The sequence below is a fragment of the Allosediminivita pacifica genome (assembly GCF_003054175.1).
GTDB lineage: Bacteria > Pseudomonadota > Alphaproteobacteria > Rhodobacterales > Rhodobacteraceae > Allosediminivita > Allosediminivita pacifica.
Map to the genome: position 1 here is coordinate 56,122 of NZ_QBKN01000015.1, position 54,370 is coordinate 110,491.

General features: G+C 67.8%; 54 protein-coding genes and 1 riboswitch (2 of these 55 running past the window's edge). Of the genes, 25 read left to right on the forward strand and 29 right to left on the reverse strand.

The genetic code is table 11. The annotated features are described in order from the left end of the window. The 7 genes from C8N44_RS12805 to C8N44_RS12835 all read left to right on the forward strand — a co-directional run. Positions 1 to 592 carry the 3' portion of an ABC transporter permease gene (locus C8N44_RS12805; protein WP_107977153.1) on the forward strand. The gene continues 329 nt to the left of window position 1, outside the view, so 592 of the gene's 921 nt are visible here — the last part of the coding sequence; its start codon lies beyond the left edge, outside the window; the stop codon is at positions 590 to 592. Continuing rightward, positions 592 to 1,518, forward strand: a complete 927-nt coding sequence (locus tag C8N44_RS12810; RefSeq protein ID WP_107977155.1) for an ABC transporter permease — start codon at positions 592 to 594, stop codon at positions 1,516 to 1,518. The genes C8N44_RS12805 and C8N44_RS12810 overlap by 1 nt, the downstream gene beginning before the upstream one ends. After that, a complete protein-coding gene (locus tag C8N44_RS12815) occupies positions 1,515 to 2,504 on the forward strand; it encodes an ABC transporter ATP-binding protein (RefSeq protein WP_107977158.1) in 990 nt (329 codons plus the stop codon). Before C8N44_RS12810 ends, C8N44_RS12815 begins: the two co-directional genes overlap by 4 nt. Then, positions 2,501 to 3,514 (forward strand): ABC transporter ATP-binding protein, encoded by a 1,014-nt coding sequence (locus C8N44_RS12820; protein ID WP_107977160.1) that lies wholly within the window; start codon positions 2,501 to 2,503, stop codon positions 3,512 to 3,514. The genes C8N44_RS12815 and C8N44_RS12820 overlap by 4 nt, the downstream gene beginning before the upstream one ends. A gap of 11 nt (positions 3,515 to 3,525) precedes the next feature. Continuing rightward, on the forward strand, positions 3,526 to 4,284 hold the full coding sequence (locus tag C8N44_RS12825; protein ID WP_107977162.1) for an SDR family NAD(P)-dependent oxidoreductase: 759 nt from the start codon (positions 3,526 to 3,528) through the stop codon (positions 4,282 to 4,284). A gap of 81 nt (positions 4,285 to 4,365) precedes the next feature. Next, positions 4,366 to 5,601 carry a putative DNA modification/repair radical SAM protein gene (locus C8N44_RS12830; protein WP_107977238.1) on the forward strand — a complete coding sequence of 412 codons (1,236 nt, stop codon included), beginning with the start codon at positions 4,366 to 4,368 and terminating at the stop codon, positions 5,599 to 5,601. Further along, positions 5,601 to 7,010, forward strand: coding sequence for a UdgX family uracil-DNA binding protein (locus tag C8N44_RS12835; RefSeq protein WP_107977164.1), 1,410 nt, complete (start codon positions 5,601 to 5,603; stop codon positions 7,008 to 7,010). Before C8N44_RS12830 ends, C8N44_RS12835 begins: the two co-directional genes overlap by 1 nt. Here the strand turns inward: C8N44_RS12835 and C8N44_RS12840 are convergent. The 4 genes from C8N44_RS12840 to C8N44_RS12855 are packed head-to-tail and all read right to left on the reverse strand — an operon-like array spanning position 7,007 to position 12,593. Further along, entirely contained in the window at positions 7,007 to 8,110 is a 1,104-nt protein-coding gene (locus C8N44_RS12840; protein ID WP_107977166.1) for an acetate/propionate family kinase, read from the reverse strand. The two genes, C8N44_RS12835 and C8N44_RS12840, sit on opposite strands and share 4 nt — an antisense overlap. Next, positions 8,107 to 9,147 carry a YeiH family protein gene (locus C8N44_RS12845; RefSeq protein ID WP_107977168.1) on the reverse strand — a complete coding sequence of 347 codons (1,041 nt, stop codon included), beginning with the start codon at positions 9,145 to 9,147 and terminating at the stop codon, positions 8,107 to 8,109. The genes C8N44_RS12840 and C8N44_RS12845 overlap by 4 nt, the downstream gene beginning before the upstream one ends. 4 nt (positions 9,148 to 9,151) lie before the next feature. Next, complete coding sequence (gene xsc, locus C8N44_RS12850) at positions 9,152 to 10,930, reverse strand: sulfoacetaldehyde acetyltransferase (RefSeq protein WP_107977170.1); 1,779 nt, start codon at positions 10,928 to 10,930, stop codon at positions 9,152 to 9,154. Positions 10,931 to 10,961: 31 nt separating this feature from the next. Continuing rightward, entirely contained in the window at positions 10,962 to 12,593 is a 1,632-nt protein-coding gene (locus tag C8N44_RS12855; protein ID WP_107977172.1) for a GMC family oxidoreductase, read from the reverse strand. A 117-nt stretch (positions 12,594 to 12,710) separates the two neighbouring features. Between C8N44_RS12855 and C8N44_RS12860 the strand changes: the two genes are divergently transcribed. The 4 genes from C8N44_RS12860 to C8N44_RS12875 all read left to right on the forward strand — a co-directional run bounded on the left by C8N44_RS12860 (position 12,711) and on the right by C8N44_RS12875 (position 16,868). Continuing rightward, complete coding sequence (locus C8N44_RS12860; protein WP_107977174.1) at positions 12,711 to 13,946, forward strand: TRAP transporter substrate-binding protein; 1,236 nt, start codon at positions 12,711 to 12,713, stop codon at positions 13,944 to 13,946. Between the two features lie 95 nt (positions 13,947 to 14,041). Next, on the forward strand, positions 14,042 to 14,713 hold the full coding sequence (locus tag C8N44_RS12865; protein ID WP_107977176.1) for a TRAP transporter small permease: 672 nt from the start codon (positions 14,042 to 14,044) through the stop codon (positions 14,711 to 14,713). Continuing rightward, positions 14,713 to 16,077, forward strand: coding sequence for a TRAP transporter large permease (locus tag C8N44_RS12870; RefSeq protein ID WP_107977178.1), 1,365 nt, complete (start codon positions 14,713 to 14,715; stop codon positions 16,075 to 16,077). The genes C8N44_RS12865 and C8N44_RS12870 overlap by 1 nt, the downstream gene beginning before the upstream one ends. Positions 16,078 to 16,085: 8 nt before the next feature. After that, entirely contained in the window at positions 16,086 to 16,868 is a 783-nt protein-coding gene (locus tag C8N44_RS12875; protein ID WP_107977180.1) for an IclR family transcriptional regulator, read from the forward strand. A 6-nt stretch (positions 16,869 to 16,874) separates the two neighbouring features. On the opposite strand, the gene C8N44_RS12880 is transcribed toward C8N44_RS12875, so the two are convergent. The 5 genes from C8N44_RS12880 to C8N44_RS12900 form a co-directional block, all read right to left on the reverse strand. After that, positions 16,875 to 17,393 carry a hypothetical protein gene (locus C8N44_RS12880; RefSeq protein WP_107977182.1) on the reverse strand — a complete coding sequence of 173 codons (519 nt, stop codon included), beginning with the start codon at positions 17,391 to 17,393 and terminating at the stop codon, positions 16,875 to 16,877. A 119-nt stretch (positions 17,394 to 17,512) separates the two neighbouring features. Continuing rightward, a complete protein-coding gene (locus tag C8N44_RS12885) occupies positions 17,513 to 19,105 on the reverse strand; it encodes an ABC transporter ATP-binding protein (protein ID WP_244641081.1) in 1,593 nt (530 codons plus the stop codon). An 86-nt stretch (positions 19,106 to 19,191) separates the two neighbouring features. Further along, on the reverse strand, positions 19,192 to 20,007 hold the full coding sequence (locus C8N44_RS12890) for an ABC transporter permease (RefSeq protein WP_107977186.1): 816 nt from the start codon (positions 20,005 to 20,007) through the stop codon (positions 19,192 to 19,194). Beyond that, positions 20,004 to 20,948 carry an ABC transporter permease gene (locus C8N44_RS12895; protein WP_107977188.1) on the reverse strand — a complete coding sequence of 315 codons (945 nt, stop codon included), beginning with the start codon at positions 20,946 to 20,948 and terminating at the stop codon, positions 20,004 to 20,006. The genes C8N44_RS12890 and C8N44_RS12895 overlap by 4 nt, the downstream gene beginning before the upstream one ends. 663 nt (positions 20,949 to 21,611) lie before the next feature. Then, the gene (locus C8N44_RS12900; RefSeq protein ID WP_107977190.1) at positions 21,612 to 22,829 is read right to left on the reverse strand and encodes an MFS transporter; all 1,218 of its coding nucleotides are present in this window, start codon (positions 22,827 to 22,829) and stop codon (positions 21,612 to 21,614) included. A 207-nt stretch (positions 22,830 to 23,036) separates the two neighbouring features. Between C8N44_RS12900 and C8N44_RS12905 the strand changes: the two genes are divergently transcribed. Continuing rightward, positions 23,037 to 23,363 (forward strand): DUF1636 family protein, encoded by a 327-nt coding sequence (locus C8N44_RS12905; protein WP_107977196.1) that lies wholly within the window; start codon positions 23,037 to 23,039, stop codon positions 23,361 to 23,363. Here the strand turns inward: C8N44_RS12905 and C8N44_RS12910 are convergent. The 6 genes from C8N44_RS12910 to C8N44_RS12935 all read right to left on the reverse strand — a co-directional run bounded on the left by C8N44_RS12910 (position 23,360) and on the right by C8N44_RS12935 (position 28,425). Then, entirely contained in the window at positions 23,360 to 23,839 is a 480-nt protein-coding gene (locus C8N44_RS12910) for a hypothetical protein (RefSeq protein WP_107977198.1), read from the reverse strand. The two genes, C8N44_RS12905 and C8N44_RS12910, sit on opposite strands and share 4 nt — an antisense overlap. A gap of 71 nt (positions 23,840 to 23,910) precedes the next feature. Then, the gene (locus tag C8N44_RS12915; RefSeq protein WP_107977199.1) at positions 23,911 to 24,612 is read right to left on the reverse strand and encodes a CbtA family protein; all 702 of its coding nucleotides are present in this window, start codon (positions 24,610 to 24,612) and stop codon (positions 23,911 to 23,913) included. Between the two features lie 3 nt (positions 24,613 to 24,615). After that, positions 24,616 to 24,795, reverse strand: a complete 180-nt coding sequence (locus C8N44_RS12920) for a CbtB domain-containing protein (RefSeq protein WP_107977200.1) — start codon at positions 24,793 to 24,795, stop codon at positions 24,616 to 24,618. 33 nt (positions 24,796 to 24,828) lie between these two features. Continuing rightward, positions 24,829 to 25,029, reverse strand: a riboswitch (cobalamin riboswitch). 20 nt (positions 25,030 to 25,049) lie between these two features. Continuing rightward, on the reverse strand, positions 25,050 to 25,943 hold the full coding sequence (locus C8N44_RS12925; RefSeq protein WP_107977201.1) for a glycosyltransferase: 894 nt from the start codon (positions 25,941 to 25,943) through the stop codon (positions 25,050 to 25,052). A gap of 75 nt (positions 25,944 to 26,018) precedes the next feature. Continuing rightward, positions 26,019 to 27,488: an ABC transporter substrate-binding protein gene (locus tag C8N44_RS12930; protein ID WP_107977202.1), complete on the reverse strand. Its 1,470-nt coding sequence runs from the start codon at positions 27,486 to 27,488 to the stop codon at positions 26,019 to 26,021. Between the two features lie 76 nt (positions 27,489 to 27,564). Next, positions 27,565 to 28,425: a helix-turn-helix domain-containing protein gene (locus C8N44_RS12935; RefSeq protein ID WP_107977203.1), complete on the reverse strand. Its 861-nt coding sequence runs from the start codon at positions 28,423 to 28,425 to the stop codon at positions 27,565 to 27,567. 118 nt (positions 28,426 to 28,543) lie between these two features. Between C8N44_RS12935 and C8N44_RS12940 the strand changes: the two genes are divergently transcribed. Genes C8N44_RS12940 through C8N44_RS12950 form a run of 3 tightly spaced genes read left to right on the forward strand, consistent with a single transcriptional unit; the run spans position 28,544 to position 30,554 of the window. Continuing rightward, entirely contained in the window at positions 28,544 to 28,747 is a 204-nt protein-coding gene (locus C8N44_RS12940; protein ID WP_107977204.1) for a DUF2061 domain-containing protein, read from the forward strand. Beyond that, on the forward strand, positions 28,740 to 29,633 hold the full coding sequence (locus C8N44_RS12945; RefSeq protein ID WP_107977205.1) for a fatty acid desaturase: 894 nt from the start codon (positions 28,740 to 28,742) through the stop codon (positions 29,631 to 29,633). Before C8N44_RS12940 ends, C8N44_RS12945 begins: the two co-directional genes overlap by 8 nt. 18 nt (positions 29,634 to 29,651) lie before the next feature. Then, positions 29,652 to 30,554 (forward strand): DMT family transporter, encoded by a 903-nt coding sequence (locus C8N44_RS12950; RefSeq protein ID WP_107977206.1) that lies wholly within the window; start codon positions 29,652 to 29,654, stop codon positions 30,552 to 30,554. A 4-nt stretch (positions 30,555 to 30,558) separates the two neighbouring features. On the opposite strand, the gene C8N44_RS12955 is transcribed toward C8N44_RS12950, so the two are convergent. Continuing rightward, the gene (locus C8N44_RS12955) at positions 30,559 to 31,185 is read right to left on the reverse strand and encodes a ribonuclease T2 family protein (RefSeq protein WP_107977207.1); all 627 of its coding nucleotides are present in this window, start codon (positions 31,183 to 31,185) and stop codon (positions 30,559 to 30,561) included. A 205-nt stretch (positions 31,186 to 31,390) separates the two neighbouring features. Here C8N44_RS12955 and C8N44_RS12960 point away from each other — a divergent pair, with 205 nt between their 5' ends. The 3 genes from C8N44_RS12960 to C8N44_RS12970 are packed head-to-tail and all read left to right on the forward strand — an operon-like array spanning position 31,391 to position 34,323. Then, a complete protein-coding gene (locus C8N44_RS12960) occupies positions 31,391 to 32,170 on the forward strand; it encodes a DUF1013 domain-containing protein (protein ID WP_107977208.1) in 780 nt (259 codons plus the stop codon). 24 nt (positions 32,171 to 32,194) lie between these two features. After that, positions 32,195 to 32,968 carry a trehalose-phosphatase gene (otsB, locus tag C8N44_RS12965; protein WP_107977209.1) on the forward strand — a complete coding sequence of 258 codons (774 nt, stop codon included), beginning with the start codon at positions 32,195 to 32,197 and terminating at the stop codon, positions 32,966 to 32,968. Continuing rightward, positions 32,950 to 34,323 carry an alpha,alpha-trehalose-phosphate synthase (UDP-forming) gene (locus C8N44_RS12970; protein ID WP_107977210.1) on the forward strand — a complete coding sequence of 458 codons (1,374 nt, stop codon included), beginning with the start codon at positions 32,950 to 32,952 and terminating at the stop codon, positions 34,321 to 34,323. Before otsB ends, C8N44_RS12970 begins: the two co-directional genes overlap by 19 nt. A 6-nt stretch (positions 34,324 to 34,329) precedes the next feature. Here the strand turns inward: C8N44_RS12970 and C8N44_RS12975 are convergent, their stop codons facing one another. Beyond that, a complete protein-coding gene (locus C8N44_RS12975) occupies positions 34,330 to 35,331 on the reverse strand; it encodes an autotransporter outer membrane beta-barrel domain-containing protein (RefSeq protein WP_107977211.1) in 1,002 nt (333 codons plus the stop codon). A 67-nt stretch (positions 35,332 to 35,398) separates the two neighbouring features. Then, positions 35,399 to 35,998, reverse strand: coding sequence for a recombination mediator RecR (recR, locus tag C8N44_RS12980; protein WP_107977212.1), 600 nt, complete (start codon positions 35,996 to 35,998; stop codon positions 35,399 to 35,401). A gap of 92 nt (positions 35,999 to 36,090) precedes the next feature. On the opposite strand from recR, the gene C8N44_RS12985 reads away from it, so the two are divergent. Continuing rightward, positions 36,091 to 36,618, forward strand: a complete 528-nt coding sequence (locus C8N44_RS12985) for a hypothetical protein (protein ID WP_107977213.1) — start codon at positions 36,091 to 36,093, stop codon at positions 36,616 to 36,618. 18 nt (positions 36,619 to 36,636) lie between these two features. Here the strand turns inward: C8N44_RS12985 and C8N44_RS12990 are convergent, their stop codons facing one another. After that, positions 36,637 to 36,981 (reverse strand): YbaB/EbfC family nucleoid-associated protein, encoded by a 345-nt coding sequence (locus C8N44_RS12990; RefSeq protein WP_107977214.1) that lies wholly within the window; start codon positions 36,979 to 36,981, stop codon positions 36,637 to 36,639. Positions 36,982 to 37,175: 194 nt separating this feature from the next. Between C8N44_RS12990 and C8N44_RS12995 the strand changes: the two genes are divergently transcribed. The 3 genes from C8N44_RS12995 to C8N44_RS13005 all read left to right on the forward strand — a co-directional run bounded on the left by C8N44_RS12995 (position 37,176) and on the right by C8N44_RS13005 (position 40,412). Continuing rightward, positions 37,176 to 39,455, forward strand: a complete 2,280-nt coding sequence (locus C8N44_RS12995) for an NADP-dependent malic enzyme (RefSeq protein ID WP_107977215.1) — start codon at positions 37,176 to 37,178, stop codon at positions 39,453 to 39,455. Between the two features lie 90 nt (positions 39,456 to 39,545). Next, positions 39,546 to 39,950, forward strand: a complete 405-nt coding sequence (locus C8N44_RS13000; RefSeq protein WP_107977216.1) for a hypothetical protein — start codon at positions 39,546 to 39,548, stop codon at positions 39,948 to 39,950. 12 nt (positions 39,951 to 39,962) lie between these two features. Beyond that, a complete protein-coding gene (locus C8N44_RS13005) occupies positions 39,963 to 40,412 on the forward strand; it encodes a hypothetical protein (protein ID WP_107977217.1) in 450 nt (149 codons plus the stop codon). A 26-nt stretch (positions 40,413 to 40,438) separates the two neighbouring features. On the opposite strand, the gene C8N44_RS13010 is transcribed toward C8N44_RS13005, so the two are convergent. Both C8N44_RS13010 and C8N44_RS13015 read right to left on the reverse strand, forming a co-directional pair. After that, on the reverse strand, positions 40,439 to 41,596 hold the full coding sequence (locus C8N44_RS13010; RefSeq protein ID WP_107977218.1) for an MFS transporter: 1,158 nt from the start codon (positions 41,594 to 41,596) through the stop codon (positions 40,439 to 40,441). Further along, complete coding sequence (locus tag C8N44_RS13015; RefSeq protein WP_107977219.1) at positions 41,589 to 42,344, reverse strand: DeoR/GlpR family DNA-binding transcription regulator; 756 nt, start codon at positions 42,342 to 42,344, stop codon at positions 41,589 to 41,591. Before C8N44_RS13015 ends, C8N44_RS13010 begins: the two co-directional genes overlap by 8 nt. Before the next feature lie 306 nt (positions 42,345 to 42,650). Between C8N44_RS13015 and prpE the strand changes: the two genes are divergently transcribed. Next, positions 42,651 to 44,549: a propionate-CoA ligase PrpE gene (gene prpE, locus C8N44_RS13020; RefSeq protein WP_107977220.1), complete on the forward strand. Its 1,899-nt coding sequence runs from the start codon at positions 42,651 to 42,653 to the stop codon at positions 44,547 to 44,549. 3 nt (positions 44,550 to 44,552) lie between these two features. Here prpE and gloA2 read toward each other — a convergent pair whose 3' ends face one another. The 3 genes from gloA2 to C8N44_RS13035 are packed head-to-tail and all read right to left on the reverse strand — an operon-like array spanning position 44,553 to position 46,463. Then, positions 44,553 to 44,936 carry an SMU1112c/YaeR family gloxylase I-like metalloprotein gene (gene gloA2 / locus C8N44_RS13025; protein WP_107977221.1) on the reverse strand — a complete coding sequence of 128 codons (384 nt, stop codon included), beginning with the start codon at positions 44,934 to 44,936 and terminating at the stop codon, positions 44,553 to 44,555. Between the two features lie 54 nt (positions 44,937 to 44,990). Further along, positions 44,991 to 45,659: a DUF4396 domain-containing protein gene (locus C8N44_RS13030; protein WP_107977239.1), complete on the reverse strand. Its 669-nt coding sequence runs from the start codon at positions 45,657 to 45,659 to the stop codon at positions 44,991 to 44,993. 42 nt (positions 45,660 to 45,701) lie between these two features. After that, the gene (locus tag C8N44_RS13035; protein WP_107977222.1) at positions 45,702 to 46,463 is read right to left on the reverse strand and encodes an NAD kinase; all 762 of its coding nucleotides are present in this window, start codon (positions 46,461 to 46,463) and stop codon (positions 45,702 to 45,704) included. A 164-nt stretch (positions 46,464 to 46,627) separates the two neighbouring features. Here C8N44_RS13035 and glyA point away from each other — a divergent pair, with 164 nt between their 5' ends. Both glyA and C8N44_RS13045 read left to right on the forward strand, forming a co-directional pair. Beyond that, on the forward strand, positions 46,628 to 47,923 hold the full coding sequence (gene glyA, locus C8N44_RS13040; RefSeq protein ID WP_107977223.1) for a serine hydroxymethyltransferase: 1,296 nt from the start codon (positions 46,628 to 46,630) through the stop codon (positions 47,921 to 47,923). Positions 47,924 to 48,306: 383 nt separating this feature from the next. Further along, positions 48,307 to 49,332, forward strand: a complete 1,026-nt coding sequence (locus C8N44_RS13045) for a hypothetical protein (protein ID WP_107977224.1) — start codon at positions 48,307 to 48,309, stop codon at positions 49,330 to 49,332. A gap of 9 nt (positions 49,333 to 49,341) precedes the next feature. On the opposite strand, the gene C8N44_RS13050 is transcribed toward C8N44_RS13045, so the two are convergent. The 5 genes from C8N44_RS13050 to C8N44_RS13070 form a co-directional block, all read right to left on the reverse strand. Continuing rightward, the gene (locus tag C8N44_RS13050; protein WP_107977225.1) at positions 49,342 to 50,178 is read right to left on the reverse strand and encodes a hypothetical protein; all 837 of its coding nucleotides are present in this window, start codon (positions 50,176 to 50,178) and stop codon (positions 49,342 to 49,344) included. A gap of 70 nt (positions 50,179 to 50,248) precedes the next feature. Then, positions 50,249 to 50,881: a uracil phosphoribosyltransferase gene (gene upp, locus C8N44_RS13055; protein ID WP_107977226.1), complete on the reverse strand. Its 633-nt coding sequence runs from the start codon at positions 50,879 to 50,881 to the stop codon at positions 50,249 to 50,251. Continuing rightward, entirely contained in the window at positions 50,878 to 51,885 is a 1,008-nt protein-coding gene (locus C8N44_RS13060; protein ID WP_107977227.1) for an adenosine deaminase, read from the reverse strand. The genes upp and C8N44_RS13060 overlap by 4 nt, the downstream gene beginning before the upstream one ends. Continuing rightward, positions 51,885 to 53,093, reverse strand: coding sequence for a phosphopentomutase (locus tag C8N44_RS13065; protein WP_107977228.1), 1,209 nt, complete (start codon positions 53,091 to 53,093; stop codon positions 51,885 to 51,887). Before C8N44_RS13065 ends, C8N44_RS13060 begins: the two co-directional genes overlap by 1 nt. Then, positions 53,090 to 54,370, reverse strand: partial view of a thymidine phosphorylase gene (locus C8N44_RS13070; RefSeq protein WP_188758734.1) — the 3' portion only. The gene runs 9 nt beyond the window's last position; only the last 1,281 of its 1,290 coding nucleotides appear in the window; the start codon falls outside the window, past its right edge; it ends in the stop codon at positions 53,090 to 53,092. Before C8N44_RS13070 ends, C8N44_RS13065 begins: the two co-directional genes overlap by 4 nt.

Consider the following 54,370-nt stretch of genomic DNA (forward strand, 5'->3'; position numbering starts at 1 on the left):
GCTGTCGATCCCGCTGGGGGCCATCGCGGCGCTGCGCCCCGGGGGATTAGCCGATCGGCTGACCACCTCGATCAGCCTGCTGGGCCTCGCCATGCCGCAGTTCTGGCTGGGGCTGATGGCGATCATGATCTTCTCGGTCACGCTGAAATGGCTGCCGACGTCGGGCATCGGGACGCCCGCGCACCTCGTGCTGCCCGCGCTGACGCTGGCGATGACGCCGCTGGCGCGCTTCACCATGATGGTGCGCGCGGCCATGATCGACGAGATGAACACGCAATACGTCAAGACCGCCCGCGCCAAGGGGCTGGGCCTCGGGCGCATCCTGCGCGTGCACACGCTGCGCAACATCATGGTGCCCTTCCTGTCGATCTCGGGGTGGGAGCTGATCACGACGCTCTCGGGCTATACCGTGGTGGTCGAGACGGTCTTTGGCTGGCCCGGGCTGGGCCTGACGGCCGTGCAGGCGATCCAGCGCGGCGACCTGTTCCTGGTGCAGGCTATCGTCTTTTCCATCGCGCTGATGATCGTCTGCATCGGCATCCTGATGGACGTGCTGTCGAAGATGATCGACCCGCGCATCGAGCTGAACTGATGACGCAGGCAAGGCCCCACCGACCGCTCCGCGCCCTTCTGGCCGAGCTCTGGCAGGACAAGCCCGCGGCGCTGGGGCTGGCCGTGATTCTCGCCATCGTCGCCATGGCAATCCTTGCCCCGCTGGTGGCGCCCTACGATCCCGCCGACCAGTCGATCCTGTCGCGGCTGACGCCGCCGGTCTGGAATGATCGCGGAAGCTGGGAGCACATCCTCGGGACAGACAACCTTGGCCGTGACGTTTTCAGTCGGCTGATCTGGGGTGCGCGCACGACGCTGACCATCGGCGGGCTGACCTGCCTGATCGCGGCGGGCATCGGCACGGTGGTCGGGCTCTGGGCCGGCTTCATGGGCGGGCGGACGGATTCCGTGCTGATGCGGCTGGTGGACATCCAGGTGTCCTTTCCGGGCATCCTTCTGATTCTGCTGGTGGTCGGCGTCCTTGGCCCCGGCATGTGGACGCTCATCATCGTGCTGTCGGTGACCAACTGGATGGTCTACGCGCGGCTCGTGCGCAGCGTCGTGTCCTCCACGCGGCAGACACCCTATGTCGAGGCGGCCGAGGTCATCGGCTGCCGCCCCTCGCGGGTGATCTTCGTGCACATCCTGCCCAACCTCGTGTCGCCGCTGCTGACGCTGCTGATCCTCGAGTTCACCAACATCGTGCTGGCCGAGGCGGCGGTCTCCTTCCTCGGCTTCGGGGTGCAGCCACCCGACACCTCCTGGGGGCTCGATGTGGCCTCGGGGCGGGATTACCTCTTTATCGCGTGGTGGCTGGTGACCTTCCCGGGGCTGGCCATCGTCGCGACGGTGCTGTCGATCAACCTCTTCGCCAACTGGCTGCGGGTGACGACCGACCCCGAGGAGCGCGAGAAGCGCCACGCCCGCACCGTGGCCGCGCGGCGCAGGCGGAGGGGCACGGCATGAACGATCCCCTGCTCGAGATCGACGACCTCCGGGTCGACTTCGACACGCGCGCCGGGCTGGTGCAGGCGGTGCGCGGCGTCTCACTGACGCTCGGGCGCGGCGAGACGCTGGGGCTCGTCGGCGAAAGCGGCTCGGGCAAGAGCGTGACCGCGCAGGCCGTGATGGGGCTGATCGACGTGCCGGGGCGGATTGCCGGTGGCGCGGTGCGCTGGAATGGCATGCCGCTGGTGGGCGAAGGCGTGCGGCGCAGGCCCCGCCGGATCTGGGGGCGCGAGATCACGATGATCTTCCAGAACCCCATGACCTCTCTCAACCCGCTGATGACGGTGGGCGCGCAGCTGGGCGAGGTGATCCACCTCTACCTCGGCCTGCGCGGCGCCGCGGCGCGCACCCGCGCGGCCGAGCTGCTGGACGCGGTGGGGATCTCGGGCGCCTCGCGCCGCCTCGACCAGTACCCGCACGAGTTCTCGGGCGGGATGCGGCAGCGGGTGATGATCGCCATGGCCATCGCGAGCGAGCCGCGCCTGCTGATCGCGGACGAACCCACCACCGCGCTCGACGTGACAATCCAGGCGCAGATCCTCGAACTGCTGGCGGGATTGCAGGAAAAGCTCGGCCTTTCGATCATCCTCATCACCCACGACCTTGGCATCGTGGCGGGGCTCTGCCACCGGGTGGCGGTGATGTACGCGGGCCAGATCGTGGAAACCGGCACGGTCGACGACATCTTTGCCCGCCCCGGGCACCCCTACACGCAGGGGCTCATCCGCTCGACCCCGCGGCTCGACGCGGTGGAGGACCGGCTGGTCTCCATCGACGGCACGCCCCCGGGGCTGCGGACCCCGCCCGAGGGCTGTGCCTTCCGGCCGCGCTGCCCCGCCGCGCAGGCGGCGTGCCATGCGCCGCAGCGCCTGGCATCGCACGGCGCGGGCCATGTCGCCTGCTGCCGGGCCGGGGTCGACGCCTGGGACGTGGGCGCCGCATGACACGCGATCCCGCCCTTTCCGTCGACGGCCTTTCGGTCGATTACCCGCTGTCCTCGGGCGGGCTGTTCCGGCGCGCGCGATCGGTGACGGCGGTCAGCGACGTGTCCCTTCAGATCGCTCCGGGCGAGACGCTGGGGCTGGTCGGAGAATCCGGGTCGGGCAAGACCACCGTGGGACGGGCGATCCTGCGCCGGGTGCCGGCCTCGGCGGGACGGATCAGTTTCGAAGGGAAGGACATCACCCACCTTCGCGGGGACGCCCTGCGCAAGTTGCGGGCGCGGATGCAGTTGATCCTGCAGGACCCCTACACCTCGCTCAACCCGCGCATGACCGTGGCCGACATCGTGGCCGAACCGCTGCTGGTCCACGGACTTGTCGCATCGCGGGCCGAAGCGGCGCGCGAGGTGCGCGGACTGCTCGACCGCGTGGGCATGCCCGCCGACGCCGCCGACCGCTATCCCCACAGCTTCTCCGGCGGCCAACGCCAGAGGATCGGCATCGCCCGCGCGCTGGCGCTGAAGCCCTCGCTCATCGTCGCGGACGAACCGGTGTCGGCGCTCGATGTCTCGGTCCGGGCGCAGGTGGTGAACCTGATGCAGGACCTGCAGCGCGAGCTTGGCATCGCCTTCCTGTTCATCGCGCATGACCTCGCCATCGTGCGGCACATCTCGCACCGGGTGGCGATCATGTATGCCGGGCGCATCGTCGAGGTCGCCCCGCGCGAGGCGATCTATGAGCGTCCCGTGCACCCCTATACCGAAGCGTTGCTGTCGGCGGTTCCGGTGGCCGATCCGCCGGTGCAGCGCGCGCGCCGCCGCATCATCCACCCGGGCGAGGCGGTGGACATTGCCGACCCGCCCTCGGGCTGCCGCTTCCACCCCCGATGCCCCATCGCCACCGAGCGTTGCCGTGACGAGGTGCCGCCGCTGGAGCCGAAGGCGGAGGGACACATGGCCGCCTGCTGGAACCGGGGGGGCGTGATGGGGCTGCGGATGAAGGTGCATTCTTGAGGAGGACGGGCATGTCCAGCGAACCGGTCATTGTCATCACGGGGGCGGCCACCGGCATCGGCGCCGCAATCGCGCGTCGCGTCGCGGCGCCGGGCGTCGGGCTGCTGCTGCACACCGGCAGCAACGCGGACGGATTGGCAGCGGTCGCCGAGGCGGCGCGGGTTGCAGGTGCCGAGGTGGTCACGCGGCTGGGGGATCTGTCCGATCCGGCGGTGCCGGGGTCGCTGCTCGCGGCGGCGCGGGAGGCCTTTGGCCGGGTCGATCAGGTGGTGTCGAACGCCGGACGGGCGCAGCGGTCGTGCTTTGGCGAGCTGTCGGCGGGGGACCTAGAGCGCGCGTTCGCCACTATGCCGATGGCCTTCTTCCGGCTGATCGATTCCGCGCTTCCCGACCTGCAGGCCTCGGACCGGGGGCGGGTGATCGCGGTGAGTTCCTTCGTCGCGCATTCCTTCGGGACGAACGGCATGCTGTTCCCGGCCAGCAGCGCCGCCAAGGCGGCGCTTGAGGCGCTGGCCATGACGCTTGCGGCGCAGCTTGGCCCGGACGGCGTCACGGTCAACTGCATCGCGCCGGGGTTCGTGCGCAAGGACGCCGGCGGCCATCGGGCGACGACGAGCGAGGCAATGGAGCGCGCGCGGGCGATAACGCCGAACGGGCGGTTGGGCGAACCGGCGGACATTGCCGAGACAGTCGCCTTCCTGCTGTCGCCGGGGGCGGGGCACATGACGGGGCAGGTGCTGCACGTGGACGGCGGGCTGCTTCTGCCCTGAGGCACGGTCGCCGGCGGTTTGCCGCAGGTCGCCGCGCTCTATGGGCTTGATCCGACGTGGCGAGAACATATGATGAACATCATGGGAAAGATGAGTCTCGACCGCAAGTTGGCGATCCTCTCGGATGCCGCGAAATACGATGCCTCCTGCGCGTCTTCGGGCGGGCAGAGGCGGGATTCGAAGGACGGCACGGGGATCGGGTCGGTCACTGGGTCGGGCATCTGCCATGCCTACGCGCCGGACGGGCGCTGCATCAGCCTGCTCAAGATCCTGATGACGAACTTCTGCATCTACGACTGCGCCTATTGCGTGAATCGGGTGAGTTCCAACGTCGAACGGGCGCGGTTCTCGCCCGAGGAGGTGGTGGAATTGACGCTGGAGTTCTATCGCCGCAACTACATCGAAGGGCTGTTCCTGTCCTCGGGGATCATCCGCAGCCCGGACGAGACCATGGGCGACATGGTGCGGATCGCCAGGCTGTTGCGCCACGAGCACGGGTTTCGCGGGTACGTGCATCTCAAGACCATCCCCGATGCCGCGCCCGAGCTGATCGAGGAAGCGGGGCTGCTGGCCGACCGGCTGTCGATCAACGTGGAGATGCCCACGGACGCAGCGGTGCAGTCCTACGCGCCCGAGAAGTCGCCCGGGCAGATCCGCAAGGCCATGGCCGACGTGCGGCTGAAGCGCGAGGCGGGCAAGGAGCGCAGCCACACCGGCAGGCGGGCCGCGCGCTTTGCCCCGGCGGGGCAGTCGACGCAGATGATCGTGGGTGCGGATGGCGCCGATGACAGCACCATCCTGCGCAGCGCCACGCGGCTTTATTCGGGCTACAAGCTGAGCCGGGTCTATTACTCGGCCTTTTCGCCGATCCCCGATGCCTCGGCCGCGCTGCCGCTGGTGAAGCCGCCGCTCATGCGCGAGCACAGGCTGTATCAAGCGGACTGGCTGCTGCGGTTCTACGGCTTCGACGTGGAGGAGATCGCGGGGGCGACGCGTGGCGGACACCTCGACCTGGAGGTCGATCCCAAGCTCGCCTGGGCACTGGGCAACCGGCACCTGTTCCCGGTGGCGGTGAACCGGGCGGAGCGCGAGATGCTGCTGCGGGTGCCCGGGCTGGGGGCGAAGACGGTCAAACGGGTGCTCGAGACACGGCGCCACCGCGAGGTGCGCTATGACGACCTGCGGCGGATGGGGGCGAACCTGCGGCAGGCCCGGCCCTTCATCACCCTGCCGGACTGGCGGCCCGGCGCGCTGGCCGAGGCGGTCGATCTGCGTGCCCGTGTGGTGGCGCCGCCCGAGCAGCTGCAGCTGATCTGATGCGGACCGTGGTGCTGCCGGAAACCGGCACCTTTGCCGCCTGGCGGGACGAGGCGCGGGCGCTGCTGGGCGCGGGCGTGCCGCCCGAGGATGTGCTGTGGCAGCGGGGTGAGGCTGAGGCGGATCTCTTCGCCGAGGCGCTGCCGCAGGTCTTCGGGGGCGAGGTGCGGGTGCCGAAGGGGTTTGTCGATCTCGCGCGGTGGGTGGTCTGGCACCGCGATCCGGAGCGTTTCGCCCGGCTCTACGCCGCGCTCTGGGCGCTGCGGGGCAACCGGCACCTGCTGGAGGACCGGGGCGACGCGCGGGTGGCGCGGCTGGACCGGATGGCCAAGGAGGTGCGGCGTGATCGGCACAAGATGACGGCCTTCCTGCGGTTCCGCGACGTTGGCGAGGTCGGGGCGGCGCGGCGTCGTTTTGCGGCCTGGTTCGAGCCTTCGCATTTCATCCTGGAGCCTGCTTCGGACTTCTTCGTGAAGCGGTTCGGCGACATGGACTGGTCGATCTTCACGCCGGACCTGTCGGCGCATTTCGAAGACGGGCGGTTGCGGCTGGCGCCCGGCGAGGCGCGGCCCGACCTGCCGGAGGATGCCGCCGAGGACCTCTGGCGGACCTACTTCCGCAACATCTTCAACCCGGCGCGGCTGAAGGTGAAGGCGATGCAGGCCGAGATGCCGCGCAAGTACTGGAAAAACATGCCCGAGGCGGCTCTGATTCCGGAGCTGGTGGCGGGTGCGCAGGCGCTTGCGGTTGAGATGGCCGCGGCGGCGCCGACGCTGGCCCCTGCGCGGGCGGCGCGGATCGGCGCGCGGCTGCGCGAGGGGCGGGAGGTGCCGGACGCGGAGTCTCTGTCGGCCTGCCGGCGGTGTCCGCTTTGGGGAGGGGCGACGCAGGCCGTGCCGGGCGAGGGACCGCAGGATGCACGGCTGATGGTCGTGGGCGAGCAGCCCGGCGATCGCGAGGACCTTGAAGGGAGGCCCTTCGTGGGGCCTGCGGGGCAGTTGTTCGACGCGGTGGCCGCACGGGCGGGGCTCGACCGGCGGCAGGCCTGGGTGACGAATGCGGTGAAGCATTTCAAGTTCGCGCCGCGGGGCAAGCGGCGCATCCACCAGGCGCCGAACCGGGGCGAGATCCGCCATTGCCGCTGGTGGCTGGACCTGGAGCGCGAACAGGTGAAGCCCGAGCTGATCCTTGCCATGGGGGCCACTGCGGTGGAGAGCCTGACCGGCGACCGTGCCGGGCTGATGGCGCGGCGGGGCGGCGTGGAACGCACTGAGGACGGCGTGCCGGTGCTGATAACCGTGCACCCCTCCTACCTGCTGCGGCTTCCGGCGTCGGAACGCGTCGCGGCCGAGGCGCTGTTCGAGGCAGACCTGCGGCGGGCGGTAGAGATGCTGGGCGCGGGGGACTAGGCTACGAGATCCGCCGTGGCGCAGAGGATTTCCTCTTCCTCGCGGGTTTCGCGGACCAGCACCTCGAGGTCCGGCAGGAAGGCGAGGGCGTTGGTGACCGCGGTGCGGATGTCGGGGGCGTTTTCGCCAATGCCGCCGCAGAAGATCAGCGTATCAAGCCCGCCCATGACGGCGGCGGTGCGGGCGACCTCTTCGGCGATGCGGGTGGTGAAGATCTCGATCGCGTCGCGGGCGGCCTGCGTGTCGGAGGCGAGCAGGTCGCGCATGTCGTTGGAGAGGCCCGAGATCCCGCGCAGGCCGGAGTCGTGGTAGAGCAGGCGTTCGAGATCGGCCGGGCTCATGCCATCGCGCAGGAGGTGGAGCAGCACGCCGGGGTCGATGCGGCCACAGCGCGTGCCCATGACGAGGCCGTCGAGGGTGGAAAAACCCATGCTGTTGGAGAGGCTGCGCCCGTCCCTGACCGCCGTGACCGAGCAGCCGTTGCCGAGATGGGCGATGGCGATGCGGCGGTCCTCGGCCGGGTAGCCCTCGGCCTGCAGGCTGCGCATGATCGACTGGCAGGACAGCCCGTGGAAGCCGTAGCGGCGCAGGCCTGCGTCGTACTGGGCGCGGGGCAGGGCGAAGCTGTCGTGGGCGAAGGGTTTGCCCGCGTGGAAACCGGTGTCGAAGCAGGCGACGTGGCGCGCGCCGGGGAAGAGCGATTGCGCGGCGGCGATGCCCTTCAGGCTGGGCGGCAGGTGCAGCGGGGCGAGGGGGATCAGCGCCTCGAGCTGCGCAACAAGGGCCGCGTCGATCACGCACGGCGTGTCGAGGTGCGGGCCGCCGTGGACCACCCGGTGCCCGGCGCCGATGACGGCGCGACCGGGCAGCTGCTGAGATATGGCGTCGGCTGCGGCGTGGAGTGTTGCCGCCTGGTCGGGGGCGGCGCAGGGGCTGGTGACCTCCGCCTCGCCCGGGCTGGCGAGGCGGAGGCGGGCGTCCTCGGTGCCGACGCGGTCGATGGTGCCCGAGAGTAGCGCCTCGGTCGGCGCGTCGGCGGGTGCCGCCTGAAACTTCAGCGAGGAGCTGCCGACGTTGAAGGCGAGGAGCAGCGCGCTCATCTGCCGAGATCCAGCAGCGTGATGCCGGCGAGCGCGAGAGCTGCGAGGAAGAGCGTTTCGGCCACGATCAGTGCGATGGCACCACCGCCCACCTGCACGACGTTGCGCAGGTCGGTCTTCATGCCGACCGCGGCGATGGCCGCGAGCAGCGCCCAGGAGGCAGCCTTGCCCAGGAGATCTGCGAGCGCCACGGGAATGAAGCCGAGTGAGTTCAGCACCGCGAGTGCGAGGAAGCCCAGCACGAAGGGCGGCACGATCGGCGGGCGGTTGCCGCCGGTGTCGGCGCTGCCTCCTTCGCTGCGCCAGAAGAGCGTGATGAGGACCACCACGGGGGCGAGGAACGACACGCGGATCAGCTTGACCAGCGTGGAGGTCTCGCCCGCCATCTCGGAGATCGAGAAGCCCGCGCCGACCACCTGCGCCACGTCATGCACGGTGGCGCCGATGAAGGCCCCGGCGGTTCGATCGTCGAATCCGAGCGCGTTCGTGAGGATCGGATAGACGATCATCGCGATGGTCGACAGCAGCGTGACGCCGAGGACGGTGAAGAGAAGGTTGCGCTCGGACTTGTCGTCCTTGGGCAGAACGGCGGCGATGGCCATGGCCGCTGAGGCGCCGCAGATGGCGACGGCGCCTGCGGTCAGCAGGGCAAAGCGCGGGCCCTGTTTGAGGAACCGCGCAAGCGCCATGCCGAAGAGGATGGTGAGGGCCGTGCCCGCCACCAGCAGGCCGATCATGCCCCATCCGAGCGACAGGAACAGCTCCCAGCTGATGCGCGCCCCGAGGATCGCGACCCCGAGGCGCAGCACGCTGCGGGCGGTGAAGGCGATGCCCTCCGACGTGGGGCCGGGCTCGCTCAGGAAATTCAGGGCGATGCCGAAGAGCAGCGCCATGAGCATCGCCGGAGCGCCGTAGTGCTCGGCCACGAACTGCGCCGCCAGCGCCACCAGCACCGAGACCATGAGCCCCGGTGCCAGTGCGCGGGCGCGTGTGGCCATGGGCGCCCCGAGCGCCGTGATGCGGTCCGTGGGCGCCATGTCCTCAGGCGTCCTGTTCGACCATGTCGGCGGCGTCGATGCCCGCCACCTGCACCGGCTTCTTCATGGCGTCGCGGCGGAAGGGCTCGCCCAGTTCCTGGTTGATGAGCGCCTCGATCAGGGTGGTCTTGCCGTGCTGCATCTGGTCGGTGATCGCCTTGTCGAGCGCGGCGGTCAGTTCCTCCATCGTGCGCGCGACCACACCCTGCAGTCCGCAGGCCTGCGCGATACCGGCGTAGCTCACGTCGTCGTCCAACTCGGTACCGACGAAGTTGTCGTCGAACCAGAGCGTGGAGTTCCGCTTCTCGGCTCCCCACTGGTAGTTGCGGAAGACGATCTGCGTGACGGCGGGCCATTCGGAGCGGCCGATGGCGGTCAGTTCGTTCACGGCGATCCCGAAGGCGCCGTCGCCGGCAAAGCCCACCACGGGTACGTCGGGGCAGCCGATCTTGGCACCGACGATGGCGGGCAGGCCGTAGCCGCAGGGCCCGAACAGGCCGGGGGCGAGGTATTTCCGCCCCTCGTCGAAGCTCGGATAGGCGTTGCCGATGGCGCAGTTGTTGCCGATGTCGGAGCTGATGATCGCTTCGCGCGGCAGCGCGCTCTGGATCGCGCGCCAAGCCATGCGGGGGCTCATCCAGTCGGGCTTGTCGGCGCGGGCGCGTTCGTTCCAGCTGGTGCCGGGATCGTCGTCCTCGTGATCCATGGACGAGAGCTGCTGCGCCCATTTCGACTTGGTCTCGGCGATCTTCGCGCGGCGGGCATCGCGTCCTTCGTCACCTGCGGTTCCAGAGAGGCGGTTCAGGATGCCGGTGGCCACCTTGGCGGCGTCACCGATGATGCCGACCGAGATCTTCTTGGTCAGGCCGATGCGGTCGGCGTTGATGTCGACCTGGATGATCCTCGCGTCCTGCGGCCAGTATTCCATTCCGTAGCCCGGCAGGGTCGAGAAGGGGTTGAGCCGGGTGCCGAGGGCAAGCACCACGTCGGCGTCCTTGATCAGCTCCATGGCCGCCTTGGAGCCGTTGTAGCCCAGCGGTCCGGCGAAGAGCGGGTGCGAGCCGGGGAAGGCGTCGTTGTGCTGGTAGCCCACGCAGACCGGCGCATCGAGCCGTTCGGCAAGCTCCATGGAGGCCTTGATGCCACCCTTGGACAGAACGACGCCCGCGCCGTTGAGGATGACCGGGTTCCTTGCCTGCGATATCAGCTCGGCGGCCTTTTCGACTGAGGTTTCGCCGCCTGGGCTGCGCTCAAACTCGACGGGCTCTGGCAGATCGACGTCGATCACCTGGGTCCACATGTCGCGCGGAATGTTGAGCTGCGCGGGGGCCGAGAGGTGCTTGGCCTTGGCGATGACCCGGGCGAGCACCTCGGGCACGCGGGAGGGATCGCGGACCTCTTCCTGGTAGGCGACCATGTCCTCGAAGAGCTTCATCTGCTCGACTTCCTGGAACCCGCCCTGGCCGATGGTCTTGTTGGCGGCCTGCGGCGTCACCAGCAGCAGCGGCGTGTGATTCCAGTAGGCGGTCTTTACCGCGGTGACGAAGTTGGTGATGCCGGGGCCGTTCTGGGCGATCATCATCGACATCTTGCCGGTGGCGCGGGTATAGCCGTCGGCCATCATCCCGGCGCTGCCCTCGTGGGCGCAGTCCCAGAAGGTGATGCCGGCCTTCGGGAAGAGGTCCGAGATCGGCATCATGGCCGAGCCGATGATGCCGAAGGCGTGACGGATGCCGTGGCGCTGTAGAACCTTCACGAAGGCTTCTTCGGTGGTCATTTTCATGGTGGTTGGCTCCCTTCCTGTTGTGGGGGCGTCAGGCCGTGGCGGCCAGCGCCCCTGTCTTGCGGTCCTCGAGGATCATGTCGGAGGCTTTCTCTCCGATCATGATCGCGGGGGCGTTCGTGTTTCCGGATACGATTTCGGGCATGATCGAACAATCGGCCACGCGCAGGCCCGCGACGCCGCGCACACGAAGGCGGGCGTCGACCACGGCCGCGGGATCCGTGCCCATGCGGCAGGTGCCGGTCGGGTGGTAGATCGAGGTCGAGTTGTTGCGCGCCCAGTCGAGTGTCCCTGCATCGTCGTCGAGCGGCAGGCTTTTGTCGGGCCTGAACTCGGCCGAGATCTTGGAGGCCAGCGGCGCGTGGCGGGCGATGGTGCGGGCGATGCGGACGCCCTCGGTGATTGTGCGGCAGTCGGTTTCGGTGGCGAGGTAGTTGGGCCGGATCACCGGGTGGTCGGCCGCCTCGGCCGAGCGCAAGCGGATCTCGCCGCGGCTTTCGGGGCGCAGCTGGCAGACCGAGGTGGTGAAGGCCGAGAAGGGGTGCACGCCCTCGCCGGGGCTGTCGGCGGACCAGGGTTGGACGTGGAACTGGATGTCCGGCGTTTCGACATGGTCGCCGGTGCGCAGGAAGCCTGTGGCGAGGCTGGCGGCCATGGTCATCGGCCCGGCGCGGAAGAGCGCATATTTCAGCGCGATGCGCGCCTGGTTATAGAGGCTGCGCACCTCGTCGTTGAGCGTGGGTTCGTGGCACTTGAAGACCAGCCGCGCCTGCAGGTGATCCTGCAGGTTGCGGCCCACGGCGGGTCGGTCGATGCGCACCTCGATGCCGTGGTCGCGCAGGTGGTCGCCTTCGCCGATACCCGAAAGCATGAGGATTTGCGGCGAACCGATTGCGCCCGAGCTGAGGATCACTTCGGCATTGGCCCGCACGGTATGAAGGCTGCCGGCGCTGTCGCGGTAGACGACGCCCGTGGCGCGGCCGTCCTCGATCAGGACCCGCTGCGTGTGGGCGCGGGTGATGATCCGAAGGTTCTCGCGGTCGCGGACGGGATTGAGGAAAGCCACCGCGCTCGAGCAGCGTCGGCCGTTTCGCGTGGTGAGCTGGAAGTAGCCAACGCCCTCTTGGGTGGCGCCGTTGTAGTCGGGGTTGAAGGGATAGCCCGCCTCCTGCGCGGCGGCGACCCAGGCATCGCAGATCGGACGCTGGATGCGCATGTTCGAGACCGCGAGCGGCCCCTCGTCGCCGTGGTAGTCGTCGGCCCCGCGTTCCTGGCCCTCGGAGCGCTTGAAGAGCGGGAGTAGGTCGCGCCAGCCCCAGCCGGTGTTGCCCATCTGGCGCCATCGTTCGTAGTCCTCGGGTTGGCCGCGGACGTAGAGCAGGCCGTTGAGCGAGGACGAGCCGCCGAGCACCTTGCCGCGCGGCCAGTCGAGGCGGCGGCCGTTCAGGCCGGGATCGGGTTCGGTCTTGTAGCACCAGTCCACGGACGGGTTGTGCATGGTCTTGAAGTAGCCGACCGGGATGTGGATCCAGGGGTTCAGGTCGCGTCCGCCCGCTTCGAGCAGGACCACCCGGTTGGCGGGGTCGGCGGAGAGGCGATTCGCGAGAACGCAACCGGCAGAGCCCGCACCGACGACGATGTAATCGGCCGTGATTTCAGTCATCTAAGCTCCCCCTCCCGGCGCCTTTTCGGGCGTTCGGAAATTTTCCTTGCGTCACCATCCATAAATCCTCAATTATTGATACTGCAAGTCTCATTTTTGAGCTTCAGGGAGGAGAAAATGAAAATTTCACAAACCCTTGCCGGGTTATCCCGGCGGGACCTGTTCCGCTTGAGCGGACAGTTCGGGCTGTCGTCAGTGCTGCTTGGCGCCGGGGCGCTGACGGGGGCGGCGACGCTGCCCCAGATCGCGGCGGCGGCAGAAACCAGTTACACCAAGCGGTTCGGCAAGGAGCCCAAGCACACGCTCAAGATGGGCGCGTCGGGCTTCAACGCGCGCAACCTGCTGATCGAGCGCATGGGAGCGCTGGAGTTCGCCCGGGACCTGGAGGAGAGGACCGAGGGCGAGATCCGCGTGGAGTTCATCGGCGACAACCAGCTTTGCGGGCAGCTGAGCTGCGTGGAGAAGACCCAGCTTGGCGTGGTCGACATGTACGCGGCCTCGACCCAGAACTCGGCGGGCGCGGCGCCCTACCTGAACGTGCTGGACTACGCCTACATGTTTCCCAGCCGGGCCTCGCAGTACCATTTCCTCTACAGCCCGGAATCGCAAAAACTCCTGCGCGAACCGCTCGAGAAACGGCACGGGCTGAAGTTCCTGTTCTCGCATTGCGAGCTGCGGGGGCTTCAGATGGGCAAGACCTTCGAGGACAAGCCGACGGTGACGACGCTGGAGGAGCTGTTCGGCACCAAGAACCGGGTGACCGGCACGCAGCTTGGCCGGATCGCGATGCAGCTTCTGAACCTCAACCCGGTTCCGGTCGCGTGGGAGGAGACGCTGGACGGGCTGAAGCAGGGGCTGATCGACGGGGCCGAAACATGGGCCTCCGCCGTGGCCTATGCCAACATGTCTCCGGTGGTGAGCCAGTCGGTGGACCTGAAGTTCTTCTGCGGGACAGAGCACACGTCGATGTCGGCATCGCTCTTCGACAGCATGGAGCCGCACTTGCAGGACGCGATCATGGAGTCGGCCTATTGGGCGCAGGTGCATGTGCAGGGCGCCAACGAGGCGGCGCTGATCAAGACGGTGGGCTTCTCGGATCCGCAGTTGCCCGACACGATCTTCGTGCGCGACGGGGTGCGGCCGGCCTTCCTGCCCGACGACCAGATCAAGATCGCCGAGGAAATGTGCTCGCCCGAGTACAACCCAGAGCCATGGGCACAGTGGCGCGAACGGTTGAATTCCTGGGCGGGTGGCATCGACACCTACCAGGAGATCTACGATGTGGCGCGCCAGATCCCAACGGACATGAAGCCCGAGAACGTGGAGCCGCGGCGCTGGTGGCGCTCGGCCTGAGGCCATGACGGCACCGGGCGGCGCAGTCGTGTTGCCCGGTGTGTCGCCCCGGCAGGGGCGCAAGAGAAAACGGGAACCCTGAAGGAGGAGTGGGGATGACCGACTGGATGCAGGGGGCGGGCGCCATCCTGAGCGCGCTCGCGGCAGGCGATTCATGGATGCTGAGCGAGGCGCTGCGCCACCCGGTGACCTGGCCGCTGGGGCTGGTTGTCATGCTGGTGGGGGCGGCGCTGCTGCTGACGGTCTACCGGCTGGTGCCGCTGGTCGAGAAATACCTCGAGCCCACGATCATGGTGGTCTCGTACCTCGCGATCGGGGGGATCATCTTCGTCGAGGTTTTTCGCCGCTTCGTGATGGAGCAACAGGCGGCCTGGTCGACGACGCTGCCGCCCTTCCTGTTCCTGATCATGACCTGGTTCGGGTGCAGCTATAACGTGAAGCTGCGCACGCACCTGGCCTTTGCCGAGTTCCGCAACATGATGGGGCGGGGCGGGCAGATGGCCTGCCTGATGTTCGACGCGGTGCTGTGGATCGGCTTTGCCTGGGTGGTCATGGTGACCGCGGCGCGTGTGACGGCGAATTCGGCGGCGAATTTCCAGATCATGCTGGGCACCGACAACACCATGCAATGGTGGTTCCTGATCTCGGTGCCGCTGGCCTTCACCACGCTGGTGGCGCGGGTGCTCGAGAACATGGGCGAGGACATTGCCGCCTACAGGGCCGAGGCGCCGACACTGGTGCGGCAGGCCGTAATCGGGGGCGATTGATGTCTGACGGGTCCATCATCACGCTGCTGTCCATCGGCGTCACCGGGCTGTTCATGCTCGGCGTCCCGGTCTTTCTCGTCATCGGTTACTGGGTCATCGGCATGTCCTTCCTGCTGGGAATGCCGCTCGACAACATCGGCGCCGCGCTGTCGGACGTCTTTACCGACGGGTTCGCCCTGCTGGCGATGCCGCTGTTCATCCTGACCGGTGATCTCATAAACCGCTCCGGCATCGCCCGGCGGTTGTCGGATTTCGCCTATTCCTGCCTCGGCTGGCTGAGGGGCGGGCTGGCCATGGCCTCGCTCGGGGCCTGTGGGCTGTTCGCGGCGATCTCGGGGTCGAACTCGGCCACGACGGCCACCATCGGGTCGATGCTGCACCCCGAGATGGTCAAGGGCGGCTATGACGAGCGCTTCTCGGCCGCGACGGCGGCGGCGGGCGGTACGGTGGGGATCATCATCCCGCCTTCGATCATCTTCATCGTCTACGGTTTCCTGCTGAACCTGCCGATCTCCGAGCTTTTCGTGGCGGGGATCATCCCGGGCACGCTGATGGTGCTCGGCATGATGCTGGCGGCCTTCGTGATCTGCCGCCGCAACGGCTGGGGCTACCTGATCGCGCTGTCGCCCCTACGGGTCGCCAAGTCCGGGCTGGGTGCGTGGCTGGGGTTCTTCGCCATCGGGCTGGTGCTCTGGGGGATCTACACCGGCAAGTTTTCCCCGACCGAGGCCGCGGGGGTCACGGTCGGGTTCTGCGTCATCGTGGGGTTCCTCTGCCTGCCGCTGCACCGGATGGTGAATCGTGGCAGGACCGAGCGGCCTGACGTGAGCGAGCGAAGCTTTGGCGAAATGCTGGTAGTGCGCGGCTTCGGCCCGCTGGAATTGCCTTCGATCACCATGCGGTCGGCGCAGATCACCGGCATCCTCGCACCGCTGATCGCGGTGTCGGTGGTGATGCAGCAGATCCTGTCGGTCCTCGGCGCGCAGGAGATCATCGGCAGCTTCGTGACGTCGATGGGCGGCTATTACGCGGTGCTTTTCACCTCGATGGCGATCGTCTTCGTGGCGGGCATGGTGCTGGAGAGCCTGCCGGTGACCATCATCCTCGCCCCGATCCTGGCGCCGGTGGCGCAGGACGTGGGGGTGGAGCCTGTGCAGTTCGCGGTGATCTTCCTCGTGGGCGCCTCGATCGGGTTCATCACGCCGCCTTACGGGCTGAACCTCTACGTGGCCTCGGGCGTGACGGGCGTGCCCTACTTCCGGCTGCTGCGCTACACGCTCTTTTACCTGGTCACGCTGATCGGGGTCTGGCTGCTGGTCGCGCTGGTGCCCGCGCTGTCGACAGTTCTGCTGCCGCAGGGCTAGGAAGGGGGATGGACGACCGCAAGACAGACACGATTCCCACCAACCTGCGTCTGCTCATGGTGATTGAGGAGATCGCGCGCGCCGAGGGGCCGGTGACTCCCACCGTCGTCAACGAGGCGCTGGGCCTGCCGAAGCCGACGATCCACCGGCTTTTCACCACGCTGGAAGACGAGGGCTTCATCCAGCCGGATCTCGAAGGCCGGGGGTTTTCACCCGGTCCGCGGCTACGGGCCATGGCGGGGGGCATCCTGTCGTCGCGGCGGGTGCGGACGGCTCGGCAGGCCATCCTTCAGAACCTCAGCCGCGAGATCGGCGAGACCTGCAACATCTCGCTGCCCGCGCGGGATGCGATGATCTACCTAGAGCGGGTGGAGACCGAGTGGCCGCTGCGGATCCAGCTGCCGATCGGCACGCGGGTGCCCTTCTACTGCACGGCGAGCGGGAAGATGTACCTCAGTTCGCTGTCGCAGGCGCATCTGCGGGCCTATCTTGACGCGACGCCGCTGGAGGCGCGAACGCCGAACACGATCACCGACCGGCCGGCGCTGGCCGCCGAGATCGCGGATGTGCGGAGGCAGGGCTACGCGCTCGACCGCGAGGAGTTCATGACCGACATGGTGGCGCTGGCTGTGCCGGTGGTGGACGCGGGCGGGCGGCTGATGGCGACGCTGTCCTTCCACGCGCCGACCCAGCGGTTCGATGCCGAGCGCGCGGTGGCCTGCCTTGGCACACTGCGGGGGGCGGCGGATGCGCTGAGCCGGATGATCGACGGCGAGAGCCGGTTGCGCTGAGTCCTCTCAGGCGGGGTCGCTTTGCGCGCCGCGCCACATGGCCCAGAGCGCGACCGGCACGGCGATCAGCGCCCCGACGAAGGCGCCCTGCTGCATCATCGCCGCGCGCAGGAAGCTATCGGTGTCGGTGACGGTTTCGGGGATCGGCCGGTCGGCGGTGTAGGCCGGCGCTATCATTCCGAGGGTGAGCCCCGCCATGGCGCAGGCGAGTGCGATGACGACCGCCACGCCGATGGCCGAGAGGCCGCTCGAAAAATAGGTCTGACGGGACCGGATCATCAGAAGCCCCATGACGCAGGCAGGCAGGCTGACCAGCAGGCCGAGCCGTCCGCCTTCCCGCAGGCCCACGAGCGAGGCGCCGAGGCGGTTCTGAAGCGCCTCGGAGAGGCCGGCCTCGATGAACTTCATGTCGTGGAAATAGCTGGCGCCGACGGAGTAGCCGATCTGGTTCGCAAGCGCACCGAATGCCCCGGCGACGAGCGCCGCCAGTGCCAGCAGCGCTACGAATATCGGCCATTTCGACATGGCTCCTGCCACCTGCCTCGTCTGTCGGCGCCGGGGCGCCTGCCCGTGATCGGTCTGTACCGGTCTTTATTCAAATTCTGATCAAAACCTGACCGCGGCGCAAGGTTTTTGCCGCGTTTTCAGGTGGAGATCTTGCCGATCTCGGGCAGGCGGGGTGCGGCTGCGACGAGTTTGCGGGTGTAGGCATGCGTGGGGGCGTCGAGGATCTGCGCGGTCGGACCCTCCTCGACGATGCGGCCTTCCTGCATGACGAGCACCCGGTCGGTGATCGATCGGACCACCGTGAGGTCGTGCGAGATGAAGAGCCAGGCGAGCCCGTAGTCGCGGCTGAGGTCCGCGATGAGATCGAGGATCTGGGCGCGGACGCGGACGTCGAGGGCCGAGACCGCCTCGTCAAACAGGATCACCTCGGGACGCAGGATGAGCGCGCGGGCGATGGCGATGCGCTGGCGCTGGCCGCCGGAGAAGGCGTGAATGTGCCGGTCGGCGTCGTCGGGCGAAAGGCCCACGGCGGTGAGAGCCTCGGCCACGGCCTCGTCCCGGGCGCGGCCCTGCGGGGGATCGGACAGCAGGTGCAGGGGCTCGGCAATCAGGCGGCGCACGCGGTGGCGCGGGTTGAAGCTGCCGTAGGGGTCCTGGAAGACCACCTGCAGCCCGGCGCGCGTCGCGGCGGGCATGTCGGGCGAAACCTGCTGGCCGAAGGCGGTGATCGTGCCGCCCTGCAGCGGTTCGAGCCCGAGAATGGCGCGGGTCAGCGTGGACTTGCCGCAGCCGGATTCACCGACAAGCCCGAGCCGTTCGCCCCGGTGCAGGGTGAGGTCCACGCCCTTCAGCGCCTCGAACGTCGGGCGGGCTGTGAAGGGGCGCGTGCGCGGCAAGGCATAGGCGCGGCGGGCGCCTTCGACCTTCAGCAGCGGCTCGGTCCGGGGCTGCTCGGGCGGCAGGTCGGCGCGGTGCTGCGAGGCCTCGAAGAGCGTGCGGGTGTAGGGATGGCGCATTTCGCGGAAAAGCTGCGCCGCGGGCGCCTCTTCGACGATTTCGCCCTTGTTCATGACCGCGATGCGGTCGGCCATGTCGGAGACGACGGCGAGGTCATGGGTGATCATCAGGAGGGACATGCCCTCTTCGGCCACGAGGCTCTTGAGCAGGTCGAGGATCTGCGCCTGCGTGGTCACGTCGAGCGCCGTGGTGGGCTCGTCCGCGATGAGCAGACGGGGCCGCAGGGCGATGGCCATGGCGATGCCGACGCGCTGTCGCTGGCCGCCGGAAAGCTCGTGCGGGTAACGGGAGAGAGGGAAGCGGTCGGGCGGTAGGCCGACGCGGGCCAGCATTTCGGCGGCGCGGATTTCGGCTTCCCGGGCGGGCACGGCCGTGTGGATGCGGATGGTCTCGGAGACCTGCCGGCCGATGGTCTGGACCGGGTTGAGGGCGGTCATCGGCTCCTGGAAGATCATGCCCATCTCGCGGCCGCGTAGGGTGCAGAGCTTCTTTTCGGGCAGCGCCAGAAGGTTCTCGCCATCGCCAATCGTAAGGCTGCCGGTGGCATTGGCGCGGTCGGGCAGCAGGCCCATGACCGCCAGCGCGGTCATGCTCTTTCCCGAGCCGGATTCGCCGGTTAGCGCGAGGATCTCGCCCGGGGCGATATCGAAGGAGATGCCGTGGATGACCGGGTGGTCCGCGATGGTGACTTTCAGGTCGCGGGCCCGAAGCAGTGTGGTCGGATCGCTGGCGCGCTCCGATCCGTGCGGGGGGCGCTGCCCCCCGCGCCCGCGAGAAGAATGGGCGGTGTCGGAAGAGGTCACAGGCGTTGCACCTTGAGGCGGGGATCGAGCGTGTCGCGCAGACCGTCGCCAAGCAGGTTGAGGCCCAGCACGGTGAAGACGATGGCGAGGCCGGGGATGATGGCGACATGCGGGGCGAGGGCGACCATGGTCTGTGCCTCGGCCAGCATGCGGCCCCAGGAGGGCGTGGGCGGCTGTGCGCCGAGGCCGACGTAGGAGAGGCCCGCCTCGGCCAGGATGCCGAGCGAGAACTGGATGGTGCCCTGCACGATCAGCAGGTTGGCGATGTTGGGCAGGATATGTTCGGCGCTGATGCGGGCGCGGCCCTTGCCGGCGACGCGGGCGGCGAGGATGAACTCGCGGCTCCAGAGCCCGAGCGCCGCGCCGCGGGTGAGACGGGCGAAGACGGGGATGTTGAAGATGCCGATGGCGAGGATCGCGTTGAGCGCGCCGGGGCCGAGGATCGCGGTGATGAGGATGGCGATGACCAGGCTCGGGAAGGCGAAGACGAGGTCGTTGCCACGACTGATGACCTCGTCCAGCAGGCTGCTGTGGCGGGCGGCGGCGGCGAGGCCCAGCGGCACCCCGAGCGCGATGCCGATGCCCACGGCGACGAGGGCCACGGCGATGGAGGTGCGCGCGCCGATCATCAGGAGCGTGAGGATGTCGCGGCCGAAATGGTCGGTGCCGAGCCAATGCGCGGCATTCGGCGGCTGCAGCCGGTCGGCGATGGTCATGGCCTCGGGGTCGGCGGGCGTCCAGACGTAGGACAGGAGTGCCGCGGCGAGGACGAGCGCGGTGAGCAGGGCGCCGGTGATCAGTGTGCGGCTCATGCCCGGCGCCTCAGGCGGGGATCGACGATGGCATAGGCGAGATCGGTCAGAAAGTTCACCATGATGACGGCAAAGACCAGCAGCATGACGACAGACTCCACGACGATGAGATCGCGTTGCGAGATGCTCTGGAAGATGAGGCGGCCAAGGCCGGGGAGGAAGAAGACCTGCTCGATGATGATCGCGCCGGCGAGCAGGAAGGAGAACTGCAACCCTAGGATGGTCAGCACCGGGATGAGCGCATTGCGCAGCCCGTGGCGCCAGAGCGCCTGGCCCCGGGTGAGCCCCTTGGCGCGAGCGGTGCGCATGAAATCCTCGCCCGTGATCTCGATCAGGGCCGAGCGCAGGACGCGGGCGAGGATGGCGGCCTGCGGCAGGGCGAGCGCCACGGCGGGCAGGGTGAGCGACTTGATGGCCAGTGCGGGGTTTTCCCAGCCGGGGAAGCCACCGGCACTGAACCAGCCGAGGTTGATTGCGAAGAGCAGCACCAGCAGCATGGCGAACCAGAAGTTCGGGATCGCGATGCCGAGCTGCGTGCCGGCCATGACGCCGTAGTCGCCGGCGCGGCCGCGCTTGGCGGCGGCGAGCAGGCCGGCGGGGAAGGCGAGCACGGTAGAGAGCGCGAGGGCGTAGAGCGCGAGCGGCAGCGAGACCCAGAGCCGGTCGGCGATCATCTCGGTGACCGGGGCGCGGTAGGTGTAGGAGGTACCGAAGTCGCCGGTCAGCATGCCGCCGACCCAGGCGAGGTAGCGTTCGACCCTCGGCACATCGAGCCCGAGTTCGGCGCGCAGGGCCGCGACGGTGTCGGGACGGGCGTTGATGCCCAGCATGAAGCGGGCCGGATCGCCAGGAGCCACCTCGACCACGAGGAAGATCTCCAGCGAGGCGACGGCCAGGCTGAGGATCAGGGAGGTCAGGCGACGTGTCAGATAGGCGAGCATGGCGGCCACGTTAGGGACGGTCGGCGCGGGGGTCCACCGCTTCGCTGCATGGCAGCGGACCCGTCGCTTTTTCGTCGCACCAGCTATCGGTCGCCGCGCCACTTTGGGCAGCGGGTTTATCCTGCCGACGGCAGATTTTTCAGATGTGACGGTGTTTCCGAAAGGTCGGGGCGGGCGGTCCGCCCTTTGGCCGGCGCGCGCAGGGATTTGTTGGCCGAGATGCTTTCGGTGCGCAAGGCCTTCGACCTTGCCGCGATCAAGCTGCTAGAGCCTTCGAAGGTCACGCCGCTCCCGTTCTCGACCGAGGCATGCGGCGCGGCTGAACACCGACATCACCATCGCGGGCTATCCGCTTCACGGGATTCTCGGCGGGCTGCGCGTCGGCGGGGCATCGTGTCGTCACTCAAAGGGCCGCGCGGCGACGAAGTGGGCAGCCGGATCCCGGCCCCGGTTCAGCCGGGCAAAAGCGGTGGCCGGGCCATCGAGCACCATCGGCATGGGAGGCGGCCAAGCTGAACGCGTTGGCGACGGCGGACACCACGGGCGACATCGCCCGGAATGCGAGCGGCGTCGACCTTGTCGAGGCCGAGCTGGGTGCGACCGTCAGTCCCGAGAGGGCCGCGGAACTGCTGCAGCCGCGACCCGGCTGGTGGAGTGCCGGGTCTACTCGATCCCGCTGCGGCGCGCGTCCCAGAGGGTGATCGCGTAGAGAATGAACCCTGCGATGCTGAGGCCTGCGCCCACGTAGCCCGCCACGGGGAAATCGTGACCTGCGGCGATGGCGCGGGCTGCGAGGAAGGGGCCGAGCGCGTTGGCCATGTTGAAGGCGGCGTGGTGCAGCGAGGCGGCCAGCTGCTGCGCGTCGCCCGCGACGTTCATGAGACGGGTCTGCATCACGGTCGAGACGCCGCCGAGGGTGCTCATGAAGAACACGGCCAGCGCCATGGTCCAGAGCCCGCCGTAGGCCGCCGCCGGGAAGAGCGCCAGCACCGCGGCGCCGCCGCCGAAGGCCACGAAGGCGGTCGCGTTCAGGCTCTTGTCGGCGAGCGAGCCCATCAGGAGGTTGAAGATCGTCATGCCGATGCCGGCGACCATGAGCATGAGGGCAACCTGCGTCTCGGAGCCGCCGAGCGTCGATGTCACGGTGGAGGCGATGTAGGTATAGACCGCGAAGAAGCCGCCGAAGCCCACGGCGCCGGTCAGAAGCGTCAGCAGTACCTGACGGTTGCCGAGCGCGCCGAGTTCGCGCATCGGGTTGGCGTTCGGATCAGCAGGCGTGCGTGGCGCCTTGAGGTAGACCGCGAAAGCGGTGGCAAGCGCGAGGGCGCCGACGATCACGAAGCCGGCGCGCCAGCCGACGTACTGGCTGAGCCAGCTTGCCGCCGGTACGCCGATCGTCGTGGCGATGGTGAGGCCGACGAAGACCCGGGCGACGGCCGAGGCGCGCTTGTGCCGTGGCACGACGGAGGCGGCGACGAGGGCCGCCACGCCGAAGTAGGCGCCGTGCGGGAGACCCGACAGGAAGCGGGAGAAGACGAAGAGCCCGAAGCTCGGCGCCATGGCGGAGAGGGTGTTGAAGACGGCGAAGGCCAGCATCAGCCATATGAGCAGAAGGCGCTTGCGCACCTTTGCCGCGCCGACCGCAAGCAGCGGTGCACCAACCACGACGCCAAGCGCATAGCCGCTGATGGCATCGGCGGCGCGGGCCTCGGACACGCCGAGGTCGGCGGCGAAGTTCGGGACGAGCGCCATGGCGGCGAACTCGGTGGTGCCGATGGCGAAGCCGCCCATGGCCAGGGCCACGAGCACCGCGCGCGCGGAGATTTCCTTGTCGGCCTTGCCCGCAGCGGGCTGGCCGATCTCTGCCGTCTGATCGGTCATCTGGTCTTGCTTTCTGTCCGGGGGACCGGAGGAGATCCCGTTAGCGCTCTCTCCTCCCTCTCGCGCGCAGAGCTATACCGTTGTCCTGCGGGGGCAAGACGGATACGCGGCTTTTCGCGGAATTTTCATCTATCTCGAAGGTATCTTCACCGGGGGTGGCGCGGGTTTGGACGTGCGCGGCCGGGTTGCCTTTGCTAGAGGCGATCCATGCCTGATCCCGTTCGCCTGCACGTCTGCGCCAATTGCCCCGGTTCGGGGTGGGATCGTTTGCGCGCGGCTCTGGAGGATGCGGGGCTCCCGGTGGCACTGCAGCCTACCGGGTGCATGAACGGCTGTGCCGAGCCGGTGGCGCTGGCGCTGCAGGGTGCAGACCGAGCGACGTATTTCTTCACCGGGGTCGATCCGGAGGCCGATGTCGCGGACATCCTGGCGACGGTGGAGACCTACCTTGCTGCCGACAAGGGCTGGATCGCCGATGCGCGGCCCTGCGGCAGGTTGCGCTTTTGTCTGAAGGGCCGCGTGCCGGCGCTCTAGTCGAGCAGCAGGGTCTCTTCGATTCGCTCGCCACCGACTGCCAGAGGTCTGTGGTCGTTGGCGTTGAGCGTCACGCGCACCTCGGTGCCGGGCTCCTGCGCGGGCAGGTGCAGCCAAGGGCCATAGAATCGACCGAGCTTGACCCCGTCGATGTAGACATGGGCGTGGCCCTCGCCGGGGACGTGGTCGGTGCTGGCGTGTTCGGGCGAGAAGGCAAAGTTGCCCGTCTCGATGTGCAGGTTCCAGCCCGATGAGGGGTCCGGTGTCGCCGTGACCGAGAGAGTTGGCGCGTCGGGGGCTGCGGGCAGGTCGAGGGGCGTCTCGTGGTCGTGCGAGGCGCTGGCGCCGGTGGTGTGGCCGTGGTCGGTGGCGTGATCGTGTCCGTCGAGGGTGATTCCGTTGGCGGCCGCGACGGTGAAGCCGAGCCCGCCGCCGAAGATCAGCCCGACGAGGAGCATGGGAATGGAGCGGTCCATGAGAGGGTCCCGGATGTGCTTTTTTTGGGGGGCTGACGGGTGCGGGGCGCCTTGCGGCGCCCCGGTGTCGGTCAGGCGGGTTGCGAGGCGCGGATCTCGGCGCTTTCGCGGGCCCAGAGATAGGCGGCCAGCGCGCCGAGGATGGCCCAGGCCGCCATGCCGACGCCATAGGCGCGGGCGGCGAAGTGGGCGCCGAGCTCGGTCGGGACGGGGCCTGTGAAGACCGCGGGCTCGGGGGCGCCGACGAGGTGGGGCGCGAGCAGCAGCACGGCTGCTGCGGCCCATGCGACGAGGCCCTGTCCGAAGGCGATCAGCCAGAGCGCGCCGCCGGCAGCCAGCACGGTCGCGATCCACCAGACCTGACGCAGGCCGACATCAGCGGCGGCGACACCCGGCACCTCGGGTGCGAGCGAGAAGCCTGGCGCGAACTGGACGGCGACGAAGCCCGCGATGCCCCAGATGAGGCCACGGCGCGCGGTCAGCGCGGCGCCGCGCGACTGGGCCAGCGCCATGAGCGGTACGAGCACCAGCGCGTAGCCGGTGTAGATGAGCATGGTGAAAACGATGCTGAGGCCGTCACGCACCGGATTGATGCCGCCGAGCTCCTGCTGGGCAGAGACCACGCTTTCGGCACCGAAGTGCACGAGTTCACCGCTTTCGTAGAGCTCCGCGTGCAAAAGCACCGGCTGCACGAAGACAAGCTGCAGAAGGGCGGCAATCAGCCCCGCTGCAGCACCAGCGAGCACCGCGCTGGTCAGGATCCTGCTGAACATGGTTCAGTGGCAGGGAAAGCCGGTGGCGTGGCGCACGTCGTGGGCCGCGTCGTGCAACGTGTCGGCCTGGACGAAGCCGGTCGCAAAGACGATGGCGGCGCCGACCATGGCGGCGAAGATGCCTGCCGCGAGAATCGAGCGGCTGCTGCTGCCGGTGACGACGGTGGTTGCGGGTGCGTTCATTCCGTTCTCCTTGCCCTCTCACCCGAGGGCTTTGAAAGTTTCCCGTGACCGGCAGGTCTCCTGGCTTGCGTGTCTTCGCCGTTTGGCTGGCCTTCCCGGTTGCCCAGTGGCGCCTTCAGCCCGGCTCGACGCTTACAGTTGCGGGGGCAGCTGACGAGTTGGCCCGCGGGCCGCACGACATTCCCTCTTGCCTCCGGGGTGTGTGCCCCCGGAACCGTTCACCCCATGGTGATGCCCGAGCGGGGCGGGGCGCGTCAAGGACTGGTTGCGGCGTCTGCTGGTTCTTCGCCGACTGTTGCCCGGCTCGAAGGTGGTATGTCCCGCCAGATGCCGTAGGTTTCGCGGAAATGGTCGATGGCGCGACGGTCCGAGGCGCGGCGGTTGTCGCCTTCGAAGCTGGCGGCGCGCAGGGGGTCGATTTTCTCGGACTTGGTGCGCGCGCAATGCTCGATGCGGCGAGGCAGCCAGATGCCGATCCCGCGGCGGGCGAGGTGCCCCGACAGAAGGATATCGTCGACCATCCAGACATCGTCGGGAATCGCGAAATTCGGTCCGATGAAGTCGGGGCGGATCACGACGCCGGCGTAGCCGAAGGCGATGTCGGCGTAGCCCGCGCGCACCACGTACCTACGCTGGGCCTTGTCTCCGATGGGTGTCGGACGCCACCATTTGAGCCGCTGGGCGTAGCGCTTCATCCGGAACACGGGATCGGGAAGATGGCGCCCTGCCACTGCGCGGGAACCCTGGCCGACGGCCGGCGTGCCCGGGACGATCTCGTGCAGGTGACCGCCGTAGCAGGCGACGCAGTCCCGGGGCCGCTGACGCTGGGCCCGCAGCAACCCGCGCGCCCAATGTCGCGAGTAGATGCGGTCATCGTCGCAGAAGAGGATCTGCACCTCCTCGCCTTCAAGGTCGCGGGCGGCGTGAAGGAACTTGGAGGCAGGACCGAGGTCGTCCTCGACCCTGACGACGTTGATCCCCTTTGGCACATCTGGTGGCCCCCCGTCGTAGTCCGGAAAACGCCGGTAGCGCTTCGGGATGTATAGCCGGATCTCGTCGATGGTTTCCGTCTGGCGCTGTAGCTGCTCCAGGACGGGGCCAAGGCCAGTGAACCGAGGGGGGATGGAGGTGAGGGAAATGATTGCCATGGGGAGCGAACGAAGGACGCCGCCGGGATTCCCCGGCGGTCATCGCCTCGGTCGATGCCTATGCCATGCGACTGGTCATTCCTTCCAGCTCACGCCGGTCAGGTCGTTCGCCTGCGTCGGCTGGTTCAACCAGAGGCCATCGAGGCGCGCGTCGGCCACGGTGGGGTAGGCGAGCTGGAAGAGATAGGCGTTCACGTGATCGTCGGCGATGATGGTCTGCGCCTCGGCCAGCATGTCCAGCCGCTGCTGCGGTTCGGTCGTTGTCGACAGATCCTGCATCAGCGTCTGGAACTCTGGGTTGTCGTAGTGGAAGTAGTAGTCCGGCTGGGCGTAGATGCCGATGTCGAGCGGCTCGGTATGGCTGACGATGGTCAGGCCGAAGTCGCTGCCGCGGAAGACCTCTTCCAGCCACTGCGCCCATTCGAGGTTTGTGATCTCGGTCTCGATCCCGACCTCGCGCAGCTGGGCGGCGATGATCTCGCCGCCGCGGCGGGCGTAGGAGGGGGGCGGCAGTTTCAGAGTGGTGGTGAAGCCGTCAGCCATGCCCGCATCCTCGAGCAGCTGGCGCGACAACTCCGGGTCGTAGTTCGACCGGTCGATGAGGTCGACGTAGGCGGGATTGTGGGGCGCGAAATGCGTGCCGATGGGCGTGCCGAGGCCGAACATGGCGCCGTCGATGATCTGCTGGCGGTCGATGGCATGGGCCACGGCTTCGCGCACCTGCGGATTGTCGAAGGGCGGCTCGGCATTGTTCATGGCGAGGATCGTCTCGCCCTCGGTCGAGCCGACGAGAACCTGGAACCTCGGATCGGCCTCGAAGAGCGGCAGGTTCTCGGGCGCGGGGAAACCGGCAAAGGCGTCGATGTCCTGCGCCATCATTGCCGCGAAGGCGGCGGTGGGGTCCGAGATGAAGCGGAAGGTCGCCTCGGTCAGGGCGGGCTTGGCGCCCCAGTAGTCGGCGTATTGCGTCAGCTCGATCCGGTCGCCCTGCACCCATTCGGAGAACTGGAAGGGCCCGGTGCCGATGGGCGTCTGCTTGATGTCGTCGATGGAGTCCTCGGACACGATGACGGCGTCGCCCCAGGCCATGTTGAACAGGAACGTGCCCTCGGGCTGGGAGAGCGTCACCTCGACCGTGCGCGGGTCGATGACCTCGACGTTATCGATGGCGGCAAAGAGCCCCTTCTGGGCGTTCTGGCTGTCCTCGCCGCGGGCGCGGTCGAGCGTGAACTTGACGTCATCGGCGGTCATCTCGGTGCCGTCGTGGAAGGTCACGCCCTCCTGCAGGTGGAAGGTGTAAGTCAGCCCGTCCTCGGAGATATCCCAGCTTTCGGCGAGGCCGGGAACGACCGCACCGGTTTCGGTAAATCGCGTGAGGCCTTCGAAGACATTAGCGTAGAGCACGCTGTCGATGGCCCCGGCGGCGGCGCTGGTGGGGTCGAGGTGCGGCGGCTCGAGCTGGATCGCGAGTGTCAGGTCGGTCTGCTGCGCGTGCAGGGCGGTGCCGCAAAGCAGGGCCGCGGCGAGCGTGAGGGTGCGGGTCATGGCGTCTCTCCCTTTGGTTGGGGCGAGTGTTGGCGAAGCACGGGCCCTCTGGCAAGACCCTCGCTGCGCTGCGGCGTCATCGGACCTTGGCCCGTAACATGCGAAGATGGTCGGGCAGTGCCCGTGAGGAGACGCTCGCCTCTTTCACGAGGTGGTCGAAGTGGGCCGTCAGCGCGGTGACCCGTTCAGTGTCGCGGAAGGCCATGTAGTTGCGCCCGACGTAGAGCACGGCCAGCAACGGGCCAAAGATGGTGATCGGGGCGGACCAGAGGCGGCGAGCGTCGAACAGGTAGACGCGCAGCCGGGGATAAAGCGTCTCGGCCAGCTCGGTCAGCGTCTCGATCTGCCGGGCGCGGATCTTGGCATCGAGCCCGCCGTAGTAGCCCGCCCCCTGGGCCAGCCCGTCGAGCTCGTAGAGCGGCATGGCGATCTCGAAGTCCGAACGCGACACGCGCATCCAGTTCAGCCGGTCCTCGGAGGCGTTGATTGCCTGCTCGGTCGTGCGGCCCAGGTGCGGCCCGTATTCCCATTCGAGCATCTCGCGCGTCTTGAGCATGTCGGGCAGGGTCGTGGGCACGTGCCGGACCTTGTAGCCCTCGGCCTCGCGGAACCAGGCGAAGATCTGTTCATCGACGAGTGCGCGGGGCGCCTCGGTCAGGGTGAGCGAGTTTGCCAGCAGGTCCGAGGCGCTTTCGGGGCGGTCCGAAAGGCCAAGAAGCCAGTCCGACGAGATGCCGAGCGCCTGCGCGCAGGCGCCGACGACTTGCGCGTTGGGCAGGCGGGCGCCGTCGTCCTTGAGAAGCTGCGAGACGGTGGAGCGGTCGATGCCGGTGGTGCGCGCGAGGGCGGACTGGGTCGTGCCCGCGTCGGCCATCGCCTGGGTCAGGCGGTCACGGAAAAGCCGGGCGCGTGTGCGCTTGTCGATAATCTGCGGCATGTGGTGATTTATATCACCATTGACGTGTTTTGTTAATCATTTCCCGAATGTCCCGCGCCGCGGCGCGGCGATAGCGTGGAGCAGAACGAAAACTCCCCGAATTCAAGAAGGAGGATTCATGGAATCCCGCTCACGCACGCTTTTGAAATCCGTTCTCTGGACACTGCTGGGACTGGTGACGATGAGCCTTGTCGGGCTTGTTTTTACCGGCTCACTGGTGCTGGGCGGTGGGATGGCGGCGATCAATGCCGTGCTCGGGTTCCTGTGCTATCTCGTATACGAGCGAGTCTGGGCCGGCATCCGCTGGGGCCGCCATGTCTGAGCGGTTCGAATGGCCGACGCTGGTGCTGCTGGCGGGCTGCTATCTGCTCTGGGCGCTGGGAACGACCTGGCTTGCGGTGGTCTGGCTGCCGCTTGCGATGGTTGCCGTCGTGGTCGCGACGGCGCTGCATTCCTCGCTGAACCACGAGATGCTGCACGGCCACCCCTTCAGGTCGCGGTTCTGGAATGGGGCGCTGGTCTTTCCGGCGCTGGCGGTGACGGTGCCCTACATGCGGTTCAAGGACACGCACCTTGCCCACCATCGCGATTCCCGGCTGACCGATCCCTACGACGATCCCGAAAGCAACTACCTCGATCCGGCCGTCTGGGCGCGACTGTCGGTGCCCATGCGCGTGCTGCTGAAGGTCAACAATACGCTCGCCGGGCGGCTGTTCTTCGGGCCGATGATCGGCACAGTTGCCTTCCTGCTGCCGGACCTGCGGGCACTGGCGCGGGGGAACCGGCGGGTCTGGCTGGCCTGGCTGCTGCACGTGCCAGCGGTTGCTGTGGTGCTGTGGTGGATGGTCAGCGCGGCGGCCATGCCGATCTGGGCCTGGGTGATCTGCGTCTACGCGGCGCTGGGCATCCTCAAGATCCGGACCTTCCTCGAGCACCAGGCCCACGAGGAGGCCGAGGGCCGCACGGTCATCATCGAGGACCGAGGCCCGCTCGCGCTGATCTTCCTGAACAACAACCTGCACGTGGTGCACCACCTGCACGCCGCCGTGCCGTGGTATCGGCTGCCAAAGGTCTATCGCGCCAACAGGGATCGCTACCTCGCGCGGAACCGGGGCTATCTCTACGAGTCCTATTCCGAGATCTTCCGCCGGTATTTCTGGCGCGCCAAGGACCCGGTGCCGCATCCTCTCTTTCCCCCGCGCGGCTAGCGGCGCATAGCGGCGGGCATGGAACTCTGGATCATCGCCACCTTCGCTGCCGCCTTCTTCCAGACGCTGCGGTTCATCCTGCACAAGAAGCTGAGCCTCGGGGGCCTTGGCCCCACGGGCAGCACATTCGCGCGCTTCGCCTATGCCGCGCCCTTCGCGGCGCTTGCGGTGGGCGGCTACGTGCTGGCCACCGGATCGGCGCTGCCTGCGCTGAGCTGGCCCTTCTGGGGCTGGGCCTGGGCTGGCGCGCTGGGGCAGATCCTGGCTACGATCTGCGTTGTGGCGCTATTTGCCGAGCGCAACTTTGCCGTGGGCATCACTTTCAAGAAGACCGAGGTGATCCAGACCGCGATCGTCGGGTTCTTAGTTCTGGGCGAGGTCATCAGCCCGGCGGGCTGGGCGGCCATTGCGGTGGGTCTAGTCGGTGTCCTGCTGCTGTCCGAGACGCCGGGATCGGCGGGCACGCTTTGGCACAGGCTGGGCACCAGGGCGGTGGCGCTTGGCCTTGCCTCGGGGTTTTTCTTCGCGATCTCGGCGGTGGGCTACCGCGCGGCCTCGCTCGAACTGGCGACTGACGATGCGCTGCTCCGGGCGGGGGTAACGCTGGTCTGCGTGACATCTTCGCAGGCGCTGGCGATGGGGTTCTACCTTGCGCTGCGGGCGCCGGGGCAGCTGGCCGCGACATGGGGCGCGCGCCGGGTCGCCGTCTGGCTGGGGCTGAGCTCCATGGCGGGCAGTCTGTCGTGGTTCACGGCCTTCACGCTGCAGACCGCCGCGCTGGTGCAGGCGCTGGGCCAGGTGGAGTTGGTCTTTTCGCTCGCGGCCTCGGTGCTGGTCTTCAAGGAGAGCGTCACGCGGCGCGAGCTTGGCGGCATCGCGTTGCTGGCGCTGTCGATCCTGATCCTGATCGCGGTGGTCTGACGGCTCAGCGGTCGATGGGCAGGAAACGCGCGTCGTCCAGCGTGCAGTCGCGGATCACGTCGGCGCCGCAGGTGCGGGGCTCCAGATCGCGTGTCAGGCAGATCCGCGCCTCGCGGATGCCGCCGTCGCGGCAGGTGATGGTGATCTGGTCCGGTTCGAGGTCGGGGTTCGCCTTTAGGAATGCCTCCTCGATGACCGATGCGGGCAGAGTGACCTCGCGGTCGAGATCGCGCAGGACCTGGGGGCGGGCGACGCCGTCATAAGCCCGCCGCGACAGGTCGAAGAAGGCCTGTGCATCAAGGCCGGAGCAGGTGCCGTGGCGGCGCCACTGATGCCGGACAGCGCCCCGGTCGCCCATGATGTCGGTCATCTGCCCAGTCAGGGTTTCCGACGGGTCGGCGATGCTGGTCGGGCACTCCGACGGCCAGCCGCTTTCGTATTGCGGCCAGAGCCCGTGCAGCACCCAGCCGAGGTCGCGGTCGCATTGCGGCGAGCCGCGGGCCTCGCCCACGGCGTCGCACCAGGCGGGCGACCAGCTCAGCGCGAGAACGTAGTAATCGAAGTTTCCGGGGCGGTCGCCCTCGGCCCGGGCCATGGTGACGCTCAGCAGGAGGGCGATGATCCAGCGCATTTGCTCTTTCTTCCTTAACCGTAGGGCACTATATAGCGCGGCAGTTTCCCGACAACGGTGACGTGTTCCGGACCACTCCGGAACCGCCGAGGCCCGAAAGGCCCGGCGCGGGAAGAAGATTTGCCCGCTCGCGCGCCACCGGCCCCGGGCGATGTGACACGCGGCGCCCGATGCGCCCATGACGAGACTCGAAGGAGAGAGGCACATGGCCAAACTGCTGCATCCCAAGGCGACCGCCGTCTGGCTCGTGGATAACACCACGCTGACCTTCAAGCAGATCGCAGATTTCACCGGCTATCACGAGCTGGAGATCCAGGGCATTGCCGATGGCGACGTCGCGACCGGCGTGAAGGGCTTCGACCCGGTCGGCAACAACCAGCTGGAGCAGGGCGAAATCGACAAGGCGGAGAAGGATCCGCTCTACAAGATGAAGCTCAAGCACAACCCGGCGGCTGTTGACGAAGACAAGCGCCGCGGTCCGCGCTACACGCCGCTGTCCAAGCGCCAGGACCGCCCCGCGTCGATCCTCTGGCTGGTCAAGTTCCACCCCGAGCTGGCGGACAGCCAGATCTCGAAGCTGGTGGGCACGACCAAGCCGACGATTCAGGCGATCCGCGAGCGGACCCATTGGAACATCCAGAACATCCAGCCCATTGACCCGGTGGCGCTGGGCCTGTGCAAGCAGTCGGAGCTCGACGCCGCGGTGGCCAAGGCCGCCAAGAAGCGCGAAGAGGTGATGACTGATGACGAGCGCCGCAAGCTGGTGTCTACCGAACAGAGCCTGGAGATGGAGCCCGAGCCGCGGCTTCCCTCTGCCATTGAGGGGCTGCAGAGCTTCTCACTCTCCGATCCCCGCGACGAGGGCGAGGAAGAGGGCGAGGATACCGAGTCCAGCCGCGATGATGGCGACTACACCGACGCGGACAGCTTCTTCAACCTGCCCGGCGACAGCGATGACGACGACGAGGAAAACGACCGCCGCTGAGGTCGTCTTCCCGGGGCGGCGCCGATGAGCGCCCGCGATCTCGTCGCCGCCCTTCCGCCGCTTCGTGAGACGGCGGTTTTCCTGGATTTCGACGGCACGCTCGTCGATCTCGCCGAGACACCGGACGGGATCGCCGTGCCGGAGGATCTTCCCGATCTTCTCGACAGGCTGACCGAGGTCACGGGCGGCGCGCTGGCGCTGGTCTCGGGCCGGTCGGTTGGTGCGCTCGAGGAATTCCTGCCTGGCTTTGAGGGGGTCATCATCGGCGGTCACGGGGCCGAGCAGCGCATCGACGGGTTGCTCGAGACCCATCCGCTGGCGGGCAGCGAGGCTCTGGGACAGCTGACCCGGGCGGTCGAAGCTTTGGCACGGCAGCATCCGGGCACCATCGCCGAGCGCAAGCCCACGGGCGTCGTGCTGCACTACCGTCGCGTGCCCGATCTGGAGGCCCGGCTCGTGAGCCGGATGTCCGATCTCGCGGCCACGCATCCGGGGATTGAGCTTCACCGCGCGAAGATGGCGCTGGAGCTCCGGCCGGACGATATCGGCAAGGATATTGCCGTCGGCCTGCTGAGATCGCGTCAACCCTTTGATTGCAGAAAGGCAATCCTGTTCGGGGATGACGCAACCGACGAAGTGGCGATGCGTTACCTTCTCGACCACGGGGACCTGGCCTGCAAGGTCGGAACGGGAGAGACCGGCGCACCCCTTCGCGCAGAGGATCCGACCGAACTCCGCGCAGCCCTGTGGATGTGGACCAGCGGAGAAGGATCCGAGGCATGGCCGAGCAAAGACTGATCGTCATTTCAAACCGCATCCCCACCGAGGAAGAGCCTTCGGGCGGTCTGGTGGTGGCGCTGCACGACTGCCTGAACGCCCGCGGGGGCATCTGGATCGGAAGTTCCGGCGGACCTGTGGAGCAGCCTCGGGCAGGGCTGACCAAGATCGCGGAGGGCAACTACACGCGCTACACCTTCGATCTGTCGCGGGAGGAGTACGACACCTACTACCTTGGCTATTCGAACGCGGTTCTGTGGCCGGTCTTTCACCGGCGCGCCGACCTGATGCAGGTGCGGCCGGGTTACGCGCAGGGCTATCTCGACGTGAACGCCCGGGTGGCGGACATGGTGGCCGAGTTCGCGGGCCCGGATGATACGCTCTGGGTTCAGGACTATCACTTCCTGCCGCTGGCCGCGATGCTGCGCGAGCGGGGTGTGCAGAGCCGCATCGGCTTCTTCCTGCACATTCCCTTCCCCGAGGCCTCGCACGTGCCGGCGTTGCCGGACGCGCAGAACATCTGCAGCTGGGTCGCCTCCTACGACGTCTTCGGCCTGCAGACCGAGGCAGACGTCGAGCGGTGCGAGAACCTCTTCCGCCACGAGTGTCCGAGCTTCATCGAAAGCGATGGGACGATCTCGGTGGCCGGGCGTCGGTGCCGACCCATGGCATGCCCCATCGGGATCGATGCGGAAGGCTATCGCGCAACGGCCGAGAAATCGAAGGTCGGCAAGCGGCTCTTCATGCACAAAGGCCAGAAGCTGGTTTTGGGTGTCGACCGGCTCGACTATTCCAAGGGGCTGGTGCAGCGCTTCGAAGGCTTCGGCGCCTACTTGGGGCGTCGCTCGAATACCGACGAGCCGGCGACGCTGCTCCAGGTAGCGCCACCCTCAAGGCAGGATGTGGACGCCTACAAGGACATGCGTATGCAGCTTGACCTGACGGCGGGTTCGATCAACGGCGATTATGGAGAAATCGACTGGACGCCGATCCGCTACGTGCGGCGGTCGCTGCCCCGGGACGAGCTTGCAGGGCTTTATCGCCGCGCGGACGCCGTGATGGTGACGCCGCTGGCGGACGGGATGAACCTTGTCGCCAAAGAGTTCGTGGCCGCGCAGGATCCCGAGGACCCCGGCGTGCTGATCCTGTCGCATTTCGCCGGCGCGGCCGAGCAACTGACCGATGCGCTGCTGGTCAATCCCTACGACGCCGACGAGATGGCCGCGGCGCTGGAACGGGCGCTGACGATGCCGCTGGAGGAGCGCAAGGCGCGGCACGCGCGGCTCTGGGAAAACGTCCGCGATGAAGATGTCGACTGGTGGACGGGGCGCTTTCTTGGCGCGCTCTGCCAGCCGAGGGCGGTCGAGGCGGCCTGAGCCCTCTCAGAACCGTTTGGTCACGGCCAGCGCGGCGCCGGTTTCACCGGCGGCGTGGCTGATCTCGAGCCTCCCGCCGAAGCCTGCGGGCAGCGTCATCTCGGCCCCAACCGTCAGCACTTCGCGGTCCAGCAGGTCCGTGGCGGGCACGCTAGTGGAGGCGCCCGAAACGGCGATGTCGATGTCGTCACCTTCGCCCCGCTCGATGGCAAGCGATCCGTAGGGCGTGAGCGTGCCCCAGTCGGTGTCCACCGGCATCGAAAGCTCCGCCTTCAGCCGCGTGACGTGCGCGACCCGGCGGTCGGTGTCCGCCCGAAGGTCGGCCACGGCGCCGCCCTCGGTTTCATGGCGCAGGTAGTCGGTCTGCAGATCAAAGCGCATGGGGCCCGCGCCGGTGCCTGCCCAGACCGGACCGCCGGCCCGCAGGCTGAGCCCCCAGAGCCGCCCGTCGTTGTCGACGCCGCCCGTCCGCGTTCCCGCCAGCTTGTTGTGCGTGCCGCCGCTGAAGAGCGTGGCGCCGTAGTCCACCTTGCCGCGCGTGCCGTCGGTGGCCAGACCGTAAAGGTATGTGCGGATGCGGGCGTAGTGGTCGCCGTCCTCCATGTCGCTCTGGCCCTGGACGTAGCCGACAAAGGCCGAAAGGCCCTGCCAGCCGAGCCCCTGGCCCAGCACGAAGCCGCGGGTATGGAAGTCGCTGTCCTGCGCGTCGTCGACCTGCTGTCCGCCCCAGCGTGCATATCCGGCGATCCAGCGGCCCCGCGACTGGCTGTTGTCCTGCACGAGATCGGCAAAACCGAAGCCCGCCTCGCGCATCATGAGGTCGGACTGCGACAGCGGTGCCGAGTCGATCACGGTCAGCGTGTCGCCCGAGCGCAGCGCCGGCAGATCGGTGGCGGGCGTGGGGGTGCCTGCGGGCAGGTCGTAGACACCGGCACGGTCCTGCGCCGCCGCGAGGCTGGGCAGAGCGAGGCTTGCGAGGGCGAGCGGGAGGATGAGGCGGCGGATCATGACGGCATTCCCGGTATTGCGTGCCTGCCTTTGAGCACGATGATGCGATGCCGTCCAGAGAGCCGGGTCAGAGCCTCTTTCGGGCGTTCAGGGCGGCGCCGATGGTGCCGTCGTCGAGGTAGTCGAGCTCGCCGCCGATGGGCACGCCCTGCGCCAGCGAACTGAGCGCGACGCGGTCTTCAATCTGGTCGGCGATGTAATGGGCCGTGGTCTGGCCATCGACGGTCTGGTTGAGCGCAAGGATGACCTCGGTGATCTCTTCGCCCGCGATGCGGTCCTTGAGCTGCGGGATCCGCAGCTCGTCAGGGCCGACGCCGTCCAGCGCCGAGAGGGTCCCCCCAAGCACATGGTAGCGGCCACGAAAGGCCCCGGCGCGTTCCATCGCCCAGAGGTCGGCCACGTCCTCGACCACGCAGAGCAGGCCGTTGGCGCGGGTGTCGTCGCTGCAGATCTCGCAGATCTCGGTAGTGCCGACGTTGCCGCAGTTCAGGCATTCGCGGGCATTCTGCGCGACCGCCTGCATGGCCTCGGCCAGAGGTTGCAGCAGAATGCCCCGCTTGCGGATCAGGAACAGCACCGCGCGGCGTGCGGATCGGGGCCCGAGGCCCGGAAGCCGGGCCAGCAGGTCGATCAGCGTGTCGATTTCCGAACGGTTCGGGCGGGACATGCGTTGGCTCCGGCTGTGCGTTTCAAGAGTCCTGCATCGCAGCGATGAGCGCAAGCACGTCACCGCCGCTGGCGAAACAGGGGAGGGAAGTGATGCCGAGACGGCGTTGGACGGCGCGCTACGGAGCGCATGAGATCGAGTTGACCCACAGGTGGCGTCTGATTCCGCCAAAGGCGCTCCAGACGCTGAGCGTGGACGGCGAGCTTCTCGCGGCGAAGGAGGCGGTGCTGCCGCAGCTGCAGTCCGAACTGTCCGGCGACATCGAGACCGAAGACGGGCCGGTGCGCGTCGTTGGTCGGGTCGGAGGGCGGACGATCCGGGCCGGGGGGCAGATCCTCGTGGAGGGTCGAAGGATCGGCGGCAAGCCGAAGATCCGCTACATCGAGGACGACAAGCGCGCGTCCATGCGGCGGGGCGGCTTCCTGGGGTACTTCTTCCGCTACGGGCTCTGGACCTTCGGGGTGCCCTACGGGCTTGTCATGGCGATACTGAACCACCGCGATTACCCCGGCGCCGGGATCGAGGACTTCCTGCTGGAGGTCGCGAGCTACGGACTGGCCTTCGCCATCGTCATGTCCGCCGCCTTCTACTTTCGTCTGTGGAAGCTCGGGCGGCGCTGAAGGCCGCCCGGTGCCGGCTCAGAACGGCAGCTTCATGTCGGCGGGCAGGCCCATTTCCTCGGTGAGCTTGCGCATCTCGGCCTCGGATTTTTCCTGCGCGCGGGCCTGGGCGTCCTTGATCGCGGCAAGGATCAGGTCCTCGACCACTTCCTTTTCGTCGCCGTTGAAGATCGACGGGTCGATGTCGAGAGCCTTCAGCTCGCCCTTGGCGGTTGCCGTGGCCTTGACGAGACCGGCACCGCTTTCGCCGACGACCTCCATCGCCTTCAGGTCTTCCTGAAGCTGCGTGACCTTGCCCTGCATTTCCTGCGCGGACTTCATCATCTTGGCCATGTCGCCAAGACCGCCCATTCCCTTGAACATCGTGCTCTCCTGCATCTAAGCGCTTGCGTCCTAGATACGGTCGCCGGCCCGACGGGACAAGGCGTGGTCGGTTTCTGCCCCGCAGCATCTTTGTCCTGCTGCGTCTGCGCGATTTACTTTCGTGACGTGAGGTTCTACGCGCTTGTCGGCGCAGCCATGCGCGCCCTTGCACCATGACGAAAGACTTGCCCGCGATGTCCGAGTTCAGCAACGAGACGCTGCGCCAGGCGGCGCTTCACTACCACGAGTTTCCCAAGCCGGGAAAACTCGAGATCCGCGCCACCAAGCCGCTTGCCAACGGTCGCGATCTTGCACGCGCCTACAGCCCCGGCGTGGCCGAGGCCTGTCTCGAGATCAAGGAGGATCCCAAGGCGGCGGCGCGCTACACCGCGCGCGGCAATCTCGTGGCGGTGGTCTCCAACGGATCGGCGGTGCTGGGGCTCGGCAACATCGGTGCGCTGGCCTCCAAGCCGGTGATGGAGGGCAAGGCGGTGCTCTTCAAGAAGTTCGCCAACATCGACTGCTTCGACATCGAGCTAAACGAGAGCGATCCGGAAAAGCTTGCGGAGATCGTCTGTGCGCTGGAGCCGAGCTTCGGGGCGATCAACCTCGAGGACATCAAGGCGCCCGACTGCTTCATCGTCGAGAAGATCTGCCGCGAGCGGATGAACATCCCGGTCTTTCATGACGATCAGCACGGAACGGCGATCGTCGTGGGCGCGGCGGCGACCAACGCGCTGCACGTGGCCGAAAAGAAGTTCGAGGACATCAAGGTCGTCTCGACAGGCGGCGGAGCGGCGGGCATCGCCTGCCTGAACATGCTGTTGAAGCTGGGCGTGAAGCGCGAGAACATCTGGCTCTGCGATATCCACGGACTGGTCTACGAGGGCCGGGAAGAGGACATGACACCCCAGAAGGCCGAGTTCGCGCAGAAGTCGGACCTGCGCAGCCTGTGCGAGGTCATCGAAGGCGCGGACCTCTTCCTCGGCCTTTCGGGGCCGAACGTGCTCAAGCCTGAACACGTGAAGTCGATGGCCAAGCGCCCGGTGGTCTTTGCGCTGGCGAACCCCACGCCCGAGATCATGCCCGACCTCGCGCGCGAGGTTGTGCCCGACGCGATCATCGCGACCGGGCGCAGCGACTTTCCCAACCAGGTCAACAACGTCCTGTGCTTCCCCTTCATCTTCCGCGGCGCGCTCGACGTGGGCGCGACCGAGATCAACGATGCCATGCAGGTCGCCTGCGTCGAGGGGATCGCCGCGCTCGCCCGCGCCACGACCAGCGCCGAGGCCGCCGCCGCCTACCGCGGCGAGCAGCTGACCTTCGGGGCCGACTATCTCATCCCCAAGCCCTTCGACCCGCGCCTGTCGGGCGTGGTGTCCAAGGCCGTCGCCAAGGCCGCGATGGAAACCGGCGTCGCCGAGCGCCCGCTCGAGGATCTCGAGGAATACAAGCGCAGGCTCGATGCCAGCGTCTACAAGTCGGCCCTTCTCATGCGCCCGGTGTTCGAGGCGGCGGCCACGGCGGCGCGCAGGATCGTCTTTGCCGAGGGCGAGGACGAGCGCGTGCTGCGGGCGGCACAGGCGATCCTCGAGGAAACGACCGAACAGCCGATCCTCATCGGCCGCCCCGAGGTCATCGCCATGCGGTGCGAGCGCATGGGGCTGGAAATCCGCCCCGACCGCGACTTCAACATCGTGAACCCGGAAAACGACCCGCGCTACCGCGACTACTGGGGCACCTACCACGAGATCATGGCCCGGCGGGGCGTGACGCCCGACCTCGCGCGCGCGATCATGCGTACGAACAGCACCGCCATCGGGGCCGTGATGGTGCATCGCGACGAGGCCGACAGCCTGATCTGCGGGACCTTCGGCGAGTACCGCTGGCATCTGAACTACATCCGGCAGGTCTTGGCGACGAAGAAGCTTCATCCGCAGGGGGCGCTGTCGCTGATGATCCTCGAGGACGGGCCGCTGTTCATCGCGGACACGCATGTGCATGCCTCGCCCACGCCGCAGCAGCTTGCCGAGACCGCCATCGGCGCGGCACGGCACGTGCGGCGCTTCGGGCTCGAGCCCAACATCGCGTTCTGTTCGCAGTCGCAGTTCGGCAACCACACCGAAGGCTCGGGGCAGCGCATGCGCGCCGCGTTGGAACTGCTCGACGACGAACAACGGGACTTCTGCTACGAGGGCGAGATGAACCTTGACGCGGCGCTCGATCCGGAGCTGCGCGAACGGCTGCTGCCGGGCAACCGGATGACGGGCGCCGCCAACGTGCTGATCTTCGGGGACGCGGATGCGGCCTCTGCCGTGAAGAACATCCTCAAGATGAAGGCGAGCGGGCTCGAGGTCGGGCCGCTGCTCATGGGCATGGGCAACCGGGCACATATCGTGACGCCCTCGATCAGCGCACGCGGACTGCTCAACATGGCGGCCATCGCGGGCACGCCCGTGGATCACTACAGCTGAGGGGCTGACCGGCGCCGAAAGGCATGACAGCGCAGCGCGTTCTTGCTATGGTTGTGTCAGTTATTGATACATCCATTTCCGGAGACCGCCATGCGATTTGCCCTTCTGGCGCTGGTTCTCTCGTGTCCCGGCGCGCTTAGTGCGCAGGGGCTCTTCTCGGCCCCGAGCGAGGCGCAGCAGCAATTCAGTGTCCAGTCGCCCGTCGCGGCGCCGAGCGGCAAGATCATCGAGGATGCGCTGCGCGATTTCGATGCGCAGCTTGCGGCGCCGGTGCGGTCGGCGGAAGGCGTTACGCTGGTCCCATACCAGGATCTCGTCGATCAGAAAACCGAGGCGCAATGGAGCTTCGAGGGTGAGCAGTCCAAGGCGCTCGGCGTCGATATCTCCAACATCTGCCTGACCGCGGCGGGGGCTTGCTGGGTCGGCTACACCACCGCCGGATCGAGCTGCTTTTGCGAAACCAAGGACATGCTCGAACTGGGCATCGTGCGCTGAGGGGGATCCGGCTTGCAGGTCATCACCAAGCTCATCGAGGTACTGAAGCCCTTTCGCGACCTGATCGTGATCGTCGTGGCATTGGCGAGCGCCGGCTATGGGGCCATCACCTATTTCGCCACGGCCGATCAGCTCGCGAAGACGAAAGAGGAACTGGAGCGTTTGCAGACCAGCCAGCACGGGGCGGCCATCGCGGCGCTGGACGAGCTGCGCTGCTTCAACGGCCTCAACCGGGAGCTTCTGCGGGCGGAGCTCGAGGAGTTCCGGCTGACGACGCTGCTTCAGAAGAACCTTTCGGACAGCGAGAAGCTGCGCGGCGATGAGAGCGAGTTCGGGCGGGTGACGCTGGCGACCCTCTCGGCAAACCGCGACAGCCTCACGAACAAGCTGATCGACGCCGACCGCAAGAAGCGCGAGGCGCTTGGCGCCCTGCAGAACGGGACCTGCGCGGGGACGGCCTGACCGGTCGCGGAGGTGCGTGCGCCGGATCAGGCCCGGGCGGTGACCCGTGCGGGGCGTGACAGGACCGGCGCGAGCATGGCAATCATGAGGGCCAGGCAGCCGACAAGCAGGAAGGAGGTCCGCAGCGAGGTGGCCTCGGCCACGAAGCCGATCGCCGGGGGGCCGAGCAGCATCGCGCCGTAGCCGAGGGTCGCGACCGATGCGATACCCTGGCCGGCCGGAACCTCGGGGTCGTTCGCTGCGCGGCTGAAGGCCAGCGGCACGATGGCGGCGTAGCCGACGCCCATGAGGACAAAGCCCGCGAGCGCAACGGGAAGCAATGGAATGCCGACGGTGAGCAGGCAGCCTGTGGCGGCCAGAAGCCCGCTGGCGCGGGCGACGGTGACCGGCCCGAGCCGTGTGATGAGCGAATCCACACAAAGGCGCATGATCACCATGGTGACCGAAAAGGCCGCGTAGCCCAGTGTCGCCACGCTTTCGCCGGTGCCCACGGTGTCGACCAGATAGACCGCGCTCCAGTCGGTCACAGAGCCCTCGCCCAGCCCGGCGCCGAGGGCCATGAATCCCACGAGGAACAGCGGCCCCCGCGGCAGGACAAAGGCGGGATCTCCGGTCTGGGTGGCGCGGACGCGGGATTGCCAGGTGGTGTTCAGGAACGGGCCGAAGAGCAACGTGGCAAGCAGGGCCAACACCGCGAAGTGCAGGCCCGTTGGGACCGCAAGACTGGTGGCGACAAAGCCGCTGGCCGCACCAAGCCCGGCCCCAAGGCTCCACATCGCGTGGAAGGAAGCCATGACCGAGCGGCCCTTGTGAGCCTCGACCTCGGTCGCCCAGCTGTTCATCGTCACGTCCATCGCGCCATGACTCATCCCGAAGATGAAAAGCGCGACACCGAGCGCGGTAACGGAGGGCGCGAGGCCCACGAGGACAAGGGTCAGGAGGTACAGCGCGGCAAGCCAGCGGGTCACGCGCACGGCCCCGAGGCGATCCGCCAGCCGGCCTGCGAAGGGGAAGGACACCAGCGCGCCCACGCCCATCAGAAGGAGCAGCAGGCCGAAGCTTGCCTCGGAAAGGCCGAACTTCGCGATGACCGAGGGCACGCGCGAGGCCCAGCATCCCAGCAGGATGCCGTTCAGGGCAAAAGCGGCGGCGACGCTGCGCCAGGGCGTGACGAGCTCAGACATTGCGGATCTCCATGCCGGTCCTTGCGAAGGGGGCGGTCTGCTGGGCTGTCGCGTTGCTGACCATGACCCCCAGGGCTTTGCAAGGCGCAACCCGGTGTCTTGCGCGCCGACCGAGCTTTTCCCCCGTTGTCATGACCACGCTGCGATGCGCGGCATCGATCATGGCGCGCTTGACCGCGGCCTCGTCCATGTCGTCGGCTCCGAGCCCGAAGGTGGCGTCGATCCCGCAGGCCCCCAGGCAGGCGAGGTCCGAGGCGATGCCTGAAATCTCTTCGACTGTCCCGTGTCCCACGGCGATCGCGCCGTAGGCCGAGAGGCGGCCGCCGACGAGCTGCACCGGCGTGCCTGCGGCCAGCGCAGCGAGGGCGACCGCGGGAGCGGGTGTGACGATCAGGCCGTTCGGCAGGGGCGGAAGGGCCTGGGCGAGGGCAAGCACCGTCGTGCCGCCGTCGAGCATGAGCACCATGCCGTCCTCGATCAGGGGGAGGGTCGCGGCGACCAAGGCTTCGTGCGTGGCGGCGGTTTCGGTCATGCGGTCCAGGGCGGGGCGTGCCGGACGCGCGACAGGCATCGCGCCACCCCGGATGCAGCGCGCGTAGCCCTGCACCTCGAGCGCCTTGAGGTCGCGCCGCAGCGTGTCGACGGAGACATCGAACTCGGCGGCAGTGGCGGAGAGGCTGAGAGACAGTCCGCGTTCGAGCCGCGCGCGCAGCGTTTCCTGGCGGGCCTCGGGGGTGTTGATGTCCATGGTGCCTCGCGACGAGATTCGGCAATATGCCGTAAAATGAAGTAAATTGCGTATTTATGCAATATCGTGTCTTCTTTCGGATTCTGGCCGTGGGTTTTGCAAAGGCTGAGTGTCTTTGCAGCGCAGGAAGGCTGATCTGCAATCTTTGCAAAGATTTGCAGTCCGAGATTTGCGAAATCACGCCCCTTGCTGCGTGATTCTGTCCTGAGCGTCGCTAACACGCTTGCTCGGTCGCCCGGTGCGCCCGTATCCCATTGGATCAAGGACCGGCAGGAGGAAACCGGTCGCCTGGGAGGAGGAAAATACATGTCTTACAAAGACATCTATGCCAGCTGGAAATCGGATCCCGAGGCTTTCTGGCTCGAGCAGGCGCAGGCCATCGATTGGGTCGAGCCCCCGAAGCAGGCGCTCTTCGACCGCGGAGAGAACCTCTTCGAATGGTACGCGGACGCCAAGGTGAACACCTGCTGGAACGCGGTGGACCGGCATGTCGAGGCCGGGCGCGGCGACCAGGCGGCCATCATCCACGACAGCGCTGTCACCCACACCAAGCGCGAGATTTCCTATGTGGAGCTGCGCAACCGCGTCGCATCGCTCGCCGGCGCCCTGCGCGCCAAGGGCGTGGAGAAGGGCGATCGCGTCGTCATCTACATGCCGATGATCCCCGAGGCGCTCGAGGCCATGCTCGCCTGCGCGCGGCTCGGCGCCATCCATTCCGTGGTTTTTGGCGGGTTCGCCAGCCATGAACTTGCCGTGCGGATCGACGACGCCAAGCCCAAGTGCATCATCGCCGCCTCCTGCGGGATCGAACCGGGGCGGATCGTGCACTACAAGCCGCTGCTCGACGGGGCGCTTTCGCAGGCCGGCCACAAGCCCGACTTCTGCGTGATCTTCCAGCGCGAGCAGGAAGTGGCGCATCTTGAAGAAGGGCGCGACTACAACTGGCACGGCTTCCAGTACGGCGTGCAGCCCGCCGAGTGCGTCCCGGTCGAGGGCAATCACCCGGCCTATATCCTCTACACCTCGGGCACGACCGGACAGCCCAAGGGCGTGGTGCGCCCCACCGCCGGACATCTCGTGGCGCTGAACTGGACGATGAAGAACGTCTACAACGTGGAGCCGGGCGACGTCTTCTGGGCCGCTTCGGACGTGGGCTGGGTCGTGGGCCACAGCTACATCTGCTACGCGCCGCTGATCCACGGCAACACCACCATCGTCTTCGAGGGCAAGCCGGTGGGCACGCCCGATGCCGGGACGTTCTGGCGCGTAATCGAGGAACACAAGGTGAAGTCCTTCTTCACCGCCCCCACGGCCCTGCGCGCGGTCAAACGCGAGGACCCGCAGGGCACCCATCTCAAGGATTACGACCTGAGCGGCCTCCAGGCGATCTACCTTGCCGGCGAACGCGCCGACCCCGATACCATAGAATGGGCGCAGCGTGTCACGGGCAAGCCGGTCTACGACCACTGGTGGCAGACCGAGACGGGCTGGACCATCGCGGGCAACCCGGCCGGGATCGAGGCCATGGAGGTCAAGATCGGCAGCCCCTCGGTGCCGATGCCGGGCTACGATCTTCAGATCCTCGACGAAGCGGGCCACCCGGTGCCCGCCGGCACGCTGGGCGCCATCGCGGTGAAGCTGCCGCTGCCTCCGGGCACGCTGCCGACGCTCTGGGGTGCCGAGGCAAGGTTCCGCAAGAGCTACCTCGACCATTTCCCCGGCTACTACGAAACGGGTGACGCCGGCATGATCGACGAGGACGGCTACGTCTGGATCATGGCGCGCACCGACGACGTCATCAACGTGGCGGGCCACCGCCTTTCGACCGGTGGCATGGAGGAGGTGCTTGCCTCCCACCCCGACGTGGCCGAATGCGCCGTCATCGGCGTGAAGGACGAACTCAAGGGGCAGTTGCCCATGGGCTTTGTCTGCCTGACCAAGGGCGTGGACCGGCCGCATGACGAGATCGCCCGCGAATGTGTGAAGCTGGTCCGCGACCAGATCGGGCCAGTGGCGGCCTTCAAGCTTTGCACTGTGGTCGACCGGCTGCCCAAGACGCGGTCAGGCAAGATCCTGCGCCGGACCATGGCCGCAATCGCCGACGGCGAGGCGTTCAAGCCACCGGCGACCATCGACGATCCCGCCATCATCGACGAGATCCGCGAGGCGGTGAAAGGGCTCGGCTACGCCAAGGAGCCGGCCTGAGGCTCAGTTTTCGTAGAGTTCGAGCGGCAGCCCGTCGGGATCGGCGAAGAAGGTGAACCGCTTGCCGGTCAGTTCGTCGAGGCGGATGTCCTCGACCTCGATACCCCGTGCCTCCAGCGTCTGCTTGGCTGCTGCCACGTCATCCACCGCGAAGGCAAGATGGCGGAGACCCTGCGCCTCGGGACGCGAGGGGCGGGCCGGCGCACCGGGGAAGGTGAAGAGCTCGATCTGTCCGCCGCCGGGAAGGGCAAGGTCGAGCTTCCAGCTGTCACGTGCTTCGCGGTATGTTTCCGCAATGACCTTCAGCCCGAGCACCTCGGTATAGAAGGTCTTGCTGCGGGCATAGTCGCTGCAGATCACGGCGACATGGTGGAAGGCTTTCAGCATCGCGGGGCTCCGACGGTTTGCCCGTTCATGGCACGGCGCCGCGCCGGGCGCTATTCAGTGATGGTGCGCGTGATCGGTCATGCGCGGATCCATCATGCCTTCCTTCACGCCTTTGCGGATCAGCAGCACGTTGACCGGGTAGGCCGCGATCAGGCCGCAGGTAAGCGAGACGATCAGCGAGGACCAAAAGCGGATGTCCCCGAGGCCGGCCTCGCCGGCAAGCGTCATGTCCACGCCGATGGCGACCACCTCCATTACGGCGATCGAGGGCGTTTCCGAGATGACGGCATCCTTGAGCGCGGTGCCGAGTTTCTCGCCACCCTGCAGCAGCGGGCCTACGGTCAGGGCATAGCCCGCCACATAGGCCAGCGTGAAGGTGATGGCCGCCGTGCCCCAGTTTCCGAGCTGCAGCAGTCCGACCGCGATGATGAGGCCCACGATCTCGCCCATGCCGCAACCCGAGTAGCAGTGCGCGACCGACCGGAAAGCCCTGCGCCAGAGCCCGTCGTCGGGGATCTCCTTGCGGCCGCACCGCCAGTAGACCAGCAGGCCGAACGGGCCGGAGTAGAGTACGGTCAGCACCCAGACCACTTTCATCAGACTCATCAGGTGCGTGTTGTTCCGCGTCAGGTCGCGGATCAGCACGATCTGGCAGGGGATCACCAGGGCTGCCCAGATGATGAGGAACCAGGGTGACGAAAGGATGGCGGTCAGGGTCTGCATGAAGGCGGAACACATGCCTGGACCCAGGGTTCCGCTCGCGGATCAGACGAACTGCTCCTGCAGCAGGCGCTCTTCCAGGCCGTGACCCGGGTCGAAAAGCACACGGTGGGCGACGCCGGGCTCGGAACGGATGTGGACACGGCGCACGTCTCGGACGCCGCGGGCGTCGGCCTCGGCCATGACCGGACGCTTTTCATGTTCAAGCACCTCGATGGTGACCTCGGCAGTCTTGGGCAGCAGGGCGCCGCGCCAGCGGCGGGGCCGGAAGGCAGCCACGGCCGTCAGCGCAAGCACGTCGGATCCGATGGGCAGGATCGGCCCATGTGCCGAGTAGTTGTAGGCGGTCGAACCGGCGGGTGTCGCGACCAGTGCGCCGTCGCAGACCAGATCTGCCATGCGGACGCGGCCGTCGACGCTGATCCGCAGGCGGGCGGCCTGAGCGCCTGCACGCAGGAGCGAGACCTCGTTGATCGCCAGTGCTTCGTGCACGAGATCCTTGCCGCAGTGGGCGCGCATGAAGAGCGGATTCAGGACGGCTTCCTCGGCCGCCGAAAGGCGTTCGTCGAGGGCATGCTCGGAATATTCATTCATCAGGAATCCGACGGTTCCGCGATTCATCCCGTAGACCGGCACATGCAGGTCCTGCGTGCGGTGCAATGTGTTCAGCATGAAGCCATCGCCGCCGAGCGCGACGATCACGTCGGCGCCTTCCTCGGCGTGGTCGCCGTAGCGGCGGCTCAGGGCCGCGCGGGCGGATTGCGCGATGGGCGCGCTGGACGCGCAGAAGGCGATGCGGAGAGTCATGGGTTTCCTAAAGGCCACCGTTCACCGCGATGCAATCACAACTTTCCGGCAATGCCCAGCAATGCCGCGGGAAATGGCCGCCATGTCGCTTTGCCGTCTTTGCGTTCCGCGCCCTTTCCTTTACGAAACCTCTCAAACCGAATGCCTGGCAAGGGAGAGCCCCCATGAACGCACCCCATCGCGACGACGGTTTCTTTACCGAGAGCCTGGAAACCCGTGACCCCGACCTGTTTGGCGCCATCCGTGGCGAGCTGGGACGTCAGCGCGACGAGATCGAGCTGATCGCCTCCGAGAACATCGTCTCTGCCGCCGTGCTCGAGGCGCAGGGCAGCGTGATGACCAACAAGTACGCCGAGGGCTACCCGGGCCGCCGTTACTACGGCGGCTGCGAGTGGGTCGACGTGGCCGAGAACCTCGCCATCGAACGGGCCTGCAAGCTCTTCGGCTGCGAATTCGCCAACGTGCAGCCGAACTCCGGATCGCAGGCTAACCAAGGTGTCTTCACCGCGCTGATCCAGCCTGGCGACACGATCTTGGGCATGAGCCTCGACGCGGGCGGCCACCTGACCCACGGCGCCAAGCCCAACCAGTCGGGCAAGTGGTTCAACGCGATCCAGTACGGCGTGCGCAAGCAGGACAACGAGTTGGACTACGATCAGGTCCAAGAGCTTGCCAATGAGCACAAGCCCAAGCTCATCATCGCGGGCGGGTCGGCCATCCCGCGGCAGATCGACTTTGCCCGCATGCGCGAGATCGCCGACAGCGTGGGCGCGCTGCTGCACGTGGACATGGCGCACTTCGCGGGGCTGGTGGCGGCAGGCGAGCATCCCTCGCCCTTCCCGCACGCCCACGTGGCCACCACGACCACCCACAAGACCCTACGCGGGCCGCGCGGGGGCATGATCCTGACCAACGACGCGGAGATCGCCAAGAAGGTCAACTCGGCGATCTTCCCCGGCATCCAGGGCGGGCCGCTGATGCACGTGATCGCCGCCAAGGCCGTGGCCTTCGGCGAGGCGCTGCGCCCCGAGTTCAAGACCTATGCCAAGCAGGTCATCGCCAACGCTCAGGCGCTGTCGGACCAGCTGATCAAGGGCGGGCTCGACACGGTGACCCATGGCACCGACACCCACGTGGTGCTGGTGGACCTGCGCCCCAAGGGCGTGAAGGGCAATGCGACCGAGAAGGCGCTGGGCCGGGCCCACATCACCTGCAACAAGAACGGCGTGCCGTTTGACCCCGAGAAGCCGACCGTGACCAGCGGTATCCGGCTCGGCTCGCCCGCGGGGACCACGCGGGGCTTCGGCGAGGCGGAGTTTCGTCAGATCGCCGACTGGATCATCGAGGTGGTCGACGGGCTCGCGGCCAATGGCGAAGATGGCAACGGCGAGGTCGAGGCCAAGGTGAAGTCTGAGGTCGAGGCGCTCTGCAAACGGTTCCCGATGTATCCTGAGCTCTGAGGTTGGCGCCAAGTCCGGCATTGTGGCCGTCGTCCCTGCAGGGGCGGCGGCCTTTTCGTGTCGGACCGGACGGGGACACGGGTGTCCCGGGCCGGGACATTATTTCGGTCTTTTAAAATCAACAGGTTACCTGGTTTAGGTAACCATTTCTTAGGAATGTCCCGGGGTGGCGGCGCGTCAAGGGGGGGGCTCTGCCCCCGCGGCCTGCGGCCGCTCCCCCGGAGTATTTGGGCCAAGAAGAAGCGCGCCGGGCGCTCGTCGGGACGGGATGGGGAGGAACTTGCCGGTGGCGCGTGAAAACCGGCGCCGGGAGATGCAGGACCGCTTTCCCCCGTGCGACGGTGCATATAGACATTGCATCCATGACAGGCAGATCGGCGCGGATGACCGCACTTGAAGGCTATGAGCGGCTGGAGGCCGTGGGGCTCTGGAGACCCGGGGCCGGAGAGCAGCGCCGCGAGGTGATCGTTTCGCTGGGCGAGGCGACGCTGACGATTTCCGATATCCAGAACCGGGCGCTGACGCACTGGTCGCTTGCCGCCGTGAGCCGCGGCAACCGCGGCAACGATCCGGCTCTGTTTCATCCCGAAGGCGACGACTCCGAGACGCTGGAGCTGCCCGCCGACGAGGCGATGATGATCGAGGGGATCGACCGGCTGATCACCGCGATCAACCGGCATCGCCCGCAGCCGGGCAAGCTGCGCTGGTATCTTGGCGGGGCGGCGGCCCTGGTGGTGCTTGCGCTGGTCTTCTTCTGGCTGCCCGGGGCGCTGATCGGCTACACGGCGCGTGTGGTCCCCGAGGTCAAGCGCGAGGAGATCGGCCGCGCGCTGCTGTCGGAGCTCACGCGGATGACCGGCGAGCCCTGCCGCGCCCCCGAGGCCATGCCGGCGCTGCGGTCGCTCGCAGGGCGGGTGCTGGGGCCCGGGCGCGGCAGTGACCTTGTGGTCGTTCCCGAGGGCGTGAGCGGCAGCGCACACCTGCCGGGCGGGGCCATCCTTCTGTCGCGCGAGGTGATCGAGGGGCCCGAGGACCCGGACGTGCCGGCGGGCTACGTGCTGGTCGAATCCCTGCGTGCGGCCACGCATGATCCATTGCATGACCTTCTGCGCCATGCCGGGCTGTGGCCGAGCCTGCGGTTGCTGACCACGGGCGAGCTGCCGGCGGCGGCGCTTGACGATTATGCCGACGACCTGCTGACCGGCACGCCGCGGCCCCTGGACGATGCCAAGGTGATCGAGGCCTTTACCGCGGCCGAGCTGCGCAGCCGGCCCTATGCCTATCATCGGGACCCGAGCGGCGAGAGCGTGCTGGCGCTGATCGAGGGCGATCCGCGCGCGGTCGAGGGCAGCCGGACCGTGCTGAGCGATCCCGCCTGGCTGCGGCTGCAATCGATCTGCGACGGTTGAGCCGCGCTGTCAGTCGTACATCGGGTGGGTGGTCAACCGGCGGAAGCCGTCGGGCGCTGGCGGCGTGGGGGCCTGCACCCGACCGGTGATGACCGGTGGTGTGAGGGTCGGCGCCGCGTCGGCGGGCACCGCGCTTCTGGGCACGGTGCTGGTCCAGATCTGCTGGGTCGCGGCCTGTCCCGGGACCTTCTGCCATGCGCGCCAGCGGTTGAGACGGCCGTCTGTCCAGACGGGCTGGTATCCCGGCGGGATGGCAAGATCTCCTCCGGCAACGCGCCCTTCCCATACATGCGTCGGGACGATCCAGGCCCGGGACGAGATGCGATCGGGGATGGTGGCCTTCGGAGCCGGTGAGGGCATGTCGAAGGCGGATGTGGCGTAGCGCGTTTCGACCGCCGGTCTGGTGGCGGTTTTTGGGGTGCGGGCTGGGGCCTCGGTGAGGGGCCTGGGGTTGCGCGCTGGCGTGGCGGTCGTGTCCGGGGGCCTTGCCGCGCTGGTCTGAGGCGCGGGTTGCCTTTCGCGGGCGGGGGCTGGTGCGGGCGAGGCGTCTTCGGTGCTGACCACGCGGGTGGTGGCGGGCGCATCGATGGCGGTGGTCCGGAAGCTCGGGGTCTGGCCGCAGACCTGCTGGCTCGAGCGGGTGACGCGCGGAATCCACTGGGTGTCGCCCTTCAGGCCTGCGCGGACGAACACGCAGCCGCGATCATCGACGAACTGCACGCCGGTGAACCCGTCGGGGGGCAGGTTGGCCGGTGCCTCCCACTCCCCGCCGATCTGTGCGGTGGCCTGATGCGCCCCGGTGGCAGCCGCGAGCGCAAGGGCCAGAATCACGTGCCGTTTCAGCATCCTGCAGAGCCCCCCTGAGGTAACGGGCAGGATGCCGCAGCGACAGTCGCCTGTAAAGCGGCGCGCGGGGCTACTTGGTGCCGAACATCCGGTCGCCCGCGTCGCCGAGGCCCGGGACGATGTAGCCCTTTTCGTTGAGGTGGCTGTCGAGCGCCGCAGTGACGATGGGCACGTCGGGGTGGGCCTCCTTCATCCGTTGGACGCCCTCGGGCGAGGCGAGCAGGCACAAGAATCGGATGTCCTTCGCGCCCGCATCCTTGAGCTTCTGCACGGCGGCGACGGAGGAGTTGCCGGTGGCCAACATGGGGTCGACGGCGATGGTCAGCCGGTCCTCGAGATGGGTGGGCACCTTGAAGTAGTATTCCACCGGTTCGAGCGTTTCCTCGTCGCGGTAGAGGCCGACGAAGCCCACGCGGGCGGCGGGGATCAGTTCGAGGATGCCGTCGAGCAGGCCGTTCCCGGCGCGCAGGATCGAGATCAGCGCCAGCTTCTTACCTTCGATCGTGGGGGCGTCCATGGGGCACATGGGGGTTTCGATGCGCTTGGTGGTCACCGGCAGGTCGCGGGTGATCTCGTAGGCGAGGAGGAGGCTGATTTCGCGCAGGAGCTGCCGGAAGGAGGCGGTCGAGGTGTCCTTTTCCCGCATCACGGTCAGCTTGTGGGCGACCAGCGGGTGGTCCACGACGGTCAGGTGGTCGGTCATGCGGCAGGCTCCAGTTTCTTGGCCACGCGGTCGCGGGTGGCGGCGTCGCAGAAGGCGGCCTCCAGCGAGGTGCGGGCGATGTCGTTCAGCACCTCCTCGTCCCAGCCGAAGGCGCGGGCGAGGTTGAGGTATTCGTCTTTCATCGTCGTCCCGAAGAAGGGCGGGTCGTCGGTCGAAACGGTCACTTTCACGCCCCGCTCGCGCAACTTCGCGATCGGGTGGTGACGCATCGTGGAATAAAGGCCAAGGCGGATGTTCGAGCCGGGGCAGACCTCAAGAGTTATCCCTTGGTCCACAATGTTATCCACAAGGCGCAGATCCTCGATGGCGCGCACGCCGTGGCCGATGCGGGTGACATGGAGGTCCTGGATCGCCTCGCGGACCGAGGCGGGGCCGCCGAATTCGCCGGCGTGGGTGGTCAGGTGAAGGCCGGATTCGCGTGCCATGTCAAAGGCATAGGCGAAATCGCCCTGGTGTCCGCGGCCCTCGTCGCCGCCCATGCCGAAGCCGACGATCCAGTCTCCGGCCGTTTCGGCTGCACAGAGCGCGCTGCGCTTGGCCTGCTCTGGGCCGAAGTGGCGGATGCAGGTGACCACGCCTCGCAAAGTTATCCCCAGACGCTGTTCGGCGTCAGTTGCGGCCTCGCGGATCGCGTGCAGGTATTCGCGCCAGGCGCCGACATCGCCGCCGCCGCAGAAGTCGGGGCTGAGGAAGGTTTCGGAGTAGACGACACCCGCCTCGGCGCTCTGTTCGAGGACGGCGGTGGTCAGTTTCGCGAAGTCCTCGGGGGTTTTCAGGACGGAGGTGGCCGCCTCGTAGACCTGCAGGAAGTGGGTGAAGTCGCGGTATTTGTAGCGGCCCTCGGCGTCGAAGATGTGCGAGAGGTTCACGCCCTTGGCCGCGGCCATCTGGCGGATGAAGTCCGGCGGCGCCGCGCCCTCGTGGTGCAGGTGCAGCTCCACCTTGGGCAGGTTGGCGATGCGGTCGAGCTGTTCCTCGTCCATCACAGGAAGCTTACCCCCGGTCCTGTCGATTCCGCGCCCAGATGGGCGGCGATGCTTGCGGCGACGTCGGCAAAGGCGACGCGGCCGATATTCCTGGGCCCGATCCCGGCGCCCAGCACGGGCACGCGTTCGCGGGTGTGGTCGGTTCCGGCCCAGCTCGGGTCATTGCCGTGATCGGCGGTGACGATCAAGAGGTCTCCGTCACGAAGCCTGGGAAGGATGTTGGCAAGACCCGCGTCGAACCATTCGAGCTGCCGCGCATAGCCCGCAACGTCGCGGCGGTGGCCGTAGAGGGAATCGAACTCGACGAAGTTGGCGAAGACCAGCGCGCCGTCGGGGGCACTGTCCACCTGCGTGGCGAGGTGCTGCATGAGCGTGGCGTCCTCGCCCTTGTGCAGCTCGTCGATGCCTTCCATCGAGAAGATGTCGCCGATCTTGCCGATGGCGATGGTGCGGCCCCCGGCCTTCTGCACCCAGTTGGTGAGCACCGGCTGCGGCGGACGGACCGCGTAGTCGCGGCGGTTCTGGGTGCGCCTGAAGCTGCCCGGCTCGCCCGTGAAGGGGCGGGCGATGACGCGGCCCACGCGCATCTCGTGCAGGTGCGGGGCGAGATCGGCGCAGAGGTTCAGCAGACGATCGAGGCCGAAGTGCTCCTCATGCGCAGCGATCTGGAAGACGCTGTCGGCGCTGGTGTAGCAGATCGGCTTGCCGGTGCGGATGTGCTCCTCGCCCAGCTGCTCGATCATCACGGTGCCCGAGCCGTGGCAGTTGCCGAGGATGCCGTCGGTGCCCGCCAGTTCGCTGACCAACCGTGTCAGGTGATCGGGAAAGGCGGGCTGTTCGTCGGGGAAATAGTGCCAATCCCAGGGCACCGGCAGGCCCGAAAGCTCCCAGTGGCCCGAGGGGGTGTCCTTGCCCTGCGAAATCTCGGTCGCCGCGCCCCAGAGGCCTTGCGGGGCGGCGCCAAGTCCCGGGGCCTCGTCGCCGCTGGCAAGCGCGACCGCGGCGCCAAGGCCGAGCGCGTCGAGCGTGGGCAGGTGCAGCGGCCCGCTGCGGCCCTCGTCGGCGCGGCCTTCGGCGCAGGCCTGCGCGATGTGGAGCACGGTGTTGGCCCCGGTGTCGGGGGCGCCGTCGTTGAAGTAGGCGTCGGCATCCGGGGCGCCGCCGATGCCCACGGAGTCCATGACGACTAGAAAAGCGCGGCTCATGCGACACGCTCCCTGACCAGATCGGGCAGGGCGGGCGCCTCGCCCAGCGTGATCGCCGCACGCACCGCCTGTTCGGCCTCTTCCGCCTGCTCCATCCGGGCGGCGTGGATGCGGGCGATGGGCTGGCCCTTCTCGAGCTTGTCGCCGAGGCGGACGACCTCGGACAGGCCCACCACGGGGTCGATCTTGTCGGTTTCCACCTGTCGGCCACCGCCGAGCGCGACCACGGCCAGCCCAAGCGCCTCGCCGTCGATGGCGGCGATGTGGCCGGCCTCGAGCGCGGGGATCTCGCGGATCACCGGGGCCTCGGGGAGGATGCTGCGCCAGTCCTCGACGAAATCATGCGGCCCGCCAAGCCCGTGGACCATGCGGCCGAAGCGCTCGGCGGCGCTACCATCGGCGATGGCGGCGCGGATCTTCGCCTCGCCATCCGCGATGCCCGCGCTGGCGAGAACCTCGGCCCCGAGCGCGACCGACAGGTCGTAGAGCGGGCCGGTTTCGCCCTCGGTGAGCACCCGCATGGCGGCGTCCACCTCGAGCGCGTTGCCGAGCGAGGCGGCCAGCGGCTGGTCCATGCCGGTCATCAGAACCGAGGTGCGGCAGCCCGCCTGGTTGGCGGTGTCGACCATGGCGCGCGACAGAGCGCGGGCGTCATCGAGGGTCTTCATGAAGGCGCCCGAGCCGACCTTCACGTCGAGCACCAGCGCATCCAGCCCGGCGGCGAGCTTCTTCGACAGGATCGAGGCGCAGATGAGCTCCTCGCTCTGGACCGTCGCGGTCACGTCGCGGATGGCATAGAGCCGCCGGTCGGCGGGGGCGATCTCGGCGCTGGCACCGACGATGGCGCAACCGGCGTCGGCCACCACCTTGCGAAAGCGGGGCTCGTCGGGGTTGGTGGCATAGCCGGGGATGGCGTCGAGCTTGTCGAGCGTACCGCCGGTGTGGCCCAGCCCGCGCCCCGAGATCATCGGAACGTAGGCCCCGCAGGCGGCGAGCGCGGGTGCGAGCACCAGCGAGGTGCAGTCGCCGACGCCGCCGGTGGAGTGCTTGTCGGCCACGGGGCCGGGCAGGTCCCAGTCCATGACATGGCCGCTGTCGCGCATGGCGAGCGTGAGGGCCACGCGGCCTTCGTCGGTCAGCCCGCGCAGGCAGACGCCCATGGCAAAGGCGCCGCCCTGCGCGTCACTGACCCGCCCGTCGGCAAGGCCCGCGGCGAACCAGCGGAGATCCTCAGCGCTGGGGTTCTCGCCGCGGCGGAGCTTGGCGATGACGGTGCT

Excerpts from the sequence above, each read along its gene's own strand:
- C8N44_RS12810 (WP_107977155.1), top strand. The coding sequence starts at position 592 with ATGACGCAGGCAAGGCCCCACCGACCGCTCCGCGCCCTTCTGGCCGAG.
- C8N44_RS12815 (WP_107977158.1), top strand. The coding sequence starts at position 1,515 with ATGAACGATCCCCTGCTCGAGATCGACGACCTCCGGGTCGACTTCGAC.
- C8N44_RS12820 (WP_107977160.1), top strand. The coding sequence starts at position 2,501 with ATGACACGCGATCCCGCCCTTTCCGTCGACGGCCTTTCGGTCGATTAC.
- C8N44_RS12825 (WP_107977162.1), top strand. The coding sequence starts at position 3,526 with ATGTCCAGCGAACCGGTCATTGTCATCACGGGGGCGGCCACCGGCATC.
- C8N44_RS12830 (WP_107977238.1), top strand. The coding sequence starts at position 4,366 with ATGGGAAAGATGAGTCTCGACCGCAAGTTGGCGATCCTCTCGGATGCC.
- C8N44_RS12835 (WP_107977164.1), top strand. The coding sequence starts at position 5,601 with ATGCGGACCGTGGTGCTGCCGGAAACCGGCACCTTTGCCGCCTGGCGG.
- C8N44_RS12840 (WP_107977166.1), bottom strand. The coding sequence starts at position 8,110 with ATGAGCGCGCTGCTCCTCGCCTTCAACGTCGGCAGCTCCTCGCTGAAG.
- C8N44_RS12845 (WP_107977168.1), bottom strand. The coding sequence starts at position 9,147 with ATGGCGCCCACGGACCGCATCACGGCGCTCGGGGCGCCCATGGCCACA.
- xsc (WP_107977170.1), bottom strand. The coding sequence starts at position 10,930 with ATGAAAATGACCACCGAAGAAGCCTTCGTGAAGGTTCTACAGCGCCAC.
- C8N44_RS12855 (WP_107977172.1), bottom strand. The coding sequence starts at position 12,593 with ATGACTGAAATCACGGCCGATTACATCGTCGTCGGTGCGGGCTCTGCC.
- C8N44_RS12860 (WP_107977174.1), top strand. The coding sequence starts at position 12,711 with ATGAAAATTTCACAAACCCTTGCCGGGTTATCCCGGCGGGACCTGTTC.
- C8N44_RS12865 (WP_107977176.1), top strand. The coding sequence starts at position 14,042 with ATGACCGACTGGATGCAGGGGGCGGGCGCCATCCTGAGCGCGCTCGCG.
- C8N44_RS12870 (WP_107977178.1), top strand. The coding sequence starts at position 14,713 with ATGTCTGACGGGTCCATCATCACGCTGCTGTCCATCGGCGTCACCGGG.
- C8N44_RS12875 (WP_107977180.1), top strand. The coding sequence starts at position 16,086 with ATGGACGACCGCAAGACAGACACGATTCCCACCAACCTGCGTCTGCTC.
- C8N44_RS12880 (WP_107977182.1), bottom strand. The coding sequence starts at position 17,393 with ATGTCGAAATGGCCGATATTCGTAGCGCTGCTGGCACTGGCGGCGCTC.
- C8N44_RS12890 (WP_107977186.1), bottom strand. The coding sequence starts at position 20,007 with ATGAGCCGCACACTGATCACCGGCGCCCTGCTCACCGCGCTCGTCCTC.
- C8N44_RS12895 (WP_107977188.1), bottom strand. The coding sequence starts at position 20,948 with ATGCTCGCCTATCTGACACGTCGCCTGACCTCCCTGATCCTCAGCCTG.
- C8N44_RS12900 (WP_107977190.1), bottom strand. The coding sequence starts at position 22,829 with ATGACCGATCAGACGGCAGAGATCGGCCAGCCCGCTGCGGGCAAGGCC.
- C8N44_RS12905 (WP_107977196.1), top strand. The coding sequence starts at position 23,037 with ATGCCTGATCCCGTTCGCCTGCACGTCTGCGCCAATTGCCCCGGTTCG.
- C8N44_RS12910 (WP_107977198.1), bottom strand. The coding sequence starts at position 23,839 with ATGGACCGCTCCATTCCCATGCTCCTCGTCGGGCTGATCTTCGGCGGC.
- C8N44_RS12915 (WP_107977199.1), bottom strand. The coding sequence starts at position 24,612 with ATGTTCAGCAGGATCCTGACCAGCGCGGTGCTCGCTGGTGCTGCAGCG.
- C8N44_RS12920 (WP_107977200.1), bottom strand. The coding sequence starts at position 24,795 with ATGAACGCACCCGCAACCACCGTCGTCACCGGCAGCAGCAGCCGCTCG.
- C8N44_RS12925 (WP_107977201.1), bottom strand. The coding sequence starts at position 25,943 with ATGGCAATCATTTCCCTCACCTCCATCCCCCCTCGGTTCACTGGCCTT.
- C8N44_RS12930 (WP_107977202.1), bottom strand. The coding sequence starts at position 27,488 with ATGACCCGCACCCTCACGCTCGCCGCGGCCCTGCTTTGCGGCACCGCC.
- C8N44_RS12935 (WP_107977203.1), bottom strand. The coding sequence starts at position 28,425 with ATGCCGCAGATTATCGACAAGCGCACACGCGCCCGGCTTTTCCGTGAC.
- C8N44_RS12940 (WP_107977204.1), top strand. The coding sequence starts at position 28,544 with ATGGAATCCCGCTCACGCACGCTTTTGAAATCCGTTCTCTGGACACTG.
- C8N44_RS12945 (WP_107977205.1), top strand. The coding sequence starts at position 28,740 with ATGTCTGAGCGGTTCGAATGGCCGACGCTGGTGCTGCTGGCGGGCTGC.
- C8N44_RS12950 (WP_107977206.1), top strand. The coding sequence starts at position 29,652 with ATGGAACTCTGGATCATCGCCACCTTCGCTGCCGCCTTCTTCCAGACG.
- C8N44_RS12955 (WP_107977207.1), bottom strand. The coding sequence starts at position 31,185 with ATGCGCTGGATCATCGCCCTCCTGCTGAGCGTCACCATGGCCCGGGCC.
- C8N44_RS12960 (WP_107977208.1), top strand. The coding sequence starts at position 31,391 with ATGGCCAAACTGCTGCATCCCAAGGCGACCGCCGTCTGGCTCGTGGAT.
- otsB (WP_107977209.1), top strand. The coding sequence starts at position 32,195 with ATGAGCGCCCGCGATCTCGTCGCCGCCCTTCCGCCGCTTCGTGAGACG.
- C8N44_RS12970 (WP_107977210.1), top strand. The coding sequence starts at position 32,950 with ATGGCCGAGCAAAGACTGATCGTCATTTCAAACCGCATCCCCACCGAG.
- C8N44_RS12975 (WP_107977211.1), bottom strand. The coding sequence starts at position 35,331 with ATGATCCGCCGCCTCATCCTCCCGCTCGCCCTCGCAAGCCTCGCTCTG.
- recR (WP_107977212.1), bottom strand. The coding sequence starts at position 35,998 with ATGTCCCGCCCGAACCGTTCGGAAATCGACACGCTGATCGACCTGCTG.
- C8N44_RS12985 (WP_107977213.1), top strand. The coding sequence starts at position 36,091 with ATGCCGAGACGGCGTTGGACGGCGCGCTACGGAGCGCATGAGATCGAG.
- C8N44_RS12990 (WP_107977214.1), bottom strand. The coding sequence starts at position 36,981 with ATGTTCAAGGGAATGGGCGGTCTTGGCGACATGGCCAAGATGATGAAG.
- C8N44_RS12995 (WP_107977215.1), top strand. The coding sequence starts at position 37,176 with ATGTCCGAGTTCAGCAACGAGACGCTGCGCCAGGCGGCGCTTCACTAC.
- C8N44_RS13000 (WP_107977216.1), top strand. The coding sequence starts at position 39,546 with ATGCGATTTGCCCTTCTGGCGCTGGTTCTCTCGTGTCCCGGCGCGCTT.
- C8N44_RS13010 (WP_107977218.1), bottom strand. The coding sequence starts at position 41,596 with ATGTCTGAGCTCGTCACGCCCTGGCGCAGCGTCGCCGCCGCTTTTGCC.
- C8N44_RS13015 (WP_107977219.1), bottom strand. The coding sequence starts at position 42,344 with ATGGACATCAACACCCCCGAGGCCCGCCAGGAAACGCTGCGCGCGCGG.
- prpE (WP_107977220.1), top strand. The coding sequence starts at position 42,651 with ATGTCTTACAAAGACATCTATGCCAGCTGGAAATCGGATCCCGAGGCT.
- gloA2 (WP_107977221.1), bottom strand. The coding sequence starts at position 44,936 with ATGCTGAAAGCCTTCCACCATGTCGCCGTGATCTGCAGCGACTATGCC.
- C8N44_RS13030 (WP_107977239.1), bottom strand. The coding sequence starts at position 45,659 with ATGCAGACCCTGACCGCCATCCTTTCGTCACCCTGGTTCCTCATCATC.
- C8N44_RS13035 (WP_107977222.1), bottom strand. The coding sequence starts at position 46,463 with ATGACTCTCCGCATCGCCTTCTGCGCGTCCAGCGCGCCCATCGCGCAA.
- glyA (WP_107977223.1), top strand. The coding sequence starts at position 46,628 with ATGAACGCACCCCATCGCGACGACGGTTTCTTTACCGAGAGCCTGGAA.
- C8N44_RS13045 (WP_107977224.1), top strand. The coding sequence starts at position 48,307 with ATGACCGCACTTGAAGGCTATGAGCGGCTGGAGGCCGTGGGGCTCTGG.
- C8N44_RS13050 (WP_107977225.1), bottom strand. The coding sequence starts at position 50,178 with ATGCTGAAACGGCACGTGATTCTGGCCCTTGCGCTCGCGGCTGCCACC.
- upp (WP_107977226.1), bottom strand. The coding sequence starts at position 50,881 with ATGACCGACCACCTGACCGTCGTGGACCACCCGCTGGTCGCCCACAAG.
- C8N44_RS13060 (WP_107977227.1), bottom strand. The coding sequence starts at position 51,885 with ATGGACGAGGAACAGCTCGACCGCATCGCCAACCTGCCCAAGGTGGAG.
- C8N44_RS13065 (WP_107977228.1), bottom strand. The coding sequence starts at position 53,093 with ATGAGCCGCGCTTTTCTAGTCGTCATGGACTCCGTGGGCATCGGCGGC.